Raw genomic sequence first — 55,866 nt, forward strand, 5'->3', positions numbered from 1 at the left:
ATTCTTTCGCGGCGTTAAATGCGTTGGCGCGATCCGCAGGGATGCCGTTGATATTGTTGTCTGATACCGAATGCTGTTTCCGCGCGCCAAACACGCCATGGCAGATTGACCTGCCCCAGGGCACACCTTTTGCGATACTGCCGCTGCACGATGTGGTGGCCAGCACGGCGGGATTGGTGTGGGATATGGACGAGATGGCGCTAAGTCCGATAGGTCGTGTCAGCTCGTCCAATATGACCGAGCAAGATCGCGTGACGGTGACGATTACAGGGGCTGCGATTGTGACGTTGCCACTGGATCAACTGGCTGCCGCGATAGACGTTGTTCGCGTAGAATAATGTAAAGGCCCGCCCCGACGGTGATGCAAATTCCAAGTGCGGCAAGCCCGTTTGGCAGGTCTTTGAAGATCAGCCAGCCAATCGCGGTGCCGAATGGAATTTCGAGATATTGCATCGGCGCGAGCGTAGAGGCGGGCGCAAAGCGTAGGCTGCCTGTCATCATAAGGTGCGCAATCGTGCCGAGCACGCCAAGGGCCGCGAGCATCCAGATGTCTGCGGTGTCAGGCCATTGCACATTAAATCCGGGGGCATTGGGAAAGATGACCATAAGGGGGACCACGATCACCAGCGCTTGAAGCCCGCTGACCGCTTGCAGGTGCACCGCGTCGATGGACTTGGCGATCTGGCGGGTGACGAGCATAAACAGGGCAAAGACGATAGCGACGCCAAGCGGGAGTAGCGCGGGCCAGCCGACGGCGACGAAGTTCGGTTGGATCACGAGGAGCGTGCCGAGAAAGCCAACGGCGCAGGCGTAAATCCGGTGTGGGCCGATTGCTTCGTGCAGGACGAAATGCCCAAGGATCAGCATGATGAACGGCATCACAAAGGCAATCGCTAACGCGTCGGCTAACGGTAGATACCACAGACTTGTGAACATCAGCGCGACGCCCGAGATGTGCAAGCAGGTCCGTAGCAAGATTTTCGGAAAGGTGCCTGCGGGCGTGCGCAATGTGCCGCCGGACAGCAACACAAGCGGCGTGAGCATCGCCGCTTGGATGCCGAACCGGACGCATATCAAGCCCATCAGGGCCACGGTATCGCCCAGCAGTTTTGCCATCGCATCGCCAAGCGGGGCGAGAATGCAAAAGCCGAGCATAAGAAGAATACCGAAAAAGGGGCGATCTTGGGTCATTTTAGGATCTGGGTTGCGATGTTTGAGGGCGGCAATAGGCGATGGTTTGTGATGAAAGTGCGGGAGCCTCCGGCGGGGATTTTGAAGAAGTCAAAGAAGCGAAAGAGGTGCGTTTTTCATCTGAGGTTTGTTAGCAATTGGGTACGTTGACGGCGAGGCCACCGAGCGCTGTTTCTTTGTATTTTTCGCTCATGTCGACGCCTGTTTGTCGCATGGTTTCGATCGCGGCGTCGAGTGGCACGAGGTGGGTGCCATCGCCGCGTAGGGAAAGTGATGCTGCTGAGACAGCTTTGATTGCACCTAAGCCGTTGCGTTCGATGCAGGGGACTTGCACCAAGCCTCTGACCGGATCGCAGGTCATGCCAAGGTGGTGTTCAAGTGCGATTTCGGCGGCGTTTTCGACTTGGGCGGGGGTGCCGCCAAGGGCAGCGCTTAGACCTGCAGCGGCCATGGCGGCGGCTGATCCGACCTCTGCTTGGCAACCGCATTCGGCCCCTGAGATTGAGGCGTTGAACTTGATCAATCCGCCAATCGCGGCAGCCGTTAGCAGGAAGTCGGGGACCTTTTTGATTGTCGCACCCGGCACGTGGTCGAGGTAGTAGCGGATCGTCGCAGGCACCACGCCCGCAGCGCCGTTTGTGGGCGCCGTCACGACTTGACCGCCTGCCGCGTTTTCCTCGTTCACGGCCATCGCGTAGGTCGACATCCAGTCGTTGATCGTGTGCGGTGCGGACAGGTTCATGCCGCGTTCAGCCTGTAGGGCATCGTGAATGCTCTTGGCGCGGCGTTTGACGTTCAAGCCGCCGGGAAGGATGCCGTCGGTGACGAGGCCGCGATCAATGCAGGCTGACATGACCTCCCAAATGCGGGTGAGGCCGCGGTCCAGATCGCTGTAACCCATGCGGCTGAGTTCGTTTGTACGCTTCATATCCGCGATGGATTTGCCGGATTTTTCCGCCATTTTAAGCATGTCGTTGGCTGTCGTGAACGGGAAGGGGACGGGCGCGCCTGTGTCGGAATCTTTGCCATCCGCCAATTCGGTATCGGTCAATACAAAGCCGCCGCCGATGGAGTAGTAGGTCTGGCTGATGATCACGTCGCCTTGGCTGTCGGTGCCGTGCAGTTTCAGCCCGTTGGTGTGACCGGACAACGGCGGGCCGTAGTCGAACAAGAGATCAGCGGTCGGATCAAAGCGCAGCGCGGGCAGGCCGTCGGGTCTGACGATGTGTTCGGATTGGATCAGGGTGTAGGCTGCATCGGCTTTGTCTTTGTCGTAATCATCCGCACGGAACCCTGCCAGCCCAAGGATCACAGCGCGGTCTGTGGCGTGGCCAACACCGGTAAAGGCGAGCGAGCCGTGCAGCGATGCTTTGACGCCGGCAATCGCGAAAGGCTGGGCGCGCAGGTGGTCTAGGAAACGCGCCGCTGCGACCATCGGGCCGATAGTGTGAGAGGATGACGGGCCGAGCCCGACTTTGAACATATCGAATACAGATAAAAACATTAGGTGGCGCTGCCTATTGGAGGATTGGGGAGGTGTGGATCGGAAAAAACTGTTGGGCCAAGACCTTCTAGAGCGCAAACGTCATGTACTTTGCGTTGCGTCTCAAAGGATTTGGCGAAGGCCATGAGGACTGGAAACTTGGACAAATCGAACCACGCTGCGTCGCCGCCGTAAAGTGCTGACCAACGTAGCATGGGGGCTAGGTAACAGGCCAGAACGGGGCATTGGACCGTGTCCCAACGATCATTCAACTGGGCGAAAAGCGTGGTTAATCGCTGCCGCGTTTGTCTGCGTAAGCCGTCAGGATCGGTTGGCATGTATTTCTCAGGATAGAATAACATCCGCAAGGCGGGATGCAGCGTATTCGAGAGCCACATCAGTTGCGATAACGCGGTGCCGCGCTGGGCATCGTGCGGGGCGGGAAACACGCGGCCAGGGCTACGATCCGCAAGCCAGAGCAGGATCGCCGCGGTCTCGTAAATCGGGCCGTTCGGGGTTTCCAGCGTTGGGATCAACCCGTTGGGATTGATGCGTAGGTAAGCGTCGGACTTTTGCGCCTGCTTGGCGCGGTTAACCAAGACCGCACGGCATGGCACATCCATTTCCGCAAGCAAAAGCCGAACGCAAAGCGATGCATTATCAGGGGCGTAGTGCAGGGTCAGGTCTGGCGTCATTCGGGGATGATAGCGAGCCTGTCGCGGAATGAAACCGCCGAAAACGACCCAATGGCGGGTCTATTCGGCCTCGGTTGTCGGTGTTGTGTTTTGAATTTTAACGTTTCCTCAATGCTTTTGGCAGCCTATACACCGATCAAACACATTCTCACCGGAGCCGCCCCAATGTCGTCTGATCTTTCGCCCATCGACAAAGCCAAATTTGTGGCCGCTAAACGTGCGGCGCAATTCGTGACAAGTGGTATGAAGGTAGGGCTTGGGTCCGGTTCGACCGCTGCGTGGTTGGTCCAATGTTTGGGTGAACGGGTGCGCGTTGAAGGGTTGGCGATGACGGGCGTGCCGACGTCCCGCCGCACCGCGCAATTGGCCCGAGATGTCGGCATTCCTGTGATGTCTTTGGACGAGGCCAAGACATTAGACCTGTCGATTGACGGCGCGGATGAATTCAACGGCAAGTTGAACTTGATCAAAGGCGGCGGCGGTTCGTTGCTGCACGAAAAGATCGTGGCGACGGCGTCAGAGCGCATGATTGTCATCGCAGACGCATCCAAGCGGGTCGAAACGCTGGGCGCATTTCCACTACCGTTAGAGCTGATCTCGTTCGGTTGGCAGACGACCAAAGCACTGGTCGAGGAAACTTTGATCGGGTTAGACGTGCTGGGTCGCACGGCGAGTTTGCGGATGAATGGGGACGCGCCATTTGCGACGGATGAGGGCAACTATATCCTTGATCTGCACCTGCACAGGATCGGCGATCCACGGCAATTGTCCATGATTGTGAATCAGATACCGGGCGTTGTTGAGAACGGTTTGTTCATTGATATTTGCGACGCGATTGTTGTGGGCTACGGCGATGGTCGGGTCGAGGTGACGGATATTAACGATGGATCAATCGAGGAAACGCGCTTTGATTTCGTTGAGCGCGACAATATTTTCGCTGATTAATCATGAACGCAATGGGTTTAGCGGGATGCGCTAAACCTGTTGTTAACGTGTATGCTGCACTGTCGGCGCGACCTCACACGCGCGAACGTGACAAAGGTTACACGGACGAGGCGTTGTAGTCTGGCTGCGACACACTTAGTTTATCGCTGAATTATGAATATATGTGAGGACTTGAAGATGGCTTTTGATTTTGACTTGTTTGTCATCGGCGGCGGCTCTGGTGGTGTGCGTGCTGGTCGGGTTGCGGCCCAGAACGGTGCAAAAGTCGCTCTGGCCGAAGAGTTCCGCATGGGTGGCACCTGTGTGATCCGTGGCTGTGTTCCAAAGAAATTGATGGTCTTTGCGTCCCAGTTTTCTGCGGCATTTGTTGATGCAAAAGAATACGGCTGGGATGTCGGTGTGAAGCCGACGTTTGGCTGGATGGGTTTTCGGACGAAATTGCACGCTGAGTTAGAGCGCCTTGAAGGCATCTACCGCAAGTTGTTGGACAACAACGATGTGACGATTTTCGATAGCCGTGCCGTTGTGAAAGACGCCCACACTGTTGTGCTGAATGATGGTAAAGAAATCACCGCCAAGACGATCTTGGTCGCTGTTGGTGGCCGTCCGGTTGTGCCTGACTTTGAAGGGTCAGAGCATGCGATCACGTCGAACGATATCTTCTTGCTGGACGAGATGCCGAACAAGATTTTGATTGTTGGCGGCGGTTATATTGCGTCCGAATTTGCCGGTATTCTGAATGGGTTGGGCGTCCATGTGACCCAAGCCTACCGTGGCGAGCAGATTTTGCGCGGCTTTGACAACGAGGCGCGTGAATTGATTGCGTCCGGTATGGTTGAAAAAGGCGTGAATTTGCAGCTGAACACGGATGTCGCCAAGATTGATAAAGTGGGGGAAGCGTTTGCTGTGACGTTCAAGGACGGTGCAGTGCATACGTTTGATCAAGTGATGTATGCGACGGGACGTCGTCCGAATACAGACGGCATGGGCCTAGAAGACGTCGGCGTTGCGCTGGGCAAAAGCGGGCAGATCGTCGTGGACGAATATAGTGCGACTGCTGTGCCGTCGATTTATGCTGTGGGCGATGTGACCGATCGGGTGCAACTGACGCCTGTGGCGATCCGCGAAGGCATGGCGTTTGTCGAAACTGTAATCAAAGGCAATCCAACGCCTGTGGACCACGACTTGATCCCGTCTGCGGTGTTCACGCAGCCGGAATTTGGCACGATTGGCCTGTCCGAAGAAGACGCCGCCAAGCAAGAAGCCATCGAAGTTTATGCGACGACGTTCAAACCGATGAACCATTCCTTTGCCGGTCGCGATGATCGTGTGATGATGAAATTGGTCGTATCAAAAGCCACGCGCAAAGTGCTTGGTGTGCATATTGTCGCAGATGGGGCGGGCGAAATGATCCAAATGGTCGGAATCGCCGTGAAAATGGGTGCAACCAAAGAAGAATTCGACCGCACTGTTGCAGTTCACCCTACAATGTCCGAAGAACTCGTGACGATGAAAGAACCTGTCCGCACGACTTGATTTCGGAGGTTCGGTCTACACATATAATACGACAGCCCGGATGATGCGGGCGGCAGAATGGGAAGCACAATGGCAGGGAATAACGGTGGCCCTTGGGGCGGCGGTGGAAATAACGGCTCAAATGACGGCGGCGATGACAAGCGCGGCAGCAATAATGGTGGGCGACGTCCCGGCAATGATGGGCCGCAAATCCCTGAGATTGACGAGTTGATGAACAAAGGTCGCGAACAGTTGCGCGTCTTGATGGGCGGCGGCGGTAATGGCGGTCGGAACAACGGGACTGGCGGTGGCAGCGGTGGACCGCAGATCACACGCGGTATGGTTGGACTGGGTGTCTTGGTCGCGGCTGTCGCATGGGTTGCGGCGTCCGCGTACACCGTCAAACCCGAGGAGCAATCTGTTGAACTGATGCTTGGTAAGTATTCATCAACAGGCGGTCCTGGTCTGAACTTTGCGCCTTGGCCGATTGTGACCAAGGAAATCCTTGCTGTTACATCCGAGCGTAACATTGATATCGGTGTGAACCGCACTGGGTCCGAAGCAGGGCTGATGTTGACTGGTGACGAAAACATCGTGGACATCGATTTCCAAGTTGTTTGGAACATCACTGATCCGCAGAAGTATCTGTTTAACCTCGCAAACCCGCCTCAGACTATCGAAGCGGTTTCTGAATCGGCGATGCGCGAAATTATTTCGCAGTCCGATCTGGCTCCGATCCTGAACAGGGACCGTGGTGCAATTGCTGACCGTCTGCGCGATGCGATTCAATCGACAATGGATAGCTACGATTCTGGTGTGAACATCGTGCGTGTTAACTTTGATAAGGCCGACCCGCCTGTTGAAGTTATTGCGTCATTCCGGTCGGTACAGGATGCCGAGCAGGAACGTGACCGGCTACAAAACATTGCGGATGCCTATGCAAACCAAGTGGTTGCGGGCGCACGTGGTGAAGCTGCACAGTTGATCGAACAATCCGAAGCCTATCGGTCACAAGTTGTGAACGAAGCGCAGGGTGAGGCGTCACGTTTCACTGCCGTTTTGGCCGAATATGAAAAGGCCCCAGAGGTGACGCGCAAGCGTCTGTATCTGGAAACCATGGAGCAAGTCCTTGGTGGCGTTGACATTATTCTGCTCGACGAGGGTGCGGGTGCTAATGGCAACGGCCAAGGTGTTGTCCCGTATCTGTCCTTGAATGAATTGCGCCGCAACACGACCACCGATGGAGGGTCCAACTGATGAATAAGTCAGCATTTCTTTTGCCAGCCGTTGCGGTTGTTGTCGTTGGGCTATTGTCGTCGGTATTCATCGTAGATGAACGCCAAAAGGCGCTTGTTCTGCAATTTGGTCAGATCGTTCGGGTGAAAGAAGATCCCGGTCTCAGCTTTAAATTACCGTTGATTCAAGAGGTTGTGCGCTACGATGACCGTATCCTCAGCCGTGATTTTGAACCGCTAGAAGTCACGCCGTCTGATGATCGTCGTTTGATTGTTGATGCGTTTGCCCGTTACCGGATCGCAGATGTGGAACGGTTCCGCCAAGCTGTCGGTGACGGCGGCGAAGAGGCCGCGGCGCGGCGTCTTGATTCGATTTTGCGTGCCGAAACACGTGAAGTTTTGGGGTCTGTATCGTCCAACGACATTCTGTCCGTTGATCGTGCTGCCCTGATGCTGCGTATTCGTAATCAAGCGATTGCAGAAGCCAATGCGCTAGGTTTGCAAGTGGTCGACGTGCGGTTGAAGCGGACAGATTTGCCGCCAGAAAACCTCGCCGCGACTTACGAGCGGATGAAAGCAGAGCGCGAACGCGAAGCGGCTGACGAGATCGCACGTGGTAACGAGGCAGCCCAGCGGGTGCGTGCGGGTGCTGACAGGACAGTTGTGGAATTGGTATCTGATGCGACGCGTCAGTCCGAAATCACACGCGGTGAAGCAGATGCCGAACGCAACGCGATCTTTGCCGAAAGCTTTGGTTCTGATCCGGAATTCTTTGAATTCTACCGGTCAATGACAGCTTATTCGCGTGCGCTGACATCTGAGAATTCAACGATGGTTTTGTCGCCTGACAATGAGTTCTTTAACTACCTGAAGTCTGACGAAGGCGCGTCTGCGAACTAAGGTTTGCACGCAAGATATTTCTGGGGAATGGCCGGCACATACGCCGGCCATTTTTCGTTTGTGGCGTTATAAGACGAGAAAATATCGTCCAATTCCATAGAGATAGAGTACCGTGAACATCACGTTAATCCATTTGAGTTGAGGTTCTGTGCGCAGCCAGCCGCAGTAAATCCAAATAAGACAAAAGGGCAGGCTGAATAGCATGGCTCCTAGGTGCCAGCCTTGAATCACGCAAATTGTACTGCAAAATCCAAGGACAAAGGCCACCCATTTCATTGGCTGCTCGAAGGCAGCGAACGACGTCAGCGTCATAGACAGGCTTTCAGGTAAACAGCGCCGTGGACCCGGCGGTCTGCTACGTCTCATATATCAGATTAGCCGCATTTTTCTACCGCGAATCCAATCGATGAATGATAATGATCGGGCAGGGCGTGGATCGTTTCCACATCACGCGGAAATGTGGAAAAATCACACTCCTGTGAGGCTAAACATTTGTGAATTGTGTTGTGTCTTTGCTGCCCTACATAGAGTGTTAGTGAAAAGGAATGTTCTATCGTTCCTGACGTCATGGATGAGAGGGAGAAACTCGTGACATCTAAAGCAATTGCACTCTCGCAGGAGCAATCCGCGGCCCGCAATATGGTCAAAGGATTGATGACGGCGTTAACTCTAGCAGGTGCATTGGCGGTGGCTCAAGCAACACCGCTGTTCGCCCAAGAACGCCCCGCGACATTTGCCGATCTAGCCGAAACTGTGAGCCCGTCGGTGGTGAATATCACGACATCCACGGTTGTCGCAGGCCGCACAGGTCCGCAGGGCATCGTCCCGGAAGGGTCGCCGTTCGAGGACTTTTTCAACGATCTTGAGAATAATGATCGCGGCGAAGCACGCCGTTCATCAGCGCTGGGGTCCGGTTTTGTGATCTCTCCTGACGGTTATATCGTGACCAACAACCACGTGATTGAAGGTGCCGATGAGATCGAAATCGAATTCTTCCCCGGTGATGGTCAACCTAAGGAGCTGCTGGAGGCTACTTTGGTTGGGACTGATCCGAACACCGATATCGCGGTGTTGAAGGTCGAATATGACAGCGATCTAGAGTTTGTCGAATTCGGTGACAGCAACGCCGAAGGCTCGCGCGTCGGCGACTGGGTTATGGCGATGGGCAACCCGCTGGGCCAAGGTTTCTCTGTTTCGGCGGGGATCGTGTCTGCACGAAATCGTGCGCTGCAGGGAACCTATGACGATTACATCCAGACTGACGCCGCGATTAACCGCGGTAACTCTGGCGGTCCGTTGTTCAACATGGCTGGCGAAGTGATCGGCGTGAATACCGCAATCTTGTCACCGAACGGTGGTTCGATTGGGATCGGCTTTGCGATGTCCTCTGACGTTGTGAAAAACGTGGTTGGGCAGTTGCAGGAATTCGGCGAGACCCGCCGCGGTTGGTTGGGTGTCCGCATTCAGGACGTGACCCCTGACATGGTTGATGCCATCGACGGTTTGGCTGACGCTCGTGGTGCACTGGTGACGGACGTGCCTGCTGGTCCTGCTGAAAATGCGGGCATGGTTTCTGGCGACGTGATCACTGTGTTTGATGGCATCGATATCGAGAACACCCGCGAGTTGGTGCGTATCGTTGGCAATTCCCCTGTCGGCAAAGAGGTCCCTGTGACCGTGCTGCGCAATGGCGATAATGAGGACCTGATCGTTGTATTGGGTCGTCGCGAAACGTCCGAAGCTGTAGCATTCCCTGCCGATGAAGATGTGCAGGAACCGCAAGCCGCTGAAGAGCAAAGCATGCTTGGCCTGACATTGTCAGAGATTACACCGGACCTGACCGAGCAGTATTCGATCACGTCCGAGACGGGTCTCGTGATTGTCGGCATCGATGTGGAAAGCGAAGCCGCGTCAAAAGGTTTGGTCGAAGGTGATTTGATCACTGAAGCTGGCCAACAGAAAGTCGTGAGCGTAGCTGATCTTGAAGACCGGATCACCGAAGCACGCGATGCTGGCCGCAAGTCGCTGCTATTATTGGTGCGTCGCGGTGGCGATCCACGGTTTGTGGCGCTGTCGTTGGCAGAATAAACGATCCACTTTGAATACTAAAAAGGCGGCCCGATGAAACGGGTCGCCTTTTTGCGTTAAAGGGTGTCGCGGTCCAGTGAAACGATGCCCAACGTTTCCGCAATACCACGTTGGATCAATGGACTGTCATAGCCTTGGGGTGTTTGAAACGCTTGGATCGCATCGCGGGTCTCAGCATCCAGCACACTGGTGATCGGGCCGTTGTAAGCCAGCCGCGCCTTGAGTGCGCGTTGCAGTGTCGCGATCCGGTCTGGCGTGTATTCTGGCGGGCAGAGCGTTTGAAAACGTGTTCCTTGGCCGACAGCATCAGTCACAGGGCGCGTTTGATTGCGAAAGATCGGCGGCGACGTGATAGTGCCGTCCGCGTCGGTGATCGCATGGGTCACGAGGACTTGCTCCTCGATTATGCGTGTGCGGGTGGCTGGCGCGGTGCGGGCGAAACATTGCCCATCCGCAGTCGTTTCAATCTCGCCCTTTGTGATCAAAACGGGCGCAACCACGGGATCGTCGACGGGTGTGCAGGCCAAGGCAAGCGTCAGCAGGGGGATGGTCGTTAAAAATCGAAGTGTCATTTACTGCTCTGCACGTTGTTTCGGTTAATGTAGCGCGGCTTGCGCCATTCCCAAACGCCCAAATGCACGCCCGCGCAAAACTTGGCCGTCATGCCGCACTGGACTATCGGTACGGAACATTTGTGACTGGCCCTAGGCTGCAAGCTGACCTAGACATACCCCCGAACTGACTTTGCTGATTGAGGAACGAATGGCGAAAATTACTTATGTTGAGCACGGCGGCAAAGAGCATGTTGTGGATGTGGCGAACGGTCTGACTGTGATGGAAGGTGCGCGTGATAACGGCATTCCAGGGATCGAAGCTGATTGTGGCGGCGCCTGCGCGTGTTCGACGTGTCATGTTTACGTGGATCCTGCTTGGGTCGAAAAAGTCCCCGCGAAAGACGCGATGGAAGAGGACATGCTGGATTTTGCGTTTGAACCCAATGCAGAGACATCGCGCCTGACTTGTCAGATCAAGGTGACGGATGCTTTGGACGGTCTGCGCGTGCAGATGCCAGAAAAACAAATTTAAAGCGGTGAAAGCACAGCGGAAAGCGTGATTAACAGCGCGATTTCCGTAAGCTGCTGCGATGCCCCAAGGATATCGCCGGTCTGCCCCCCTATTTTGCGATGTGCGACGCCAGCCCACAGGCTGGTCGTGACAGCCGCAACGATCAGCAGGCTACTGGCGGTCAAACCAACGGCGATGGCGCTGCCCAGCGTGGCGGTGCCAATCGCAAGCCAAGCGGTGATCGGTTTTGGGCGACCGACGGACTGGCTTAACCCCGCATCCCGTGCGTTTGGCAACCCCGTCATCAGCGCGACCATCGCGGCGCGGCTAAGCATGGCCGTTGCGATGATGGCCGCAATCCAGTGGCCGGTTTGCAAGATTGCCGTGATCGCCGCCCACCGAATTATCATTGATAAAACAATGGCTAAGACTCCGTAAGCGCCGGTGTGGCTGTCCTTCATGATCGCAAGCCGTTTGGCTTTATCCCAGCCGCCCCACAGACCATCGGCGCTATCGGCCAGCCCGTCTTCGTGCATCGCACCAGTGAGGATCACGCTTGTCGCGAGCATCAGGCCCGCAGTGATCTGCGGCGTAATCCCGAACCACATCATCACTAGCCCGACGAGCATCTGCGCAAGTGCAATTTTCAATCCGACAAGCGGATAGGCCCACGCCGCGAGCGGCCCGCGCTGTGTCGCAAGATCGGTGTTCACCTGCACCGGAACACGGGTCAAAAGACCCGCAGCGGCAGGAATATCGTGCCAGTGCATAATGATCATGTCGCGTTTGGCCACGTGATGTCCTTTTGTGATCTTTCCAATTGTCGTGTGATCGTTAGACAGATGCAAACCATGATGCAACGAGGGCCGTATGTCAGCAACGTTCACCACCTTAGCCGAATTCCGCACCGTATTAGAATCAGCACCGTCGGCTGATCCAACGGCGATTGCGGGGGCCACAGATCGCAACGGGCAACTGACAAAACCGCCGGGCGCGTTGGGCAGGCTCGAAGATTTAGCGATTTGGTATGCGGGCTGGCGGGGGACGGATCGCCCGACCATTAAGGCACCGCAAGTGATTGTTTTCGCGGGAAGTCACGGCGTTTGTGCGCAAGGCGTGTCTGCCTTTCCACCCGAGGTGACTGCGCAGATGGTTGCGAATTTTGAACATGGCGGGGCTGCGATTAATCAATTGTCAAAGCTTTATGGTGCAAAGATGGACGTGCATGCGTTGGAACTGGACAATCCGACTGCAGATTTTACCGTCGCACCTGCGATGACCGAGGCCGAAGTCGTTTCGGCCTTACGTACTGGTTGGGATGCCGTTGATCCGAACGCAGATTTGCTGGTGACTGGCGAAATGGGGATCGGGAATACGACGTCTGCAGCGGCTGTTGCTGCAGCGATTATGGGCGGTACTGCTACCGAATGGACCGGACGCGGAACAGGCGTTGATGATGCAGGATTAGCGCGGAAAACGGACGTCGTGGCACGTGGATTGGCGCTGCACGACGTGAGCGATCCGTTGGAAGCATTGCGCTGTTTAGGCGGGCGCGAATTGGCTGCGATTGCGGGCGCTATTGCGGCTGCGCGGACTTATCGTATTCCGGTGATATTGGATGGTTTCATCTGTACTGCAGCGGCTGCGACATTGGCTAAAACGGTTTCCGGCGCGCTGGATCATACCGTCGCAGGTCATCTGAGCGCCGAAGGGGCGCACCGCAAGTTGCTGGATGCAATCGAGAAAGAACCGCTGCTACAACTAGGCTTGCGCTTGGGCGAAGGGTCGGGCGCGGCCCTTGCAATTGGTGTATTGCAAGGCGCTGTTGCGTGCCATTCAGGCATGGCGACCTTTGCTGAGGCAGGTGTCGCGGGCGCTTAAGACGACGGATTGCCGCGGCGCTTTTGCGCGTCGCTGGCTTCTTCGCTGCTTTGCTGTTTCGTCGCCAACGCGGTTTCCAATTCGTTGTTCAACGCTTTGGCCCGCGCCACGTATTCGGGGTTGTCGCGCATGGCGACGCCGGGCTTCCAGTAGTCTGACAATTCGCGGATCGCTGCGCGGTCGTGTTCGTAGAACATTGTCTCGGCTTCGTTGGCTTCGAATTCAGAAAGACCAAGGTTTTCAAGCGCATAACGGCCTGCACGCAGGGATGAATCGAACATCTCGCGCACGACGTCGTTGGCGCCCGCTGCGTTCAACTCATAAACATGGACCCGATCACGGGCACGCGCAATGATGTGCAAATCGGGCCGTGTTTTGCGGGCGTAGGCGACGACAGTGGTCGCCATTTTCTTGTCATCAATGGCCACGACCAACACGCGGGCGTCGTCTAAACCGGCTGCTTTCAGCAGGTCAGGGCGCGTCGGGTCGCCAAAATATCCTTTGAAACCAAAGGACCGCATCATCTGAACCGCACCGAGATCATTGTCGATCACAACCGTGGAAAAACCGGCGGTTTGTACGAGACGGTTCACGATCTGACCAAAGCGTCCGATGCCCGCGATGATCACGGTGCCTTGTTCATCCACGTCGTCGTCCGCGATGTCGTGACCGTCTTTGATGCGGCGACTTAGCGCTTCGTAAATGATGAACAGCAGCGGCGTGATCAGCATGGACAGGGCAACAATCAAGAGCAACTCGCTAGACAGGGCGGATTCAAGCACGCCTTGTTGTTCGGAAAAAGAAATCAATATGAAGCCAAATTCACCCGCTTGTGCGAGGCCAAGCGCAAAAAGCCAGCGGTCTTTACCTTTGATTTTAAACAGAATTGACAGGCCATAGAGAACGCCGCCTTTGATCAACATCACGCCGAGCGTAAGCGCCAGAATGTAGCCGGGTTCGCGGAAGAACAGGCCAAAATCGATGCCCGCACCGACGGTGATAAAGAACAGGCCGAGTAGCAAGCCCTTGAACGGCTCAAGATCGCTTTCGAGTTCGTGGCGGAATTCAGAGTTCGCCAAAACGACGCCCGCAAGGAACGTGCCGAGGGCAGGCGATAGGCCGACGAGGCTCATCAGAACGGCGATTGAGACCACCATCAGCAGGGCGAGCGCGGTGTACATTTCGCGCAATTTGGCGTGCTGGATGTAGCGGAAAATTGGGCGCGTCAGGAAGATACCCGTCAGAATAACAGCCGCAACCGCGCCGAGCGTGACCAGCGTGACGCCCCAACCGGGCAGCCCGTGAACGAGGCTCATGGTTTGATGTGCCTCTTCCTGATCAACCAAACGAACTAAGGAACCATCAGGCGCGACGCTAGCAGTGGCGGTGATTGCGAGTAGCGGGAGCAGGGCGAGCATCGGGATAACCGCGATATCTTGGGTCAGCAAAACAGAGAAGGTCGAGCGACCGCCGTTGGTCTGCATCAACCCTTTTTCTGATAACGTTTGCAGCACGATAGCGGTTGAACTTAATGCAAATATCATCCCAATCGCAAAGGCCTCGTTCCATACAATGCCCATCGCCATAGCACCGCCCATCACAAGCAGCGTGGTCACGGTGATCTGCAATCCGCCGAGCCCGATCAGCCTGTCGCGCATATTCCATAGCGCACGGGGTTCCAGTTCCAGCCCAATAAGGAACAGCATCATAACCACACCGAATTCGGCGAAATGCTGGAGGTCTTGTGTTTCAGTTCCGACTAAGCCGGTTAACGGACCAATCACGATCCCAGCGGCGAGATAACCAAGCACAGATCCAAGCCCCATCCGCGCTGCAAATGGCACTGCGATAACGGCTGCACCGAGATAAATTGTCGCTTGAAACAGGAAACTTTCCATGGGGTACTTTACTATTGGCGGCTTGCGGTACGACGCGGTTGGCGTCTTGCAAACGGTTGATTAGATACAATGACTTGGGTCAGCAGGTAACGGGATCGCCCGGTTTTTGCCAGTGCGTCAGGTCTTTTGTACCTGACGTGCGTTCACGTTTTATGACGGAATAACTGCGTTCTGTCATCGTTTGCGAGCATTAAGGGTATGACGGTCTTGGTTAACCTGATGGCATTTGCAGCGCATATGTCTGGCCGCGTTTGACGAAATTCAATGCGCTATCGCCGATTGCGGTGACTTGTCCGCCGTCCAAACTGCTGCCGACGCCGACCTTAACGAAGCGACCGTTGCTGAGACGGATCAAGGCGCGGCGATTGCCGGGACGTCCGTAAACGCCGACGAGGTTCATGTTGCGCAGGTTGATCGCGTTGGACAATGTGGCCGCTTGGGCGACGCTTGCGGCGGTTGGCCCAGATGCGCGCGCGGGGGCTGTCGCTACGGGGGCGGCTGGGGTTGCGGGCACTGCTGCGGCAGCGGTTGATGCTGCGGCATTACGTGATTGCTGCCGTGCGGCGAGCGTCTGTGCAGAGCTTACAACTTGGCTAAAGTTGCGCGGGCGCGAACCAGGGCGAGGGGATGCGACAATGGCGCTGCGCGTTGGGGCCACGATCTGGCTCGGCGGTGCGGCGGCGGCGATGGACGCCACAATCGAGCTGATATCGGGCGTGAGTGGCACGACCTCTTCAACTTCGGGCTCGTCTTCGGCGACTTCTTCTTCGGTTGGAGTATCTAGATCGGCTGGGCGCACGGATGGGCGCAGGCCGGCAAGGTCCGGATCCGCGAAGGGTTCAGGCGGCGGGGCTGGAACGAGCCCATCTGGGCGGGTCGACGGGCGAAAAGATGCAAGTTCCGGATTGTTGCCGAGCAGGTCGCCGTCCGCAACCGTGCTATCGGGTGCCGCGGAACCGGGCCGTAAGGGTGGCGTCAACGACGGCGCACCAGCGATGACGATTGTGTCGTCTTCGGTGGTCTCAACCGGTGCAGCTGCATCGACGTCAGTCGCATCGGCGGGTGTGGTTTCTGGGGTTTCAAGGACGTCAATCGTCTCATCTGTGGTCTCAGCCGCGTCATCCTCAACAGGTGTTTCCGCATCTTCGGCAGGGACTGCTGCAGCGGGGACAACTTCGTCTGTGGGACGTGTCGGCGGTGTGATCGCAGGCTTGCGCCCGTAAATCCACACACCCGTCGGCAAAATCGTACCGTTCGGCGGCGCAAGGATAAAGCCGCGCGCGTCACGTTGAACAGGGCGGTTCGGGGATATCGGATTCGGCGGCGCGAGGATCGTGCGGTCAGGGGCCGCGACGATCAAATCGGGGCCTTCGGGCTGCGGATTGGTCGGGATCGCGGGCAAGGTCGCGATGCTAATCAGGCCGTCGAGGTTTTCGGCGTCCGTACCATCAGGCAAACGCGGCGCACGTTGCCAAACGCCGGTCGCTGCATAAATACGCGCGGCGTCGGCGGGGCTAAGGACCGTGCCGGGGGGATCGGCGGTGATGGACGTCGTGTCAGTGTCAGCTGCGGCCGCGTCGACGATGATCGGGGCGCTAATATCGACGGGGTCGACAAGCGTGGCGTCGGCCACGGCTTGTGTGCGGAAAAGACCCGCGATGCCGCCTTCGGTGCGGCTGCTGGCCCAGAGTGCCGCGATCAACATGACGGCCAAAAGCACCGCCGTCATGATTAAGCCGAGGTGCTTTGGTTTGCCGCCGACGGCTGACGCGGACTTTTTACCATTTGCGCCAATGATCGCCAAATCGGCCTTTGAGACCTCGGGTTTTGGCTGTGCTTTGCGTTGTTTGTACCACGCGAAAAGCGGAGCGAGCGGGTTTGCGCGCTCTGGTTTGTCATCCACTGGCGACGTCTTCACGGGCACAATTGCTGGCGCAGCGGCCTGTTCGGGCGGCGTGGTCGTCAGCGGTTTTGGAGGCGTGGTGGCGTCGGGTTCAGTCGATGCGATGCGTGTGAAAAACCCGATAGGGCTGTCGTCGGCGGGTTCTGTGACGCCTGGTTCCTCTGTGTCGGACGGGTCCGGATCGGGCACCCTGCGGACGCTCGTGATTTCGACGCCGCGACTGCGGCTGGCGAAAACAGGCTCGTCTTCGGTCGGCGCTGACTTGCTTTGCTCTGGTTTCTCAACGGGCGCGTCAGGCTTGGCGTCTGCGTCGCTGTCGGCAGGTGGCGTAGGGATGCGATCCCGTCGGAAAACCAATTCGGGCTCGTCCTCTGCTGCAGTCTCAGTGACCTCCACATCATCGGTCTCGTCTTTTACGGTTTCCGGCTCATCCGCTGCGTCGTCCGCTGTTTCTGGTGCGTCAACGTCCGATTCTTCGACCTGAATGTCGTCCATAACGGGCGTTGGGTCGGGGGCTGACGCGGTCAAGAAACCGGGCAACACATGTACGGGCGTGACCACGGCTGGGCTGTCGTCTCGCGTGATTTCGACGTCCGCGCCGAGGACTGTGCGGGCGTGCTTTGTCGGGCCAAAGAACACTTCGGTGCTGAACGTCAGCGGCTCTGCCACGGCGACGAAGGTCATCGGCGCAAAGCCGTGTTCCTTGGCAAAACTTTCTGATTCTTCAAGGGTTTGGCGGGCAACAGCGGCGATCTGTGTACGTCCACCCGTGCGTTCAAAATCGATGACAAGATCACCCAGCGGCACGGCCGTCGCGCCATCAATCGCAGCGTGAATATCGTCAAGCGAGGTGCGCGTCGAATCGATTTCGATGTATTTGATTTGGTCGTTTGGCAGCAGCAATTTTGTCCGCAGGCCGTCCGGTTCCAGTTTATTCGCGGTGTCGCGCAGGGATTTCATGGCGGCACCCAGATCAGGGGTGTCCAAGAACACCTCTCCAGCAAGGGCCCAACCCTCTTTCACCCGATGCAGCAGGCGTATTCCATCGAACGAAAGCGAAAGAGCGAAATTTGGCGTCATATGAAAATCTTATCAGGTTGGCCACACAAGCGGGAAGGTCCTTTTTCCCACGTCCGTCCCCTAACGCGAAAATCCGCCAAATCCAAGGGCAGGGCCTAGCGACGACCAAGGAATACCCTATCACATACGTCAAAGGTGTAGAGTTAACCTTGAATGAGATAGGAAATGCGATGCGTCATATTATTTTAACTGTTGCTGCACTGGTGTTTGCGGTCGGTTTGTCTGGTCAGGCAAATGCCGATGAAACTCGCACGATCACGATGACCGGCGAGGGGTCTGTCGCGGTGAAACCGGACATTTTACGCATTACGGCTGGCGTGACGGTCCACGAAACCGAGGCCGCCGATGCGTTTCGGATTATGAGTGATACATTAAATCAAGTTGCTGACGTTCTGGGCGAAAACGGGATCGCACCGATTGATATCCAGACGTCGCAACTGACGTTGGGCGAACGCTACGGGCAAAACCGCGAAAACCTGAACGCAGAGCAGGTTGTGATCGGCTACACGGCGGCATCATCTTTGACTGTTGTAGTGCGCGATCTGGATCAAGCGGGCGATATCGTCGACGTTTTGGTCACGCGCGGGGCCAATCAAATCAGAGGTTTCGAGTTTGATATCGCCGACCCTTCAGAGGCGTTAGAGCAGGCACGCATTGCCGCTGTGCAGGATGCGATTGCGAAAACTGCGCTGTATACCGAGGCAGCACAGGTGAAGGCTGGGGATATTTTAACCATTTCCGAGACAGCAGGCTCAGTGGATCGGCCACAACAGATGTTCGATATGGCAGCGATGGGCCGCAGCCTACCTGTTGAGGGCGGAAGCCTGTCGGTGTCGGCGCGCGTGAGCATCATCACCGAAATCGAATAGCCAGCCCCACGCATAGCAGGGCTGGCAAAAGGGTTAGGCGGTGGCTTTGGCCAGTGCCTGATCCAAGTCGGCGATCAGGTCGTTTGCGTCTTCGATCCCGATGGACAAACGCACGATATTTGGACCGGCACCTGCCGCTTCTTGTTGCTCTGGTGACAACTGGCGGTGGGTCGTCGATGCCGAGTGAATAATCAAAGACCGTGCATCGCCCAAGTTGGCGACGTGGCTGAAGATTTCCAATGAATCCACAAGCTTAACGCAGGAATCGTAGCCGCCTTTGACTGCGATTGTGAACAATGCACCGGCGCCACGTGGGCAAACTTTTTCAACGAGGTGCTGATACGGCGAAGACGGAAGACCCGCGTAAGTCACGTAATCGACGCGTGGATCATTTTCCAACCAAGCCGAGATTTTCATCGCGTTTTCGACATGCCGTTCCATGCGCAGAGACAGCGTTTCGATACCGCAAAGCGTGTAATGCGCCGCCTGTGGGTTCATCGTCATGCCAAGGTCACGCAGACCAATCGCAATGCCGTGGAACGTGAAGGCCAGCGGGCCAAAAGTTTCCGCGAAAGTCAGGCCGTGGTAGGCTGGCTCTGGCTGGGACAACGATGGGAATTTGTCGTTTGCGGTCCAGTCGAATTTACCAGAATCAACAACGCAGCCACCCATGACGGTGCCGTTGCCCGTCAGGTATTTTGTGGTGGAATGCACAACCAAGGTCGCACCAAGTTCGATCGGGCGGCAGAGGTATGGCGTGGCGGTGGTGTTGTCCACGATCAACGGAATGCCCGCCGCGTCAGCCACGTCGGCAATCGCGCGGATGTCCGTGATATGGCCGCCGGGGTTCGCGATCGTTTCGCAGAAAATCGCACGGGTGTTGTCGTCGATGGCCGCAGCAACCGCTTCGTGATCGTCCATGTCGACGAATGTCGCGGACCAGCCGAAACGTTTGATCGTCTGGCTGAATTGGGTGATCGTCCCGCCGTAAAGACGCGATGACGCCACGATATTCAAGCCCGGACCCATTAGCGGGAACAGCGCCATCAATTGCGCCGCGTGACCCGATGAACAGCATACGCCGCCTGCGCCGCCTTCAAGTGTCGCGATGCGTTCTTGTAATGCTGCGATCGTCGGGTTCGTTAGGCGTGAGTAGATGTATCCGACTTCTTGCAGGTTAAAGAGCGCCGCTGCGTGATCGGCGTCACGGAAAACATAAGCCGTTGTTTGGTAAATCGGCACTTGGCGCGCACCAGTGGCCGGATCGGGCCGTGCGCCTGCGTGGATTTGAAGTGTGTCAAAGCCGTAAGTTGGACTGTCAGTCATGGAATTCTCCCCCTATATCAATGTTGCGCTCACCTAAACGCGAAATGTATGGTTTCGCAACGGCACGCAGTAAAGAAGGACTAAATTATGCCCCATCCGTTTCACCTCGCTTTTCATGTTCTAGATCTAGACGAGGCGCGGGAATTCTATTCTGGCGCATTGGGGGCGACCGAAGGGCGTTCGACGGACACTTGGGTGGACTTCGATTTCTTCGGGCACCAGTTGTCGCTACATCTGGGCGAGCCGTTCGCAAATGCGCCGACTGGTAAAGTGGGCGAGCATATGGTGCCGATGCCGCACTTTGGTATCGTGCTGCCACTGGACGACTGGAACGTGTTGGCGGGACGTCTTGAAGAGCGCCAAACCGACTTCATCATTGCCCCCTCGGTCCGTTACAAAGGCGAGCCAGGAGAGCAATGGACGATGTTTTTCCGCGACCCATCGGGCAACCCGATTGAGGTCAAAGGCTTTGCCGAGGCGTCAGGTTTGTTCGCGAGCTAGGTGCAACGCATAGTTGCGCACGTCGGCGGGCCAAGGTGCGATGATCGTCGCAAACCCCATCCAGTCGTTGGCGAAAAGCCTGCGCGACGCCTCTTCGAAATCGGGTAAATCCCCGCCGATTGAGGACATAAAAGCATAGGTCGTGGTCTGGCGTTCATTGTCGTGACGCGCGCCCGCTGCCTTGCTGATTTCTGCGTCAACAAGTCTGCGCAAAACGGCAGACGAGCCGCCTTTTTGCCCGCTCAACCAGTCCCAATGGCGGGGCAAGAGGGTGATTTCGCGCGCTTTGACCCCCATTTTTGGCCTGCCACGGCTGGGTGGCGGCGCATCGCGCAAGTCAACGTCGCGCACTTTTCCAGTGGAATCGTCGTAGATCAAAAGGTTCACGCCGCGCGGTAACGCCTCGCGTTGTGCGCTGATCATCGCGTTCATGTCACCTTGGGCGACAAGCGTGTGGTTTTCAAATGCAGTATAAGTGGTCATTCCAAGTCTCCTTAAAATGACCATTAATACCCGTATTAAATTTAGTCAATAATATACGGGTGTAAATATAGATCTATTGCGGTTAGCGTACCCAAAAACCCGCCGATTTGATCTTGTTGCGGATCTGTTGTTCCTTGCGGGGCAGGTTGTCTCTGTCGAACATTGCCCGCACTTTGTGGCCGCGTTGCTGGTAGACCATCCGCTTGTAGGGCTCATATTGTTTAAGCAGTTTTTTGATTTTGTTTGGGGCTGCGACGGCTTCCATGACTTCGACAGCATGGTCGCTTTCGCGGGCGTAAAACAGCGGCAAAAGGCGGTAATGGCAGGTGGTGTCGCCGTCGAGCCCTGCAAGCTCTGGACCGGGTCGCCCGCCGCCAAATGAATGAATGACAAGCGGCAGCACAACTTGATCGAGCCATGGATCAAGTGATTGAACTTCAATCTCTTTTGGTCCGTCATCACGCACGGCAAGTGCATATTCGAGGAACCGATCACCAAACGCTTTTGCGTCCGCGCCAAAGAACCAGCCCGCGTTAAAATACATGTAGCGCTGCCAGTATTCGTCGGGTTGCGACAAATCGAGCGTGCTTTCGAATTCTAACCCAAATTTATCGTAAAGAGACTTCCAAATCGCGGTGTAGCCGTCCCAGTATAATTCTTCTTGTGGCCATGTGCCTTCGCGTTTCATCGACGCTGCCGGACGGTCAAAATCGAACGGCACAGCGGTCAAATCACCTGTGATCAGCGTGTCTGTATCGAAGAAAACAAACGGTTCGCCTGCGGGCATCGCCTGCAGCCCTTCGATCTTGTTACCGTAGGGGTAAGACTGGCCGAAATGATGGTTTTCAAAGCCGCGCACCTCTGCACCGAGGTCTTCAAGCATCGCACGAACACCCGCGCTGATCCGCGGATCATGGTCCCATTTATCACCGGGCAGAGGTTCGACGACGATCACTTTGCCGGGGAAATTAGGGGTCATCGCCCGAAGCGACGCTACAAATAGCAGGGCCTCGTATTCTAACCGGCCTGATTGCCCTACAACCATAATATTGAATGGCTGGTTTGATGCGGATGTCTGCGCCATAATAAACCTACACTGCTGCAACTACGCATCTTCTTAGCGCAGAAAATGCAGCGACAACACCCCGTTGATGGGGTCAAAAAAACGAACGAGGTGGTTTGATGTTTGATCTTCTGTTGCCCTACGTGATCGGGCTTGCGATTGGGATCGAGCCGCATGCGCCGGTCGAGGACCTTGGATCAGCGTTGCTACCTCCGGTTGTGGAGGGGTCCGGCGACCTTGCCGTGATGGGCGATCCTGAACCGCAGATCCCGACGGGCAAGTTTACAACGGCGGTTGAGGTCAAACCGATCCTTGGCATGACTAAAGGCAACTGGGTCGCGGTGCGCGCCTACGAAGGGCAAGACCTGTTGTATTTCTCGCATTTGCTGGCGTGGCGCTGTGGGCTTTGGGATATCTCTTACGGTGTGAATGGTGCGCCCGCCGAGACAGTTGTCGGGATGGAGCCGTGTCACGACGAAACGGCCCAACCGAACAGCCTGACGGATGTGATTAACTATCCGATTTACGCGACATTGCCGCTTGATTCGGTTGAAACTGTGTATGTCGAAGTTGTTTTCGACGACGGCACCACGGATTTTGCGCAATTTAATCGATCCGAGATATTGATCCCTTAAGCGAACGAGTTACCTTTTCTTTAGTGTGTGACGAGTGTTTTTAGCATGGTTAACAGGCCCGTGCTGCGGACATGTGACGCGTGGAAAACTAATTTTCAATCCGCTAGTTGCGAATGCTTCTCATTTGCGATAGATCTGCCGCAACCAAACTCGGATATAAGGCGAACAAAGTGTCGATGAGATTTCTGACTGGACTAACCCTAGCCGCGACGATTGGGACAGGGGCGCATGCGGACCGATTAAAAGTCGTCACTACATTTACCGTTCTGGCCGACATGGCGCAGAACGTCGCGGGCGACGCGGCGGACGTTGTGTCGATCACAAAACCGGGCGCAGAAATTCACGGCTACGAGCCAACGCCGCAAGATTTGGTGCGTGCAATCGACGCTGACCTTATCATGTGGAACGGGTTGAACCTTGAATTGTGGTTCGAACAATTTCTCGCGAACCTAGGCGAAAAACCGTCGGTAACATTGACCGATGGGATTGATCCGATTTCGATTTCGGCAGGGTCCTACGAGGGTAAAGCAAATCCACATGCGTGGATGGGGCTAGATAATGCATTGATCTACATCGCGAATATTGAAGCCGCTTTGACGGAATACGATCCTGACAATGCGTCGATCTATGCCGCGAACGCTGAAAATTACCGCGCAGAACTTGAGGCAACAATCGCCCCGCTGCGCGAAGAAATTGCGCAGATACCCGAAGATGATCGCTGGCTCGTGACCTGCGAAGGTGCGTTCAGCTATCTGGCGCGCGACTTTGGGATGAAAGAACTGTACCTATGGCCGATGAACGCGGACGCGATCGGCACGCCGCAACAGGTGCGCAGTGTGATTGATGGTGTGCGCGAGAACGATATTCCCGTCGTGTTTTGCGAAAGTACGGTGAACACGTCGCCCGCAGAACAGGTGGCACGCGAGACAGGATCGACGTTCGGCGGGGTACTATATGTAGATAGCCTCAGCGCTGAAGGTGGGCCAGTGCCAACCTATCTAGACCTGCTGCGCGTGACGTCCGAGACAATCGTAACAGGGTTAACCGCTTATGCAGAATGATCCGGCTAGCGGCATTTTTGCCCGCGACGTGACGGTGACCTATCGCAATGGTCACACCGCATTGCACAACGCGAGTTTTGAAATTCCGCGTGGAACGATCACCGCATTGGTAGGGGTAAATGGCGCTGGTAAGTCTACGTTATTCAAGGCGATTATGGGATTTGTGCCAGCGGCCAAGGGCGAGATCAAACTGCTCGGCATGACGGTCAAAGAAGCGCTGCGCGAAAATCTGATCGCCTATGTCCCGCAGTCCGAAGAAGTCGATTGGGCGTTCCCGGTGCTGGTCGAAGACGTGGTGATGATGGGCCGTTATGGTCACATGGGTTTCCTGCGTATACCCAAAGCAAAGGATCGTGCGGCCGTCGATGAAGCATTGCGTCGCGTCAATATGTTGGATTTCCGCCATCGTCAGATTGGCGAGTTGTCCGGTGGACAGCGTAAACGCGTTTTCCTTGCGCGGTCATTGGCGCAAGACGGCCAAGTTATTCTGCTCGACGAGCCTTTCACGGGCGTTGATGTGAAAACCGAGGACCAGATCGTCGCGCTTTTGCGTGAACTACGCGAAGAGGGGCGGGTGATGTTAGTCTCGACGCACAACCTTGGGTCAGTGCCGGAATTTTGCGACCGCACGATCTTGGTTAAAGGGACGGTGCTCGCGCATGGCCCGACCGAGAAGATTTTTACACGTGGGAACCTTGAAATGGCCTTTGGCGGGGTGCTGCGACACTTCACGCTAGGCGGCTCTGACTTACATGACGATGACGATCGGCGCGAGGTGAGCATCATCACCGATGATGAGCGACCATTCGTGCATTATGGCGAACGTCCATCGGGTAGCGGCGGCACATGATTGACGTTTTGATGCAGCCATTCACCTACGGTTATATGTTTAACGCTATGTGGGTTTCTGCCTTAGTCGGCGGCGTATGTGCATTTTTGTCTTCTTATTTGATGCTGAAAGGCTGGTCGCTGATCGGTGATGCGCTTAGCCATTCTGTCGTGCCGGGGGTCGCTGGCGCATATATGTTGGGCTTGCCGTTTGCTTTGGGCGCCTTCATTTCGGGCGGTTTGGCGGCCGCCGCGATGCTGTTTTTATCGGGCAGATCGGGCCTGAAAATCGACGTGATTATCGGGATTATCTTTACGTCGTTCTTTGGGCTTGGCCTTTTTATGATCTCGCTGAACCCTGTCGCTGTTAATATTCAGACAATTATCATGGGTAATATTTTGGCGATTACGCCGGGTGATACGCTGCAATTAGCGGTAATAGGTTTCGTCTGTTTGGCAATTCTGCTGCTGAAGTGGAAAGACCTCATGGTCACGTTTTTTGACGAAAACCATGCGCGATCCATCGGGTTGCGACCCGATTTATTGAAAGCGATGTTCTTCATTCTGTTGTCCGCCGCGATTGTCGCCGCGATGATGACCGTGGGCGCGTTCTTGGTGATTGCGATGGTCGTTACCCCGGGCGCGACCGCCTATTTGCTCTGCGACCGGTTCCCGCGTTTGATCATGGTGTCGGTGGCGATTGGGACGTTAACCAGCTTTGTCGGCGCGTATATCAGCTTTTTCCTCGACGGTGCGACGGGCGGCGTGATCGTGTGCTTGCAGACGGTGATTTTTCTCGTTGCGTTCATTTTTGCACCGAAACACGGGATGTTAGCAGGCCGTAGAAAGGCCGCAGCCGCACTGAAAAGAGGGCCTGTCTGATGGAATATTGGCTGCTGCCGTTTCAGTTTCCGTTTATGCATAACGCGTTTTGGATCACGTTATTGATCGCCCCACCGACCGCGCTATTGTCGTGTTTTCTCGTCATGAAAGGCTGGGCACTGATGGGCGACGCGGTCAGTCATGCAGTGTTACCGGGGGTGGTTCTCGCGTGGATTGCGGGATTGCCGTTGATCGTTGGCGCATTCGTGGCAGGCATGTCCTGCGCGTTGTTAACCGGATTTCTGGCCGAAAATAGCCGTGTGAAACAGGACACCGTGATGGGCGTCGTTTTTTCCGGGATGTTCGGTTTTGGGATCATTTTATACACGTCGATCACGACGAACGAGCATCTGGATCATATCCTGTTTGGCAACATGTTGGGGATCGGAACTGCCGATTTGTGGACCGCAGGGACGATTGCTATCGGGGTCTGCTTGTTCCTGATCGCAAAATGGAAAGACCTTGAATTACACGCGTTTGACCCTGCGCAGGCCAAGGCGAGCGGCCTCGCTGTTAACTTCTTGCACTACGGTTTGTTGGTTGCTTTGTCGTTGTCGATTGTTGCGACGCTGTCAGCGACAGGTTTAATCCTTGCCGTTGCATTGCTGATCACACCGGGCGCGATTGCGTTTTTGGTCGTGCGTAGTTTCGGTCGGATGTTGGTCGTGTCGGTCGCGGTCTGCCTGTTCGCCATGTTTAGTGGGACGTATGCTAGTTTTTACCTCGATAGCGCACCAGCTGCTACGATTGTGTTAATCCTGACTGCCATTTTCATATTGGCGTTCGCTTACCGGCTGCATGTTGTCCGTAAAACATCGAAATCCGTTGGGTGAATTGCACAATCGATCCAATTTTGGTGACATAGTCACCGTGGATCGGCGGCGATTAGGTCATTTGTGACGAAAGGCGGAGGTAAGTGCAGCGCATCGTAATCACTATCTTCGCCACGCATTAACTAAATATAGAGGCCGTGCATGTTAATTGAGACGACGTTTACCCCGCTGCAATCGCTCGCAGGTGGGCTGCTGATCGGCGCTGCCGCTGTGATGCTGATGGGCTTTATGGGGCGGATTATGGGGGCCACGGGTATTCTCGCTGGCTTCATTAGTCCGTCGGGTTGGGCCGACTGGGTATGGCGTGCGGCGGTGCTGTTAGGCATGATGTCGGGGCCGATTGTGGTGCTCGCGATTACTGGTCAAATGCCTGCTGTCGAGGTCCCTGTGGCGATGCCGATGTTGGCTGTCGGCGGGTTTATCGTGGGGATAGGCGTGACGTTCGGTGGCGGTTGCACGTCTGGTCACGGCGTCTGCGGTATGGCGCGGTTGTCGTCTCGGTCAATCGCGGCGACGGCGACGTTCATGGTGACCACGGCGATCACCGTTTTCGTCATCCGTCACGTGATCGGGGGATAAGTTATGCGTCTTATCGGAAGTTATCTGATCGGTTTGGTCTTTGGCGTCGGGATTTCGATCTCGGGCATGGCGAACCCTGCGAAAGTCACCAATTTTTTCGACTTTGCAGGCATTTGGGACCCAAGCCTTGCGTTCGTGATGGGCGGCGCGTTGATTGTTACGTTCTTTGGCTACAAATATGTGTTGAAAAAGCAGGCTCCGCTTTTAGGCAATGTGTTCCACCTGCCAACGCGACGTGATTTGGATGCAAAGCTACTAGGCGGGGCCGCAGTGTTTGGTATTGGTTGGGGGATTGCAGGGTTTTGCCCCGGCGGTGCCCTGCCTGCACTTGGGACAGGTCGCACGGAAGTATTTGTTTTCGTTGGCGCATTGCTAGCTGGGATTGCTACTGCAAAGATCGTGCAAAATCGGATCGCCGCTAAGGGTGCAACGGCCTAATGGAATTGGGGCGCCCGACATTGGCGCCCCATTTTTAGTTCAATGACAGCTCGGCGACCAGTGGCGCCCAGCCCGCGCCGTGCATGTCTCGGTCTGCGATATCGCCTTGGATCACTGGCCGGGGTAGGCTGAATTTCACCACGTTCAACGTGTCGATATCAAAGCGTTTGACCGCTGCAACATCCGCGTGCAGCGCCGCTGCAACACGATCCGTCGACAGGCTTTGCGTGACCTGCTGGAATGCCTCGGCGTTGCCGCAAAAGATATCGATAGTTAACCAAAATGGCCCAGCGTTTTTACTGCGAACCTTGACGACAATGTCTGCGACGGTGCTCATGTGTGGACCTCTAGGCGGAAGGCTTGCATCGGATCATCCAACGTCATTGTGTGATGCAACGTGAACGCATAAGCGGCACCGCGATCGATTTCAGCAGGCGAAAACGGGAAGGCAAAAGTAGGCTGTTCTTCGCCCTTGGTCAGCGGGTGATGCAGTAGATAAGGGTTCAACAGCTTAGCGATTGTGTTCGCGTTTTTCTGCGTATCGGCTGTGATAATCGCCATGACACCGACTTCGATCAGCGTGGATTGGCGCGTCTCAAGAGCACCCAATGTGCTGTCCTGCCCGATGACCCGCAACTCGCATGTAAAATCGATATCGCCGATCCGATCCTGCACTTTGGCCGCGTGTTTGGCGATGATGTCGTCGCACCATGCTTGCACATTTCGAACATAGTGCGCGTCACGGATGGTGACGATGCTGATGGTTTGGAAACCCGCGATACGCGCGCCTTCAAGCTTCACTGTGTAGCTGTCTGATTGGTGCCAAATCGATCCTGTGACCCGCACAGAGCGATCATCAAGCGCCACGTAAGTCGCTGCTGTTACGTCTAAATATCCGCCGGGTTCATACAAAATGAATGGATCCGAGTTCTCGTAAAGCATATGCGCGGACACGGTATGCGGCGTGGCATAAGCCCCGTCAGCCAGCGGCGTGATCGTGAAACCATCCGCATCAAAGTCGATCATGATGACACCGGACTGCGGATTAGTTGCACAAAGCGCACCACACTCCCCAATTTTGGCCCCGTGCCACGCGCCACCAGTATGGTCGCCGTTTCGCAAGGGAACCGCTGCGATAATGGCCGTGTCGGTCGTGCGTCCTGCGATGACGATGTCGGCCCCGGTCGCCAATGCGGCAGCGATTTGTTCGGCACCGGCTAGTGCTACAATGTTCTCGCAGGACTTGATCGTTTCAGCCGATACGCTGGGCGCGCCGGACAATGGGCTGATCTGAGTTTGGGCGATAACAGAAGGGTCTTGGCTAGATTTCAGCGTCGCGATTTTCGCGGTGCGATTGTCTTCGGCCAGCACCTCGCGTGTGATGTCGAGCAGCCAATCGACCATGCTGTCGGTGCCGCAGGTGCCTGCTGTGCCGATAACCAATGGGCAGCCAGCCTCATGGGCGGCGCGCATCATGCCCGCCCATTCTGATTTTGTGGATTCGCGGGCGTATTTTGACACGCCGCGCCCTAAATAGGACGGACCCGAGTCGGTGGAACCGCCGTCAATGGCGATCAGGTCCGGTTTCAGGGCGACGCCGCGTGCGAGGGCTTCGGCGTCGTAGCCAAGGCCCAATGCGCCGGATGGTATGAGAATTTTAGTCACTGACAGCCTGTGGTTTTGTGAGGATACGACGCAAGAAGATCGGTGCGAGGAACCCTAAGATGGATGCGATGATGAGACCGGTTGAGATGCCGGATGAGAACAAGTACTGCCATTCGCCGTCCGATAAGACCATGGCGTCACGCAGCTGTTTCTCCATTTGGTGGCCCAAAAGGATGCCGAGGATGACGGGTACCGTGGGAATGTCGAGCTTGCGCAGAACATAACCTAGCACGCCGAATGCGACGACAAGAAGTAAGTCAAAGTAACTGCCTGTTAACGAATAAATGCCAACAAAGCTAACCATTGTGACGCCGGGCAAGAGCAGGGCAGGCGGCACGCTGAGGATTTTGACGAAGATTTTGACCATCGGGACGTTCATTGCCAGCAACACAAAGTTGGCGATGAGCAAGGACGCGATCAGGCCCCAGACGACTTCTGGTCGTTCGGTAAACAGCATCGGCCCGGGGGTGATGTTTAACGTCACGAGAACGGCCAACAACACGGCGGTTGTCCCTGATCCCGGCACGCCTAACGTGAGCATAGGAACCAGCGCACCGCCAGCGGCTGCATTGTTGCCCGCCTCTGGTGCGGCGACGCCTTTGGCGACCCCTGTGCCGAACCCGCCTTTTTCACCCGCGATGGATTTCTCCATCATATAGGTCATGAAGCTGCCCAGCGATGCGCCCGCGCCCGGCAATACACCTGCGAAAAAGCCAAGTGCTGAGGACCGTAACATGGTCCAGCGCGTTGACCAAATCTCGGCCCATGGGACGGTGACTTTGTCGACTTTGATGCCCACAGCGGATGACTTGCCGTGGCTTTCAATGAAAAAGAAGATCTCGGATACGGCGAACAGACCGACGATGGCGACAAGGAAATCGACGCCGTCATATAGGTGCAAATTCCCGCCTGTCATGCGCGGTAGGCCAGAGTTCGGATCAAGACCGATCATCGCAATCATCAGGCCGATGCAAGACGCAAGCGCCGCTTTGGCTTGGTTATTGGACGAAATGCCGCCGAGCGTGGAAAAGGCGAGCAGGTAGAGCGCGAAATATTCGGCTGGGCCGAATTGGTATGCGACGCGGGACAACAGCGGTGCCAGAACCATCAAGCCGATTGTCGCGAGGAATGCACCGATGAACGACGCAAAGCCAGAGATCACCAGCGCATCGCCTGCGCGGCCTGCTTTGGCCATCGGGTAGCCGTCGAGCGTGGTCATCAAAGCAGGTTCGTCACCCGGAATGTTCAACAAGATCGACGAAATCCGACCGCCGTACATTGCGCCATAATAGATTGAGGTCAGCAGCACCAAAGCCGCAACCGCATCAAGGCCCAAAGAGAACGTCAGCGGGATCATAATCGCCACGCCATTCGACGGCCCAAGACCGGGCAGGGCGCCGACGATCGTACCGATGAAACAGCCGATAACAGCGAGCATAAGGGTGTAGGGCGACAGCGCGATGCCGAACCCAAGTGATAAATTTGCGAGGATATCCATTATACAAACCATCCCTTCGGGAAGCCAATAAGGCCAAGATCAAGGATAAACTTGAACAAAACGAACAAACCGAGGCTCAAGCCAAGTCCCGAAAGGACTGCGAACTTTGGTTTGGGGGTAATCTGATACGACAGCGCACTGGCCACAATCGCAGTCGGAATGATAAAGCCAAGCGGCTTGAGTGCGTAGGAATATCCGATGAGCAGAACAATAGAGATAATGATCGAAAAAACGGTCCATAATTCGGGCCATTCGGGTTCTTCATCGGGACGCAGGATCATCACAACCGCGCAGATAATCGCGACAGATGCGACGCCAATCGGGAATGCTTTGGACCCTACGGGATCGGACAGGAAACTGACCTGAATCTGCATGGCGCTCGCGATATACACGAGCGCCACCAGAATCACGGCCAGACCAAAAATGCGGTCTGACAAATGGCTCATTTTACTGGATCACACCAATTTCGCGCGACAGCTCTTCTGTCTGGGCGACAACATCATCGACCCAAGATTGAAAATCGCCACCGACTTTGGTGAACGGCGCGAGGCCGTTGTCAGCCATGACTTGCTGCCACTCAGCGGAATCCGCAACCGCCTGAAGTTTTGCTCCCCATGCTTCGAATTCCTCGTCAGAGATGTCTTTTGGAACGTAGAGACCGCGCCAGTTTACAGCAACAACATCAATGCCTTGCTCGATAGCAGTCGGGATATCAAAGCCCGGCACACGTTCTTCGGTTAGCGTCGCCAGAATGCGGATTTCACCAGCATCCAGAAAGCCTACGATCTCGGACATGTCGCCAGTCATGGCTTGGGTAAAGCCACCAACTGTTTGGGTGATCGCATCCGCGCCACCGTCAACACCGATGTATTTCACAGCTGTGATTTCGTCAAAACCAGCGGCTTTGAGAACTTGCAACGGCTTGAGGTGATCAAAGCCACCAACCGCAGAACCACCTGCGAATGCGACCGAACCGGGATCGGCTTTGATCGCGTCAACAAGATCGTTCAGTGTCTCGTAAGGGCTGTCAGCAGCCACAACGATCACGCCGGGGTCAGCCGCAATTGCACCAACGAATCGGACTTGATCAGCAGTCGCGCCGCCATAAGCGTTCTGCGCAAGGCGGGTCGTCGTCGCAGACGACGCCGCAATAATCAGATCGTTGTCGTCACTGCGCTCGTTCACAACTGTTGAAAACGCAAGTCCCCCGCCAGCGCCAGCCATGTTTGTGACTTGAACAGGCGCGTCTACCTCACCGATATCAAACAGAATTTTGCTGATCTGACGGCATGTAAAATCCCAGCCACCACCAGGGTTTGCGGGCGCGATGCATTCGGTCGCATAGGCAGCCGTGCCAGAAAAGGCGAAGAGCGCGCTGGTGGCGATTGCGCCAAGAAGCGTCTTTTTCATGTGATATTCCTCCCAGTATTCACACGACAAGAGAGGGCGTAATCGTATCGTCACGTCAAGCTCCCCCCTTGCGTGGGCCGACATTTTGGTCCCAACCTGACAGCAACCTGACAGGCGCACATAAAATGTGCATTTTATGAAAATAGGCGGTGTAATGCGATTTCTGCTGGTCGAAGATAACCATGATTTGGGGCAATCCGTGCAAACGCGGTTGTCGCTGGACGGTCATGCCGTGGATTGGGCCGTGTCGTTGGGCGATGCAGAGGATCATTTGGCGACTGCGAGCTATGATTTGATCTTGCTGGATATCATGCTGCCCGACGGCGATGGCCGCGATTTTTTGGCGTCACATAGGCGGGCAAAACGCGACACGCCGGTGATCGTGATGACTGCTCGATCAGCGGTGGCAGACAGGGTTGCATTGCTGGATACGGGTGCGGATGACTATGTGACAAAACCGTTTGATTTTACAGAGTTAGAGGCCAGAGTTCGCGCAGTTTTGCGGCGTCGTGGTGGTGCTGCACAAACCGCGTTAACCTACGCGGACCTAACGTTCGATCCACTTGCAGCCACCGTCACAATCGATGGGCAAGTCAGAGAGTTGCGCAACCGGGAATTACGCCTGTTTGAGGTGCTCGTCGCAGCCCCAGATCGCATCTTTTCTAAAGGTCAGTTGTGCGACAGATTGCTATCAGCGGCAGAGGCGGTGACCGACAACGCGATCGAGGTTTACGTTGGTCGTTTGCGCAAAAAACTGGAAGGATCGCGGGCTAAAATCGAGACCGTGCGCGGTGTCGGATATCGGTTAACCGAAACATGATGACCGTCTTTAGTCCTGCCGGATCGATTCGCAGGCGACTTGTTGTGATTCTGTTGGTGGTGGCCGCCGTCTTGGCCGGATTGCTGTTTGTGTCGGTCAGAACAGTCGCGAATACGGCGGTAGAAACAACGCAGGACGCCATTTTGGGTGCTGCAACCGTCGCTATCGCCGAAGAATTGCGCGGCGGCGAGGATGGATTAACCATCGACATCCCTTACGCGGCGTTTTCGATGTTGGGGGCGACAGGCCAAGACCGCGTATTTTATCGCATCTTGGTCGGCGCCGAGACGGTGACTGGCTACGCGGATTTACCTCTGCCAGATGCGCCGTTGAGCGGTTTGAAGCCCACGTTTTTCTCGCAACAATATGACGGCGACGTCGTGCGGACTGGGGCCGTGTCGCGGTCTGTACTGGTCGACGGCAGGTCGCAGATCGTGACGGTTTTGGTAGCCCAAACCCGCACCGCCCAAGACGCAATCTCGCGGCAAATGGCGAACCAAGCGGCGACCTTGGGGCTTGGGTTCTTTGCGTTTGCAGCAATTTTATCCATATTTACCGCGCGTTCAGTCCTGACACCGCTGAACCGTCTGGCAGAGGCCATGGGGCGACGCGGACCGCAAGATTTGCGCCCCGTGGACAGGGCCGTACCGACAGAGCTCGCGCCATTGATGCAAGCGTTGAACGGATTTATCGCACGACTGCGCGGCGCGTTGACCCGCACGGAAACCTTTATCACCGAAGCCGCACATCATGTCCGGACGCCGCTTGCCACGGTCCGCGTGCAGGCCGAAATCGCGATGCGCCAGACCGACGATGACGCGCTACGGGCGACGCTGCGCAATATCATTCGGGCGGTGGACGATAGCGCGCGGTCTGCGGGGCAGTTGCTGGATCACGCGACTGTTGTGTACCGCGCCGATCAACGGGCCGACGAATTGGTGGCGCTTGGGCCGTTGGTTTTGGACGTCGTGGACAGCTTTTCGCCAACTGCCGATATGCGCGATATTGCACTGCGTGTCGACGCGCCGGACGAGGTGATTGCACTACAGTTTGATCGGCTCTTGATCGAAAGCGCATTGCGTAACCTGATTGATAACGCTGTGAAATATTCCTACGCAGACAGTATCGTCGATGTTCAACTTTCGACCGATGGGACATTCGCAAAGTTGCAGGTTCTCGATCGCGGACGTGGAATCGGCGATGGCAATAGCGTGCAATTAGTGGCGCGATTTAAACGCGGCGAAAACGTGGGTGATGTGGTTGGATCAGGTCTTGGGCTGACGATTGTACGTGACGTGACGCGTGCGATTGGCGGCAGCTTTGACATCAAAGAACGACAGGGAGGTGGCACATGCGCCATATTATTATTGCCGCTGGCTTAACTCTTTGGGCCTCCATTGCTGGCGCATACGAAATTGAAGAAGAAGCTGTTTTTGAAGGCGGCGAGGCGGAATTGTCGATCCTTTCAACCACCGACACCGAAGTTTTCGCCCCTTTGATCGCAGCGTTTCAGGCGTCCAATCCGGGCGTCACGCTGCGGTACACTGTCGCCACAAGCCAGCAGGTTTTTGCAGCGCTTCAAGAGGATGCGGCGTTTGATCTCGCGATTTCTTCGGCGATGGATTTGCAACTGAAATTGGCAAATGACGGTTTCGCCGTTCCGCATGCATCGACCGAAACTGCAGCGCTGCCAGATTGGGCGCGGTGGCGCGATCAGCTGTTTGCGTTTTCACAGGAACCGGTTGTGATCATTGCCTCAAAGGCCGCGTTCGACGGCAAACCACCACGCACCCGCGCCGAATTGATCGATGTGTTGCGCGATGATCCTGCCCGCTTTGTCGGGCGTATCGGGACTTACGATCCGATGATATCCGGCGCTGGCTACCTGTTTGCGACGCAAGATGCGCGGCAATCGGACACAAGTTGGCGCTTGGCCGAGGTTGTGGGCGGACTAAATCCGAAATTATTCACCACAAGTGGAAGCATGATTTCAGAGGTGCAGTCCGGTGAATTAGCTTTGGCATACAACGTGTTAGGGTCTTACGCATCGCAACGCCTGAGCGGCGGGGACGCGGTGATGATCGAAGCGTTGGATTTCACGCATGTACTATTGCGCACGGCCCTGATCCCGCGCACGGCAGAACGGGCGGATTTGGGTGCTACGTTCTTGGATTTCCTATTGTCCGCAGAAGGCCAGCAACTGGTCGAGAATGAGACCGGGATGCCGCGGATTAATGAGGCGGCGCTGGCGGCGGGGCCACATCTGCGGCCAATCAGACTAGATCCGGGGTTGTTGGTGTTTATGGACCCGTTGATGCGGCAGCAGTTTCTGAACGAGTGGACCGCTGCCGTCGTGCAAGATTGAAACTGCGGGAGCCTCCGGCGGGGATTTTGAAGAAGTCAAAGAAACTAGGGGACGGTGACATCAATCTTCTGGATCAGCGCGTTGGTGGCGCGGTCATAGACGAGGATTTGATTGTCGGTTGTCACCACGCCAAACCAGTCTTGGCCTTGGGTAAAAGAATAGGCGCTGGTCCCTTCGGGTAGGGTGATCCGTTCGGGCAATGGCAGCGGGTCGCGATTCAAGCGGATGACAAGCGTGGTGATCATCAGTATGAAGCCCGCAATCATCACAACCGTCAGCACCGTGACCAACCGTTTCAGGTAGGTCAGATGTGGCGGAAGCGCCTCGGGAATGTCATCCATGTCTGCGACCATCGTACAGTTCTCCATTGCGGACAATCCGCCGCCGCGTCTTGATAAGGCGTTGGCCCGCGATGTGCCAGAGGGCGCGTCGCTGTCGCGGTCCCGCTTGGCAAAGTTGATTGCGGATGGGGCGGTAAAGGTCGACGGCGTTGTTGTCGTCGATCCGCGGTTTCGCGTGGCAGAGGATGCGGAAATTACGGTGGCCGTTGAGGTTGCAGAGGAAAGCCATATTGGCGCCGAAGATATCCCGCTGGATGTGGTCTACGAGGATGACGATCTGATTGTCGTGAATAAACCCGTCGGCATGGTTGTGCATCCGGCACCGGGCACACCGGGTGGGACGCTTGTGAATGCGCTGATCCATCATTGCGGCGAGACGCTTAGCGGTGTGGGCGGCATGAAACGGCCCGGTATTGTGCATCGGATCGACAAGGAAACCTCTGGCCTGTTGGTCGCCGCAAAATCGGATCGTGCGCACCACGGCTTGGCGAAACAATTTGCCGACCACTCGGTCGAGCGGCGCTATCTGGCGATTTGCTATGGCGAGCCCTCGTCGAATGATCCGCGTCTGCGCGGGATCAAGGGCGCGTCGTTTGAGGCGAGTAACATCTTGCGGGTGCAAACATTTCTGGGCCGTCACAAGACAGATCGCCAACGCCAAGCGGTGTCGTTTGATGTGGGCCGCCATGCGGTGACACGCGCGCGGATCGTGCAATCGCTGGGAACACCTGCGGTTGCGGCTCTGTTGGAATGTTGGCTTGAAACAGGCCGCACACACCAAATTCGCGTGCATATGGCGCATTGTGGTCATTCGCTGATCGGTGATCCAGTGTATGGTGGGCGGCGCAAACTGTCACCCAAAGCGGTCGGGCAGGCGGGTGTTGATGCTGTTGCAAGGTTCCGCAGGCAGGCGCTTCATGCGGCCACGCTGGGATTCGTTCATCCGGTGACAAAAGAAGAGATGGAGTTCGAGGCCCCGATGCCCGACGATATGACCGGACTTTTGCGCGCTCTTGGCGGGCAGGTCTGAAACAATCAATCCCATGTGCGTGAGCGCACGGATTTGCCTCTTCACGCGGGGCGTCTTGGTATTCATATATTGGTAAGCAAATGAGGGTAGGTCACTTGAAAGGGCCATCTAATGCCCCCATATCCATGTTAACCCCGTAAACATCGGGGAGCCCGTTAAGGGTAGGGAGTACAGAAGATGAGTAGTTACGCAAATCTGCCAGCGCCATCCCCAGAGCAGGGGTTGAACCGTTATATGCAAGAAATCCGCAAGTTTCCTATGCTTGAGCCGGAGCAGGAATATATGCTCGCCAAGCGTTGGGTTGATCACGAAGACACTGACGCCGCACACCAAATGGTCACGTCGCACCTGCGCTTGGCCGCGAAGATCGCGATGGGATACCGTGGTTACGGCCTGCCGCAAGCTGAGGTGATTTCCGAAGCCAATGTTGGCCTGATGCAGGCTGTGAAACGATTCGATCCGGAAAAAGGGTTCCGTTTGGCGACCTATGCGATGTGGTGGATCAGGGCATCTATTCAGGAATATATCTTGCGGTCATGGTCGCTTGTGAAGCTCGGGACAACTTCTGCTCAAAAGAAACTGTTCTTTAACCTGCGCAAAGCCAAAAACCGGATCGGTGCCTTGGAAGAGGGCGATCTGCGCCCTGAAAACGTCGCACGGATCGCCAATGACCTTGGTGTGACCGAAACCGAAGTTGTGTCCATGAACCGCCGCATGTCGGGTGGCGACGCGTCGTTGAATGCGACCGTCGGTTCCGAAGGCGAAGGGACGATGCAATGGCAGGACTGGCTCGAGGACGAAAGCGCGAACACCGCCTCGGACTATGAAGAAAGTGACGAGCTGGGTGCACGTCGCGAAATTCTGGCCGAAGCGATGGGCGTTTTGAATGATCGCGAAAAGGACATTCTGATGCAACGCCGTTTGGCCGAGGAAACGATCACGTTGGAAGACTTGAGCGGGAAATATGACGTGTCCCGCGAACGGATTCGCCAAATCGAAGTCCGTGCGTTCGAGAAATTGCAGACCGAAATGCACAAACTTGCGAAAGAAAAAGGGATGCTTGAGACCGCGTAAGCGTCGGGCATCTTGAAAAGTTAGGCCGCTGCGGGAAACTGCGGCGGCTTTTGCGTTTCGCGGTTTCAACGTCGCGATGTTGCCGCTAACATTCTCCCAATTGGGAGAAATATATGACAGTTCAATGGGGCGTCTTGGGCGCATCTAGCTTTGCGCGCGACAACATGGCACCAGCTATTCACGCGGCTAAAGGCGCAAATTTTGCAGCGTTAGCAACATCAAGCGCAGATAAAGCTGCTGGATTTCAGGCCTACGCGCCGGATATCGCAGTCTATACCGATTACGATGCGATGCTTGCGGACCCGAAGATCGACGCGATTTATATCCCACTACCCAACCATTTACACGTGCCATGGACGATCAAGGCGCTTGAGACGGGTAAACATGTGCTTTGCGAAAAACCTATCGCGTTGAAAGCAAGCGATTTTGATGATCTGATCGCCGCGCGAGATCGGTCAGGATTGGTCGCAGCCGAAGCCTTTATGATCCCGCATCACGCGCAATACGCTCGCGCGAAAGAGTTGGTTGCATCCGGTGCGATTGGCGATTTGGTCCATATCGACGGGACTTTTAGCTATAATAATGCAGAAGATTTGAGCAATATCCGCCACGATCCGGCGAAAGGCGGCGGCGCCCTACCTGACATTGGTGTGTATCCGATTGGCGCTGCGCGTCTGGTATCCGGCCAGGAACCGCAGTCGATCACATTGTCGAATTTGCGATACGAGCACGGTGTGGACGTGTTTGCGCAGGTCGCGGCTGATTTTGAAACCTGTAGTTTCTCGACCGTCGTGTCGATGCGGATGATGAATTATCAACAGATGACGTTTCACGGGACAACTGGTGTGCTGCGACTGACTTGCCCGTTCAATGCAAATAAGGCTGATGTTGCCGAGCTCGTTCTCGATCAAAACGGCGCGGCGCGGATGGTGCAACGCTGGCCAGAAGAAAGCCAATATGTCCGGCAAGTTGAAAGTTTCTGCGCTGCTGTGCGTGGTGAGACGTCTTATCCGGTGCCGCTAGAGTGGAGCCGCGGCACGCAAGAGATGTTGGATATGATTTACGCCGCTGCGCAGTGAGTTGTTTTGGCGAAATGAAGGCGAGGGCGGCGCGATTAGACGCCGCCCTAAGTGCGTTAGTCTTCCATCGCTTCAAGTTCGTCGATGAAACCTTCGATCATCGACAGACCCTTGTCCCAGAATTTAGGGTCCGATGCGTCGAGGCCGAAGGGCGCAAGCAGTTCTTTGTGATGCTTTGATCCGCCCGCTTTGAGCATATCGAAGTATTTGTCTTTGAAGTCGGGATCGCCTTCTTCGTAAACCGCATACAATGCGTTAACCAAGCCGTCGCCGAACGCATAGGCGTAGACGTAGAACGGTGAATGCACAAAGTGCGGGATGTAGGCCCAGAAAGTCTCGTAACCGGGTGTGAAATCAAAGACTTCGCCAAGCGATTGTGCTTGGACGGACATCCAGAGCGCGTTGATGTCATCTGGTGTCAGTTCACCTTGGGCGCGTGCGGCGTGCAGTTTGCATTCGAAATCGTAGAACGCGATTTGTCGCACGACCGTGTTGATCATGTCTTCGACTTTACCCGCGAGCAGAACCTTGCGTTCCTGCTTGGTTTTCGCACCTTCGAGCAATTTGCGGAACGTCAGCATCTCGCCAAAGACCGACGCCGTTTCAGCGAGCGTCAGTGGCGTGGATGACAAGAGTTCGCCTTGCCCAGCAGCCAAAACTTGGTGAACGCCGTGGCCCAATTCATGCGCCAAAGTCATCACATCGCGTGGTTTGCCAAGGTAGTTCAGCATCACGTAGGGGTGGACGGTCGTGACGGTGGGGTGCGCAAATGCGCCGGGGGCTTTGCCGGGTTTCACGGGCGCGTCGATCCAGCCGTCGGTGAAAAACGGCCTTGCCAACTCGGCCATTTCAGGCGCGAAATCTGCGTAAGCGTCCATGACTGTTTGCTGCGCTTCGTCCCAGCCGATTGAGCGTTCGCTTTCCATTGGCAGCGGAGCGTTGCGGTCCCACGTTTCCATCCGTTCAAGGCCTAACCATTTGGCTTTCAACGCATAATACCGGTGCGACAGGCGCGGGTAGGCGGCGACAACGGCGTCGCGTAGGGCCTCGACGACCTCGGCCTCAACATGGTTCGCCAAGTGACGACCCGCTTGTGGGGATGGCATTTTCCGCCAGCGGTCTTCGATTTCTTTTTCCTTGGCGAGCGTATTGTGGACCCGCGCGAACGTCTTGATGTTCTCTTGGAAAACATCGGCCAGCGCATGGGTCGCGGCCTCGCGTTTGCTGCGGTCCTGCTCGGTGAGCAGGTTTAGCGTCGCCTCAAGGTTCAGCGTTTCGCCGTTAACCTCGAATTCGAGTCCGGCCATCGTTTCGTCAAACAACCGATTCCACGCCGCCGCACCAACGGTGGATTGGTCGTGCAGGAATTTTTCAAGTTCGTCAGACAATTGGTGCGGCTTCATCGCACGCATCCGGTCGAACACAGGCTTGTAACGCGCGAGATCAGTATTAGCGGCGAGTAATCCGTCAAGGTGGTCATCGTCTAGACGGTTGAATTCCAAGCCATAAAAGACGAGCGGCGTGGTAAACGCTGTGATTTTGTCTTGCATATCCGCCATGAATTTGGCGCGATCGCTGTCCGTTGTGATCTGGTAATAGCGCAGGCCCGCGTAGGACATGATGCGTCCGGCGATGATGTCGATTTGCTCGTAACGTTGAACGGCGTTTAGCAGGTCGTCGGCGTTCAGCGTGTCCAGCTTACCCTCGTAATCATTGGCAAAATCGGCACAGGCCGTGTCGAGCCAATCCATATCCTTGCTGATCTCGGGACCATCGGGGCTAGGGTAGAGGTCAGTGAGATCCCATTCTGGCAGGTCGCCAAATTTGTTGTGGCCGCCTGTGGGATTGGCGTCGTGGACTTGCGGGTGACTACGCATCTTAAAACCTCTTCTCAAATGTCTCACCGTACATAGGCGTTGGTGACAGATGATGAAAGGCTGGACAGGTTTTTGCGAGTAATCACGCCTAAAAACGTGATGTCCCGTTAAGGATGTGCGTCGAAATGGGCGATCATGGTTTTGTAGACAAAAGCCCGCGTTTCCGGAATTTCGAGCATGACCTCGTGTTCGCCGTTTTCGATCATGTGCAGGGTGCCGTTTGGCCACTTCGCCATGCGGTCTTTGACGCGCTGCACGTCGACGATGTCCTCAGCTGTGCCAAGGAACGTGACTGTTGGCGTTTTGGGCGAGGGAAGTGAGGCCAAGTGCAGCATTTCGCGCAGCGATTCGCCGAGCCACCGGATCGACGGCCCGCCGAGGCCTAAATCAGGGTATTTGGTTAACTGGTTGACCATGCGGTCCCACATGGTGCGGTCGCGGGTTAACGTGTTGAGATCGAATTTTTCACGCAGCACATAGGACACCGGCGGTTGGCCAGGGGCGAAAATGGTATCTTTTCCAATAGCGCCTGCGACGGATGACAGGACCCATGCACTAGGGCGCACGACAGGTGACAGTGCAATGCCCCACATCGGTGCGGAAAATGCGGCCGCTTTGACGGGCAGTCCGTCGTTCAGGGCGCGCAATCCGATGCAGCCGCCCATCGAGTGACCGATCATGTAGTAGGGCGCAGGTAATCCCAAGGCTTTGACATGCGCCAAAACTGCTGACACGTCTTTTTGATAATCGGTAAATTGAACAACATGTCCCATACGGCGATCATCCGCCATCCGGTCGGCAAGTCCCTGACCACGCCAGTCGATCGCAACAGTGGCATAGTTTGCCGCCAAAAATTCGCGGGCCGCATCGCCGTATTTTTCAACGTATTCGGTGCGGCCCGGAAACATTAGCACCGTGCCTTTGACGGCGTCGCCAGTCCAATGGGCAACACGCAGTTTCAGCCCATCAGAGGTGGTAACCCAATGGGCCGCACCACCCGCAGGACCGTAGGCGACATCGTCATAGAACGGTGCAATTTCCATGACTTACAGGACGCCAGCCAGTTTCATCGCCATGCCCATATCACCATCAACGGTCAGTTTTCCGGTCATGAAAGCAGTCGTTGGGTTCTGTTCACCGTCGAGGATTTCTTTGAACGTTTCGGTCGACGCTGACAGCGTCACATCGGCGTCGTCGTCGCCTGCACGGGCGCCGTCGCTGTCGATGATAATCGACCCTTCGCCCTCGATGACGAACTTGGCTGTGCCAGCGTCAAAACCGCCATCTAGTTTCGTATTCAGCTGGGCCACGGCCTCGTTCACAACATTGCTCATCGCATTATCCTTTTTGAATCTCTTATGCCTCTGGCGAAAGCCGCCTGACACGTTACATTAAGACTATGACCACGCTGACACATCTTCTCAAACGTATCGTTACGGCATTTTTCGTGACGTTTACGTTAACGACGCCAAGTTTCGCGCAAGAGACCGTTTTAGACGGACTTTTTCAAGAGCTGAAGGAGGCGGACGAGGACAATCATATGCGCGTGGCGGATCGCATGATTGCCCGATTCGAACAAAGCGGGTCCGCTGCGATGGATCTACTGCTGCGTCGGGGTGGTGATGCGCTTGAAGATGGCGATGACCGCGCTGCGATTGAACACCTAACAGCACTTGTCGACCATGCCCCCGAATTTGCCGAAGCTTATCATTTGCGCGCGACTGCATACTTTCGCACGGGTCTGATCGGCCCTGCATTGGACGATTTGCGGCAAACGCTGGTTTTGAACCCGCGTCAATTCAGGGCGATGTTTGGTGTGGGCATTCTGATGGAAGAACTCGGTCGCCGATCTGACGCGATTGCCGCATATCAAGCTGTGCTTGAAATCTATCCGCTTGAACCAGAAGCAACCGATGCGCTGGCGCGTCTTGCCTTAGAAATTGAGGGCCAAGCGATCTAATCGCGCGGTCCCTGCCGGGGAAATTATCATGCAAAATTCCCGGATTACGGCCGTTCTCGGCCCAACGAATACCGGCAAAACCCATTACGCGATCCAGCAGATGTTGTCGCATCGCACGGGCGTCATAGGCCTGCCTTTACGGCTGCTCGCGCGTGAAGTGTACGACCGGATTGTGGCCGTCAAAGGGCCGAGCGTTGTAGCATTAGTCACGGGCGAGGAACGGATCGTGCCGCCGCGCACGCAATATTGGGTCTGCACCGTCGAGGCGATGCCCGAGGGCATGGGCTGCGATTTTCTCGCGATTGACGAAATTCAACTGTGCGGTGATGCAGAGCGCGGACATGTCTTTACCGACCGGTTGCTCCATGCGCGGGGCCTACGCGAGACGCTGTTTTTAGGCGCGGAAACCATGCGCTCTGCTATCGCCGCGATGGTGCCAGGGGTGCAGTTTATGTACCGCGAGCGAATGTCGCAGCTGACCTACTCAGGTTCGAAAAAGCTAAGTCGGATGCCTGCAAGAGCCGCAATTGTCGGCTTTTCGGTTGAAAATGTATATGCGATTGCCGAACTGCTGCGCCGGACCAAAGGTGGCGCTGCTGTGGTTATGGGCGCACTTTCCCCGCGGACCCGTAACGCGCAGGTCGAAATGTACCAGAACGGCGATGTCGATTATCTGGTGGCGACAGACGCTATCGGGATGGGATTGAACCTCGATATTAACCACGTGGCCTTTTCGGCGCTGGCGAAATTCGACGGCCAAAAGATGCGCTATCTTTATCCCGAAGAACTCGCGCAGATCGCGGGACGCGCTGGACGGCATACTGCGAATGGCACGTTTGGGGTGACGGGTGAGGCGCATGAATTGGATGACGGCGTGGCTGAGGCCATCATGTCACATCAATTCCAGCCTGTGAAAAAGCTGCAATGGCGCAGCAGTGCGCTGCAATTCGGGTCTGTGAAACGGTTAATTCAGACTTTGGAAACCAGAACTGACGATCAATGGCTGACGCGCGTGCGCGAAAGTGATGATTTGGCCGCACTTAAGGCGCTTGGCGATGATCCGCTGATTGCGGCGCGTGCCAAAGATGGACCGTCTGTGCGCCTATTGTGGGACGTGTGCCGCATCCCTGACTTTCGGGGCATCAGTCGCGGGGAACATGCGGCACTTTTAACCCGTATTTACAGCGATTTACACCAGTCCGGGCATGTTGACGAAAGCTGGCTGGCGTTGCAGATTGCGCGGATTGACCGTCATGATGGTGACATAGATACGTTGTCTAAGCGCCTCGCGTTCATTCGCACATGGACCTACGTTGCCCAACGCAAAGGGTGGGTGCGTGACGAAACACATTGGCGTGAGGTGACTCGCGCTGTAGAAGACCGATTATCAGATGCGCTCCATGGGGCGCTGACACAAAGATTTGTCGACCGGCGCACCAGCATTTTGCTGCGGCGGTTGAAGCAGAAGGAGAGCCTTGTGGCCGAGGTTAATGAAAACGGTGAAGTAACAGTAGAAGGCGAATTTGTGGGGAAACTGGAAGGATTCCGGTTCCGCATGGATAAGGCTGGCAGTCCCGACGAGGCGAAAACGCTGCGTCAGGCAAGTGTGGCGGCCTTGGTCCCGCACTTTAGTTTGCGGGCCGATAAATTCTACAACGCCCCTGACACAGAGATTGATTTTACAGAGCAGGGCGGCCTGATGTGGGGCGATCAAGCTGTAGGTAAACTGGTGGCAGGGTCCGACATCCTGAAACCTGGCGTTGCTGTTTTTGTTGACGATGAGGCAGGGCAGGACGTGGCCGCTAAGGTTGAACGCCGCTTGCAGCATTTCATCGACCGCAAGATCGCCGCAGCGTTTGAACCGCTGTTGGGTCTCAAAAACGACGAGACGTTGGAAGGCATCGCCAAAGGCTTTGCATTCCGTCTGGCCGAAGGGTTCGGCATTGTGCCGCGCGGTGAAGTTGCCGCAGAAGTCAAAGATCTGGATCAGGACGCCCGTGGCGCGCTGCGCAAGCACGGTATTCGTTTTGGTCAATTCACGATCTTCATGCCGTTGTTGCTGAAACCTGCGCCGACACGTCTGCGCTTGGTGCTTTGGTCGCTGGCAAAAGACTTGGCCGAATTCCCAGAATCACCTCCACCGGGTTTGGTCACTGTGCCGTCCGACAAGGCCGCTGTGCCGGGCTATTACGCGATGGCCGGCTACCGCGCTGCGGGCGAGCGGGCGATTCGCATTGATATGCTCGAACGGCTTGCTGACATGCTGCGCGATCAAGACAGTCGTGGTGGCTTTGAAGGCACCGCAGATATGCTGTCGATCACGGGCATGACGCTAGAGCAGTTCGCAGATTTGATGACGGGTCTCGGCTACAAAGCTGAAAAAGGCGAACGTGCAAAAGTGAAGGCGACAAAGCCTGTGACCGATGCACCAAAGGCTGAAGACGCAGAAGCCGAAGCGGCACCAGTTGTTGAAGAAACACCTGCTGAAGGCACGGTTGAAACACCAGAAGCCGCACCTGAGATGGAGGCGTTCTACACCTTCACTTGGGGTGGTCGTGCCAACAACGCACGCCAAGGTGGCCGTCCGCAGCAAGGCCGCGACGAAAAGCCACGCAGCAACGACAAACCGCGCGGCAAAGGCAAGCCACGCGGCAAGCCGGGCGCTGGGCGTGACAGCAACAAGCCACAAAGTTTCCAAGCAAAACCGCGTAAAGAAAAGGCGATTGATCCCGATAATCCCTTCGCGGCATTGGCAGCTCTCAAGAACAAGTGATCGATCAAGTTAAGGATACCATCCGGCTTGATAAATGGCTTTGGCAAGCGCGGTTTTTCAAATCGCGCTCGCTTGCTGCCGGGGTTGTCAGTGCGGGCAAGGTCCGCGTTGATGGCACACCCGTCAGTAAACCCGCCCGCAGCGTAGGGCCCGGTAACACACTGACATTTGTGAAAGAAACCGACACAAAGGTGGTGCGGATCGTCGCTTGTGGCACCCGCCGTGGCCCCGCCCCAGAGGCGCAGGCATTGTACGAAGACCTGTCACCCGAACCCGTCAAGAACATACATTCCCCGAACCCTAGCTTTGACGGGAAAGGTAGACCGACGAAGCGCGATCGCCGGAACATGAAAGCTCAACGCGACATGAAACGGTCTTTCGACCTTGATTGACTGCACGCTCTGTCCTAGGTGGGGCAAGAGATAAACGGATGACCCTGCTATGACCTATATCGTCAACGACAATTGCATCGCCTGTAAATACACCGACTGCGTCGAAGTCTGTCCTGTGGACTGCTTCTACGAAGGCGAAAATATGCTCGTGATCCACCCGGACGAATGCATCGACTGTGGCGTGTGCGAACCAGAATGCCCCGCAGACGCGATCCGTCCGGACACAGAGCCTGACATGGAAAAGTGGGTTGAATTCAACCGCAAGTATTCCGAAATGTGGCCGGTCATCATCACGAAAAAAGACCAGCTTCCGAATGCGGAAGAAATGGACGGCAAAGAGGGCAAGATGGACCTGTTCTCGGAAGCCCCAGGCGAGGGCGGCTAAGCCGATTTCGCGACCTATTTACCTTACCAAACGCCCCGCTTTTATCGGGGCGTTTTTTGTGATATACACATCCACAATGAACGCTACGATCTGACACCTTTAAACGCGAATTATCCCCCGACGGCACCCAAGGGTTCCGCCGGTTTTTTGCCGTTTTCGTCAGAATAACCGCCATGAAAGGACTATCATGAGCAAGAAGAAACTGGACTTCAGCCCGAACGAATTTGTTGTTTATCCGGCCCACGGTGTTGGCAAAATCATCGCCGTTGAGAAAGAAGAGGTCGCTGGTTTCGATCTCGAGATGTTTGTCATCGTGTTCGAAAAGGACAAGATGAAGCTGCGTGTTCCAACGAACAAAGCAATTGATGTCGGCATGCGCGCGCTTGCGACACCTGACGTTGTATCCCACGCCATGAAGACATTGCGCGGCAAAGCTAAAGTGAAAAAAGCCATGTGGTCCCGCCGTGCGCAGGAATATGAGCAAAAGATTAACTCTGGCGATTTGATCGCAATCGCAGAAGTTGTGCGCGACTTGCACCGCCAAGACGACCAGCGCGAGCAAAGCTATTCAGAGCGTCAGCTGTATGAAGCAGCCTTGGAACGCCTGAGCCGCGAAATCGCTGTCGTCGCAGGCAGCGAAGAATCAGCAGCTGTTGAAGAGGTCACATCCGTACTGGTTGGCCGCGCAGCCTAAGTCGGATTACCTTTCTAAGGAAAAGGGCGATGCTTTGGCGTCGCCCTTTTTTGTGATGTCGGATTGGGGGCCAGCCCCCAAGCCCCCGGGATTTGAAGAAAGTCCAAGAAGCCTAAAGGGCACGCCATCCGATGTCCGTCCGGTAAAAGCCGCCGGGCCAGTCGATTTTTTTGGTCATCTCGTAGGCTTTGGCGTGGGCCTCTTTGAGGGTGTCAGCGCGGGCCGTTACAGCAAGGACGCGACCGCCGGTTGCCGTGATTTTACCGTCTTTTTCGGTTGTGCCAGCGTGGAACGTCATATGTTGGCTGTCCTCGGTCAGGCCGTCTAGCCCGCTGATGACGCTGCCTTTTTCGTATGATCCAGGGTAGCCGTTTGCCGCCATGACAACCGTTAACGCATGATCATCCGCCCAGATCGCGTTGATGTCCGCGAGGCGGTGTTCGGCGCAGGCTTGCAGCAGGTCAAGGATTTGACCGCCGAGCCGCATCATCAGGCATTGGCATTCTGGATCGCCAAAGCGCACGTTGTATTCCACGAGGCGCGGTTGGCCGTCTTTGATCATTAGGCCGACAAAAAGCACACCTTCAAACGGTGTGCCGCGTTTCGCCATTTCGTCCATTGTTGGCTTGATGATCTCGTCGAGCGCCTTTTGCGTCACGGCGTCGGTCATCACGGGGGCAGGGGAATAAGCACCCATGCCGCCAGTGTTCGGTCCTGTGTCGCCTTCGCCGACCCGTTTGTGGTCTTGGGCGGTGCCGACGGGCAAGATCGAGGTGCCGTCGCAAAGCACGAAGAACGACGCTTCTTCGCCGTCCATGAATTCTTCGATCACGACTTCTGCGCCTGCGTTGTCGTCGAACATATCAAGGATCGCGGCTTCGGCTTCGGGCAATGTCATGGCGACTGTGACGCCTTTGCCTGCTGCGAGACCATCCGCCTTAACCACAATCGGTGCGCCTTGTTCGCGCACATAGTCGAGGGCCGCATCGCCATCGGTGAAATGCGCATAACCTGCGGTTGGGGCGTTCGCCGCGTCGCAAATCTCTTTGGTGAACGCTTTGGATGCTTCGAGTTTTGCCGCTGCTTGCGATGGACCGAACACTAGAAACCCCGCGTCGCGCAGGCGATCAGCGACGCCCACGGCAAGCGGCGCTTCGGGGCCGATGATCACAAAATCAACTGCGTGATCAGCAGCAAATCCCGCCACCGCGTCGCCGTCCATGATTTCAATCGCCGCACATTCGCACATCTGCGCGATACCCGCGTTACCAGGGGCCACGATCAGCCGATCACATTTTGGGTTCTGTTGAATGGCCCATGCAAGCGCGTGTTCGCGCCCACCGCTGCCCAAAATCAAAATATTCATCACGTGTCCCCGTTGGCCTTTGTTGATGGGCGTTCTAAAGTCCGCAAGAGAATGCAGCAAGGGCGGATCACATGGACTTATTCGACGATGAAAGCCCGCAAGACGGTGCGGGCAACAATGCGCCCGAATTTACGGTATCTGAAATATCGGGTGCGGTGAAGAAAACCATCGAAGGCGGGTTTTCGCATGTGCGTGTGCGGGGCGAAGTCGGACGTGTGTCGCGGCCTCGATCTGGGCACCTGTATCTGGATTTGAAAGACGATAAATCCGTTTTGGCTGGCATCATCTGGAAAGGCCGCGCTGTGGCATTGGCGCAGCAACCCGAAGAGGGGATGGAGGTCATTGCGACAGGCAAGTTAACCACGTTCCCCGGTCAGTCAAAGTACCAGATGGTGATTGAAGACATTGCACCTGCGGGTGCCGGTGCATTGATGGCGATGTTGGAAAAGCGCAAGAAGGCGCTTGCGGCAGAAGGGCTGTTTGCACCGGAGCGTAAGAAAAAACTACCCTATCTGCCCGAGGTGATTGGCGTCGTAACCTCCCCATCTGGCGCGGTTATTCGCGATATCTTGCACCGCTTGCGGGATCGGTTCCCGCGCAAGGTGCTGGTTTGGCCCGTTGCGGTCCAAGGTCAGAAAAGTGCAAATGAAGTCGCCGCCGCGATCAACGGTTTCAACGCTATGACGCCCGGTGGGGCGCTGCCAAGGCCCGATCTATTGATCGTTGCGCGGGGTGGTGGATCGATTGAGGATCTGTGGGGCTTTAACGAAGAAGTTGTCGCGCGTGCCGCTGCCGCATCTGACATTCCGCTGATCTCTGCAGTGGGACATGAGACCGATACCACGCTGATCGATTTTGTGTCCGATATGCGGGCACCGACGCCCACGGCTGCGGCTGAATTAGCGGTGCCTGTGCGGCTAGATTTGCTCGCGTGGACCGATCAGCAGGGCGCACGTCTATCGCGAGCGCTGTCCACGGGTATCACGCAACGCCAGCAACGGGTGCGCGATTTGGGGCGTGCTTTGCCGAAAGTAGAAACTTTGGTCGAAGGCCCGCGTCAACGCTTGGATTATCTCGGCGAACGTCTGCCCGGCGCATTAAATGCGGCTGCGGCGAAGAAACGAGTCGCCCTATCGGATGTCAGCGGTGCTTTGCGCCCTGCAACTTTGGCGCGTGCGGTGGCCTCTGATCGGCGACGGTTGAACGACCTAGCGGGGCGGCTTGGTCCTGCGTTGCAGCGCGGACTTACGCAGCAATCTCAGGCATTTGGACAAGTCGCAAAGGGTCTGCAACCGCGCTTGGTCCAAGGTGATGTGACACGCAAATCCGAGCAATTGATCAACTTGCTGCGTCGCCTGTCGGATCGTGCAAGTCGTCAGCAATCTGAACGAAAATCCAGATTGGGTGCAATCGACCGTTTGCACGAAACGTTGGGATATAGGGAAACGCTCAAACGCGGCTATGCTGTTGTTCGCGGCGACGGGGCCGTCGTGACAGACACTCAAGCAGCCCAAAACGCACGTGAAATTGAGGTCGAATTCGCAGATGGTCGCGTGAAATTGAAAGGCGATGCGCAAGGCGCGTTGTTCTAAAATACTGTGACGTGGCTGTGCCCTTTTCAAATTGGGGGCGCTGGGCTATCTGACACCTAACAAAGCGGGAAGCCTGATGACCTTGAATTTTGAACAACCGGGACCGATTGAAAAAGATTGGTCCGACGCGATTTCTCCGATTGAGGACATCATTGATGACGCCCGCAACGGTAAGATGTTTGTCCTCGTCGATCATGAAGATCGCGAAAACGAAGGCGATCTGGTGATTCCAGCGCAAATGGCGACGCCGGATGCGGTGAACTTTATGGCGACGCATGGCCGTGGCCTGATCTGTTTGACGCTGACGAGCGACCGCTTGGACGCGCTTGATCTGCCGCTGATGGCCGCACAGAATTCGTCGCGCCACGAAACTGCGTTCACCGTGTCGATTGAAGCCCGCGAGGGCGTGACGACCGGCATTTCCGCCGCTGACCGCGCCCACACCGTGGCCGTCGCGATTGACGCGAGCAAAGGTGCTGCCGATATCGCCACGCCGGGCCACGTGTTCCCGCTACGTGCGCGTGATGGTGGCGTTTTGGTCCGTGCGGGTCATACCGAGGCCGCTGTCGATATTGCACGGCTTGCAGGGCTGAACCCGTCAGGCGTGATTTGTGAGATCATGAAAGACGACGGCGAAATGGCGCGTCTGCCTGATCTGGTCGCTTTTGCACAGCTACATGGGCTGAAAATCGGGACAATTTCGGACTTGATCGCTTATCGCCGCCGCCACGATAACCTTGTGCGGGTGCGGTCCGAAGAAGTGATTACCTCCGAGTTCGGCGGCGATTGGGACATGAAAGTTTATTCCGATCAGACCCACGGTGACGAGCATATCGTTCTGACCAAAGGGGATCTTTCGGGTGATGCGCCAGTGTTGGTGCGGATGCACGCGATGGACCCTATGTTGGACGTCATCGGGACTGGCCCTAAAGGCCGCGCCGCTGAATTTAACCATGCCATGTCCGCTGTTGCCACTGAAGGACGCGGTGTGGTTGTGTTGCTACGTGACACCGCGATGAAGCTCGAAGTCGCCGACGAAGTGTCGCCCAAAACATTGCGCCAGTACGGGTTGGGGGCGCAAATCCTTAGCTCGCTCGGGTTGAATAAAATTGAATTGCTGACCAATTCGCCGACGCCAAAAATCGTTGGACTAGAGGCTTACGGCCTTGAAATTGTTGGCACACGTAAAATTTCGGAGCTTGGTTAATGGCCGGTCCATCACACTACATCATGCCGCTACCGGAATTCGATAAACCGGTGAAACTGCTGATCGTCGCGTCGCCTTATTATAAGGACTTGTCTGACCACCAGATCGCAGGTGCGAAGGCCGAGATCGAAAAAGCAGGGGCTACGTGGGACATCGTAAACGTGCCCGGTGCATTGGAAATTCCAACCGCGATTAGCATTGCTGAACGGATGAGTAACTTTGACGGATACGTGGCGCTTGGCTGTGTGATCCGTGGCGAGACGACGCATTACGACACCGTTTGCAACGATAGCTCGCGGGCGATCCAATTGTTGGGTCTGCAAGGCGTGTGCATCGGCAACGGTATCCTGACGGTTGAAAATTACGAGCAGGCGCAAGTGCGCGCTGACCCTGCTGATCAAAACAAAGGCGGCGGTGCGGCGCACGCGGCCTTGCACCTGATCGCACTCAGCCGTAAGTGGGGCCGTCCTGATAAGGGTATCGGGTTCACCAGCGACATACTTCTCGCGCAGCAAGGCAAAACCACGGCATGACCATTTCGAACAATCAACGGCGCAAGATGAAATCCGCAGCACGGCTTTATGCGGTGCAGGCATTGTTCCAGATGGAAGCATCGGGTCAGACTGTAGATCAGGTGATTGGCGAATTCAAAAACCACCGTTTTGGCGAGGTTTTCGGCGACGATGAAATGCAAGAAGGCGATGTGGATACATTTCACGCGCTGATGGAGTATGCCGTTGATAACCAAGCGGCAATTGACCAAATGACCGACCGTGCGTTGGTCGCCAAATGGCCGATTGGGCGGATTGACCCGACATTGCGGGCGTTGTTTCGGGCGGCTGGTGCTGAATTGAACTTGAAAGACACGCCGCCAAAGGTTGTGATCGTCGAGTTCGTGCAAGTCGCCGAAGCCTTTGCACCAGAAAGCAAAGAAGCAAAATTCGTAAACGCGGTGCTGGACCACATGGCACGCGAAGCGCGGCCAGAACTTTTCTAAGTTCGGCCAGACGTAGTTTCCAATGTCCTGAAAATTTCTGCGTGGATTAACCTTGCCCTCATCTTTGTTCGCTAAACACAGGCAACAATGTGAGACGAGGAAAATCCATGCTCAAAGCTATCGTTGCCCTATTTCTAACGATCATCGCAGGCCCTACCTTTGCGGACGGGGTGTCATCAGGCGCGTTGTCTGAGCCCACCGTTGTCCCGATCATTCGCGTGCCTGCACCCGCGCTACAGGCTCCGTTGGTGGCCCCGATGCGGATCACCCAGACCCAACGCGGGCAGGGGTATTGTCACAACAGTCAGAACTCCGGACCCACGGAAAGCCTTTATGGCTACGAGGTTAAACTGGCTTGCGACCATATCCTAGTCGGTGCTGGCATTCTTGGGGTGATGTTCATGCTCGGCGCGTCGTCTTCGACGAATTAGCGCGGGGCAAAGGTGGCGAGAACCGCAGCAACCGTAGGGGGTTTATTCCCGAGGACCTGTATGTACAGGTGGGCGCCAGATAACTGAACCAGGGCTCAGACAGAGCCAGCTCCCTCGGATTTGCTTAAGGCCACTGGAATGTAACCGCCCAAAACACGAGAAGAGCAGAAGCTCGCCACTGCTTGAGATAGGGCGCACAGCCGGTCACGACAAGGGGGCGCTGCGCGAAACAGGAAAGAAATCGTCGATGTACGACGGGGACGTGTATTGGCGACCGCGGTGTTAACGCTGCTCGATACATAGAAAACCAAAAAGGCGGCAGCACCTGCTACCGCCTTTAAGCTCGGATCGATCGTCCAAAGATCCGAGCTTTCCTTGGACAGGATTAGTTGAAGTTGTACACGACGGAAACGCCGAGTGTGTTCTTCGCATCGCTGAAATCTTCGTCGATTGCATCGTCGAATGCTGTTGCGAGGCTTGTACGCAGAACCAGTTCGTTGTTTAGAGCAACGTTCAATGCCAATTCGTTGGACACTGTTGTTGAGAACTCAGAGTAGATCACGTCTGTGTCGTTTGTGATGTAGCTCGTGTCTGTCAGGCTACGGAAGTAGTTAGAGGAAACGGCCGCAGCTGCTTCTTCAACACGGTCTTGACCAACAACGTCAGCAATACGGTAGCCTGGGCCAACTTGAATGGACCACTGGGATGCGTTGCTGTTCAGGATACGGTAACCAACACCAGCACCAACGAAGATGTCTTGTGTTGTTTCGCCATCTGTTTCAGCCAAACGGTCGAATGCGAGATCAGCTTTGGCGAAACCAAAGAATGCATCGCTAAAGTTACGACGGTAGTCAACGCCAGCCAACAGTTGGTTTTCTGTTTCTGTGCCGTCGTCTTCGCCGTAGATGAAGCTAGCAGTCGCATCGATGCCGTTCACGCCGTCGAATGTGCCGTAACGCAAGCCAATGCCCAGATCAGAAGATGTTACGCCATCTTCGGATGTGGATGTGCCGCGCAATGAGAGCGAGCCATATGCGCCAACTTCACGGCCTTCGGTGCCGAATGTGAAGGTTTCACGCTCAGCTGCGTCTTCGATTGCTTCGTCAAGATCGTCCAACGCGTCGGATGTGCGGTCTTGGTTATTGAAAGCGGAAGTTTGTGCAAAACCTGCGTTAGCGATCAATGCAGCGGCGGCAGCCACAATAAAGATATTCGTTTTCATGGGGATTAATCCTTTCCCAATAGAATGAACCGTCCTGTCCTAGGTACGGGTGCATCTCTGCTGAGAGAGGGGATATTGAACTATGAAGTATTTGTGAAATTCAAAATAATTGAGGTTAAGCTGATTTTTGCTCACCTATAGGCGGATGATGTCCACCTCGCTTTTTTCCCCTAGAATGTCAGTGGTTGCATCACCGTTAAGTAATGCAAGTTGACCCAGCACAGCATCACCATCTGCTTCGGCGTGGGAAGAAACCAGCTTTAGTTTCGCCAGCGCCATATCGCGCACCTCTGCATCCATGTCATTACGCCAAACCGCCCAGACTGGATAGGGGAAGCGTGGGGCGTCGGCGACAAGATGCAAATGCCCGCTATCAAGGTACTTTTTCACATAGCGAGCAGGCAAATATGCGGCGGATTTACGGTTAATTACGTATTCTGCGACCATCGCACCCAATGAAAACGTCAAACCCGGATTTGTCAGATCTGGCAGTGCAATCGCATGGGCCCCGACAAATTCCGGGCCCCAGTCAACGAACACATAACGCCCCTTCAGGTCGCACGAGGTCGCGTTTTTCCACGACGCAATAAGCACTAATTCTTCCTCTAGCACCATGTCCGCCGTTAATCCGGGACGGAGATGGGGTGTGTAAAGAAGACACACTTGTGTGATTCCCTCGATCAAAAAGCGCGTAAGTCGGTCCGGCATCCCCAATTCGGCTCGAATATTCAGGTCCGGCATCGCGGTCTGCATCTGATCAATCCAGCGAAACCCCAAGCGCGGCCAAAGCGAATATTGTGCTCCGACCGAAATACTGCGGCTAAAACCTTCGGGAATGGCGACTTGTTGGCGGGCTTCTTCCCAAACACGAATCATCGCAAGGGCATACCGTTCAAATTCGCGCCCCGCTGGCGTTAATTCCGCACCAGATTTTGAGCGGGTGAACATAGGTTTGCCGAGCGAATCTTCCAAACGTTGAATACGCAAGGATACCGCCGATTGCGTGACATATAGACGGTCAGACGCCGAGACGAATGATCCGGTGGCCGCGACTTCGAGAAATGTTTTGAGCAGGGTGATATCCATATGCGGACCATGAGCAAAAGTCATGTCTGAGGCAAATATTATTTGTCACGCTCAGCTTAAGCGCGAGTAGGGGTAGCGCGCTCTTGCGGGCCTTGATCTTTGTTCACCTAATGTTCATCTTTGGGTGATGTATGATGAGACAACACCTCCGCCGATGATGCCCGGGCAACTGCTGGCCCGCGGCGTGTGCAGGCATCTGCGCAGTCATGATTTTGTCAGTGTGGAAGAGCTGGTGCCAACCCGTGGTTTGCGGGTGGATGTCATGGCTTTGGGCCCGAAAGGTGAAATATGGATTATCGAATGCAAATCATCTCGGGCAGATTTTCTATCGGATCAAAAGTGGGAAGGGTACTTGCCGTGGTGCGACCGGTTCTTCTGGGCGGTCGACATCGACTTTCCGTCAGAATTGCTGCCCGATGACAGCGGTTTGATTATCGCGGACGCTTATGGCGCAGAAATCATTCGCACTGGCCCCGAATCTAGGCTGACAGCGCCGCGCCGCAAAGTCATGCTGCAAAAATTCGCACGCCATGCCGCGATCCGGGCGCAAGCTGCCCGCGATCCACGTCCCGGTTTGACCGGAACGTTACGCGGTTAGGTCGCTATTTTTTGCTGATCACACGTGCAGCCATTGCCGCTGCTTTGATCTCTTCGGCGATGTCATCGGCCTCTGAAGGGTCAAAATCCATAGGAATTTCAATGCCTGTGCCTTCGATGAACAAACGAACCATGCCCTGATCGGTCGGCCCGATTTGCAGATTTGCTTCGATATTGCTTTCGTCGTTGATACCCATTGGGGACCCTCCATTTGCGTTTTTCTGACGTAGCCTGATGAGATGCATTTTGGCAAGACTAGACCCCTTGCAATCGTCGCGGACCCGCGTTAAATCCCCCCCAGTGCCGCCTTAGCTCAGTTGGTTAGAGCGCCTGATTGTGGATCAGGAGGTCCCTGGTTCGAGACCAGGAGGTGGTACCATTCCCCCTACTTTTGACGGATAGCAGCGGCATTCAGGCGCTGTGCTACTGATTTTATTGGTAAAAATAGGGGTTCAGTTGGTTTGCGTGATCAGATTCGCACGACGATACGAAAAGCCGTCATCGCGACATCAGCTTTTCAACAGCATCAATAAAATGATTCTCAAACTGCAGCGATCAAAACCAATCGGTAGCTAAAAACTGCGAATCAAAGAAGCGCAGCAGGCGCATCTAAAGAGACCCTTAATTG

General features: G+C 55.7%; 57 protein-coding genes and 1 tRNA gene (1 of these 58 cut by a window edge). 35 read left to right on the plus strand and 23 right to left on the minus strand.

What is annotated here, in order from left to right; translation table 11 throughout:
- Window positions 1-338: the 3' portion of a thiamine diphosphokinase gene (locus FHS72_RS11550; protein ID WP_183529255.1), read on the plus strand. 325 nt of this gene lie to the left of the window's left edge; 338 of the gene's 663 nt are visible here — the last part of the coding sequence; its start codon lies beyond the left edge, outside the window; it ends in the stop codon at window positions 336-338.
- On the opposite strand, the gene FHS72_RS11555 is transcribed toward FHS72_RS11550, so the two are convergent.
- The 3 genes from FHS72_RS11555 to FHS72_RS11565 all read right to left on the minus strand — a co-directional run bounded on the left by FHS72_RS11555 (window position 265) and on the right by FHS72_RS11565 (window position 3,369).
- A complete protein-coding gene (locus FHS72_RS11555) occupies window positions 265-1,191 on the minus strand; it encodes a DMT family transporter (protein ID WP_183529256.1) in 927 nt (308 codons plus the stop codon). The two genes, FHS72_RS11550 and FHS72_RS11555, sit on opposite strands and share 74 nt — an antisense overlap.
- Before the next feature lie 130 nt (window positions 1,192-1,321).
- On the minus strand, window positions 1,322-2,695 hold the full coding sequence (locus FHS72_RS11560) for an L-serine ammonia-lyase (protein ID WP_183529257.1): 1,374 nt from the start codon (window positions 2,693-2,695) through the stop codon (window positions 1,322-1,324).
- The gene (locus tag FHS72_RS11565) at window positions 2,695-3,369 is read right to left on the minus strand and encodes a glutathione S-transferase family protein (protein ID WP_183529258.1); all 675 of its coding nucleotides are present in this window, start codon (window positions 3,367-3,369) and stop codon (window positions 2,695-2,697) included. The genes FHS72_RS11560 and FHS72_RS11565 overlap by 1 nt, the downstream gene beginning before the upstream one ends.
- A gap of 165 nt (window positions 3,370-3,534) precedes the next feature.
- On the opposite strand from FHS72_RS11565, the gene rpiA reads away from it, so the two are divergent.
- The 5 genes from rpiA (at window position 3,535) to FHS72_RS11590 (ending at window position 10,052) form a co-directional block, all read left to right on the plus strand.
- Window positions 3,535-4,314 carry a ribose-5-phosphate isomerase RpiA gene (gene rpiA, locus FHS72_RS11570; RefSeq protein ID WP_183529259.1) on the plus strand — a complete coding sequence of 260 codons (780 nt, stop codon included), beginning with the start codon at window positions 3,535-3,537 and terminating at the stop codon, window positions 4,312-4,314.
- Between the two features lie 177 nt (window positions 4,315-4,491).
- Window positions 4,492-5,850: a glutathione-disulfide reductase gene (gene gor, locus FHS72_RS11575; protein WP_183529260.1), complete on the plus strand. Its 1,359-nt coding sequence runs from the start codon at window positions 4,492-4,494 to the stop codon at window positions 5,848-5,850.
- A 69-nt stretch (window positions 5,851-5,919) separates the two neighbouring features.
- Window positions 5,920-7,086, plus strand: a complete 1,167-nt coding sequence (gene hflK / locus FHS72_RS11580) for an FtsH protease activity modulator HflK (protein ID WP_183529262.1) — start codon at window positions 5,920-5,922, stop codon at window positions 7,084-7,086.
- Entirely contained in the window at window positions 7,086-7,964 is an 879-nt protein-coding gene (gene hflC, locus FHS72_RS11585) for a protease modulator HflC (RefSeq protein ID WP_183529264.1), read from the plus strand. The genes hflK and hflC overlap by 1 nt, the downstream gene beginning before the upstream one ends.
- Before the next feature lie 567 nt (window positions 7,965-8,531).
- Window positions 8,532-10,052, plus strand: coding sequence for a Do family serine endopeptidase (locus FHS72_RS11590; RefSeq protein ID WP_183529266.1), 1,521 nt, complete (start codon window positions 8,532-8,534; stop codon window positions 10,050-10,052).
- A gap of 56 nt (window positions 10,053-10,108) precedes the next feature.
- Here the strand turns inward: FHS72_RS11590 and FHS72_RS11595 are convergent, their stop codons facing one another.
- Entirely contained in the window at window positions 10,109-10,624 is a 516-nt protein-coding gene (locus FHS72_RS11595) for a peptidoglycan-binding domain-containing protein (protein WP_183529268.1), read from the minus strand.
- Between the two features lie 190 nt (window positions 10,625-10,814).
- On the opposite strand from FHS72_RS11595, the gene FHS72_RS11600 reads away from it, so the two are divergent.
- Window positions 10,815-11,138 carry a 2Fe-2S iron-sulfur cluster-binding protein gene (locus FHS72_RS11600; protein ID WP_183529270.1) on the plus strand — a complete coding sequence of 108 codons (324 nt, stop codon included), beginning with the start codon at window positions 10,815-10,817 and terminating at the stop codon, window positions 11,136-11,138.
- On the opposite strand, the gene FHS72_RS11605 is transcribed toward FHS72_RS11600, so the two are convergent.
- Window positions 11,135-11,911, minus strand: coding sequence for an adenosylcobinamide-GDP ribazoletransferase (locus FHS72_RS11605; RefSeq protein WP_343042680.1), 777 nt, complete (start codon window positions 11,909-11,911; stop codon window positions 11,135-11,137). The genes FHS72_RS11600 and FHS72_RS11605 overlap by 4 nt on opposite strands.
- A 76-nt stretch (window positions 11,912-11,987) precedes the next feature.
- Between FHS72_RS11605 and cobT the strand changes: the two genes are divergently transcribed.
- Entirely contained in the window at window positions 11,988-12,998 is a 1,011-nt protein-coding gene (gene cobT / locus FHS72_RS11610; RefSeq protein ID WP_183529272.1) for a nicotinate-nucleotide--dimethylbenzimidazole phosphoribosyltransferase, read from the plus strand.
- Here the strand turns inward: cobT and FHS72_RS11615 are convergent.
- Window positions 12,995-14,896 (minus strand): cation:proton antiporter domain-containing protein, encoded by a 1,902-nt coding sequence (locus FHS72_RS11615; RefSeq protein ID WP_183529274.1) that lies wholly within the window; start codon window positions 14,894-14,896, stop codon window positions 12,995-12,997. The two genes, cobT and FHS72_RS11615, sit on opposite strands and share 4 nt — an antisense overlap.
- Before the next feature lie 211 nt (window positions 14,897-15,107).
- The gene (locus FHS72_RS11620) at window positions 15,108-17,879 is read right to left on the minus strand and encodes a hypothetical protein (RefSeq protein ID WP_183529276.1); all 2,772 of its coding nucleotides are present in this window, start codon (window positions 17,877-17,879) and stop codon (window positions 15,108-15,110) included.
- Between the two features lie 170 nt (window positions 17,880-18,049).
- Here FHS72_RS11620 and FHS72_RS11625 point away from each other — a divergent pair, with 170 nt between their 5' ends.
- A complete protein-coding gene (locus tag FHS72_RS11625) occupies window positions 18,050-18,748 on the plus strand; it encodes an SIMPL domain-containing protein (RefSeq protein WP_183529278.1) in 699 nt (232 codons plus the stop codon).
- A gap of 33 nt (window positions 18,749-18,781) precedes the next feature.
- Here FHS72_RS11625 and FHS72_RS11630 read toward each other — a convergent pair whose 3' ends face one another.
- Window positions 18,782-20,074 carry an O-acetylhomoserine aminocarboxypropyltransferase/cysteine synthase family protein gene (locus FHS72_RS11630; RefSeq protein ID WP_183529280.1) on the minus strand — a complete coding sequence of 431 codons (1,293 nt, stop codon included), beginning with the start codon at window positions 20,072-20,074 and terminating at the stop codon, window positions 18,782-18,784.
- An 87-nt stretch (window positions 20,075-20,161) separates the two neighbouring features.
- On the opposite strand from FHS72_RS11630, the gene FHS72_RS11635 reads away from it, so the two are divergent.
- Window positions 20,162-20,575 carry a VOC family protein gene (locus FHS72_RS11635; RefSeq protein WP_183529282.1) on the plus strand — a complete coding sequence of 138 codons (414 nt, stop codon included), beginning with the start codon at window positions 20,162-20,164 and terminating at the stop codon, window positions 20,573-20,575.
- On the opposite strand, the gene FHS72_RS11640 is transcribed toward FHS72_RS11635, so the two are convergent.
- Both FHS72_RS11640 and FHS72_RS11645 read right to left on the minus strand, forming a co-directional pair.
- Window positions 20,555-21,058 (minus strand): DUF2239 family protein, encoded by a 504-nt coding sequence (locus tag FHS72_RS11640; protein WP_183529284.1) that lies wholly within the window; start codon window positions 21,056-21,058, stop codon window positions 20,555-20,557. The genes FHS72_RS11635 and FHS72_RS11640 overlap by 21 nt on opposite strands.
- Window positions 21,059-21,140: 82 nt before the next feature.
- Complete coding sequence (locus FHS72_RS11645; protein WP_183529286.1) at window positions 21,141-22,142, minus strand: hypothetical protein; 1,002 nt, start codon at window positions 22,140-22,142, stop codon at window positions 21,141-21,143.
- A 98-nt stretch (window positions 22,143-22,240) separates the two neighbouring features.
- Here FHS72_RS11645 and FHS72_RS11650 point away from each other — a divergent pair, with 98 nt between their 5' ends.
- From FHS72_RS11650 to FHS72_RS11680, 7 genes are all read left to right on the plus strand, one after another.
- Window positions 22,241-22,756, plus strand: coding sequence for a hypothetical protein (locus tag FHS72_RS11650; protein WP_183529288.1), 516 nt, complete (start codon window positions 22,241-22,243; stop codon window positions 22,754-22,756).
- 176 nt (window positions 22,757-22,932) lie between these two features.
- On the plus strand, window positions 22,933-23,817 hold the full coding sequence (locus FHS72_RS11655; protein ID WP_183529574.1) for a metal ABC transporter substrate-binding protein: 885 nt from the start codon (window positions 22,933-22,935) through the stop codon (window positions 23,815-23,817).
- Window positions 23,807-24,667: a manganese/iron ABC transporter ATP-binding protein gene (locus FHS72_RS11660; RefSeq protein WP_183529289.1), complete on the plus strand. Its 861-nt coding sequence runs from the start codon at window positions 23,807-23,809 to the stop codon at window positions 24,665-24,667. Before FHS72_RS11655 ends, FHS72_RS11660 begins: the two co-directional genes overlap by 11 nt.
- Window positions 24,664-25,527: a metal ABC transporter permease gene (locus FHS72_RS11665; protein ID WP_183529291.1), complete on the plus strand. Its 864-nt coding sequence runs from the start codon at window positions 24,664-24,666 to the stop codon at window positions 25,525-25,527. Before FHS72_RS11660 ends, FHS72_RS11665 begins: the two co-directional genes overlap by 4 nt.
- Entirely contained in the window at window positions 25,527-26,360 is an 834-nt protein-coding gene (locus FHS72_RS11670; protein WP_183529293.1) for a metal ABC transporter permease, read from the plus strand. Before FHS72_RS11665 ends, FHS72_RS11670 begins: the two co-directional genes overlap by 1 nt.
- Before the next feature lie 141 nt (window positions 26,361-26,501).
- On the plus strand, window positions 26,502-26,939 hold the full coding sequence (locus FHS72_RS11675; protein WP_183529295.1) for a YeeE/YedE family protein: 438 nt from the start codon (window positions 26,502-26,504) through the stop codon (window positions 26,937-26,939).
- A gap of 3 nt (window positions 26,940-26,942) precedes the next feature.
- Window positions 26,943-27,377 carry a DUF6691 family protein gene (locus FHS72_RS11680; protein ID WP_183529296.1) on the plus strand — a complete coding sequence of 145 codons (435 nt, stop codon included), beginning with the start codon at window positions 26,943-26,945 and terminating at the stop codon, window positions 27,375-27,377.
- Window positions 27,378-27,411: 34 nt separating this feature from the next.
- On the opposite strand, the gene FHS72_RS11685 is transcribed toward FHS72_RS11680, so the two are convergent.
- From FHS72_RS11685 to FHS72_RS11705, 5 genes are read right to left on the minus strand one after another with little or no spacing between them, the layout of a single operon-like run.
- Complete coding sequence (locus FHS72_RS11685; protein ID WP_183529298.1) at window positions 27,412-27,714, minus strand: DUF4387 family protein; 303 nt, start codon at window positions 27,712-27,714, stop codon at window positions 27,412-27,414.
- Window positions 27,711-29,042 (minus strand): acyclic terpene utilization AtuA family protein, encoded by a 1,332-nt coding sequence (locus FHS72_RS11690; protein WP_343042681.1) that lies wholly within the window; start codon window positions 29,040-29,042, stop codon window positions 27,711-27,713. The genes FHS72_RS11685 and FHS72_RS11690 overlap by 4 nt, the downstream gene beginning before the upstream one ends.
- A complete protein-coding gene (locus FHS72_RS11695) occupies window positions 29,035-30,540 on the minus strand; it encodes a tripartite tricarboxylate transporter permease (protein ID WP_183529300.1) in 1,506 nt (501 codons plus the stop codon). The genes FHS72_RS11690 and FHS72_RS11695 overlap by 8 nt, the downstream gene beginning before the upstream one ends.
- Entirely contained in the window at window positions 30,540-30,986 is a 447-nt protein-coding gene (locus tag FHS72_RS11700; RefSeq protein ID WP_183529302.1) for a tripartite tricarboxylate transporter TctB family protein, read from the minus strand. The genes FHS72_RS11695 and FHS72_RS11700 overlap by 1 nt, the downstream gene beginning before the upstream one ends.
- Before the next feature lies 1 nt (window position 30,987).
- Complete coding sequence (locus tag FHS72_RS11705; RefSeq protein ID WP_183529304.1) at window positions 30,988-31,950, minus strand: Bug family tripartite tricarboxylate transporter substrate binding protein; 963 nt, start codon at window positions 31,948-31,950, stop codon at window positions 30,988-30,990.
- A 154-nt stretch (window positions 31,951-32,104) separates the two neighbouring features.
- Here FHS72_RS11705 and FHS72_RS11710 point away from each other — a divergent pair, with 154 nt between their 5' ends.
- Genes FHS72_RS11710 through FHS72_RS11720 form a run of 3 tightly spaced genes read left to right on the plus strand, consistent with a single transcriptional unit; the run spans window position 32,105 to window position 35,135 of the window.
- Window positions 32,105-32,770 (plus strand): response regulator transcription factor, encoded by a 666-nt coding sequence (locus FHS72_RS11710; RefSeq protein ID WP_183529306.1) that lies wholly within the window; start codon window positions 32,105-32,107, stop codon window positions 32,768-32,770.
- Entirely contained in the window at window positions 32,767-34,152 is a 1,386-nt protein-coding gene (locus FHS72_RS11715) for a sensor histidine kinase (protein WP_221235410.1), read from the plus strand. Before FHS72_RS11710 ends, FHS72_RS11715 begins: the two co-directional genes overlap by 4 nt.
- The gene (locus FHS72_RS11720) at window positions 34,122-35,135 is read left to right on the plus strand and encodes an ABC transporter substrate-binding protein (RefSeq protein ID WP_183529310.1); all 1,014 of its coding nucleotides are present in this window, start codon (window positions 34,122-34,124) and stop codon (window positions 35,133-35,135) included. Before FHS72_RS11715 ends, FHS72_RS11720 begins: the two co-directional genes overlap by 31 nt.
- Window positions 35,136-35,179: 44 nt before the next feature.
- Here the strand turns inward: FHS72_RS11720 and FHS72_RS11725 are convergent, their stop codons facing one another.
- Window positions 35,180-35,476, minus strand: coding sequence for a DUF6476 family protein (locus tag FHS72_RS11725; protein WP_183529312.1), 297 nt, complete (start codon window positions 35,474-35,476; stop codon window positions 35,180-35,182).
- Between FHS72_RS11725 and FHS72_RS11730 the strand changes: the two genes are divergently transcribed.
- The 3 genes from FHS72_RS11730 to FHS72_RS11740 all read left to right on the plus strand — a co-directional run bounded on the left by FHS72_RS11730 (window position 35,475) and on the right by FHS72_RS11740 (window position 38,659).
- The gene (locus tag FHS72_RS11730; protein WP_183529314.1) at window positions 35,475-36,506 is read left to right on the plus strand and encodes an RluA family pseudouridine synthase; all 1,032 of its coding nucleotides are present in this window, start codon (window positions 35,475-35,477) and stop codon (window positions 36,504-36,506) included. The two genes, FHS72_RS11725 and FHS72_RS11730, sit on opposite strands and share 2 nt — an antisense overlap.
- A 177-nt stretch (window positions 36,507-36,683) precedes the next feature.
- Window positions 36,684-37,580: an RNA polymerase sigma factor RpoH gene (rpoH, locus tag FHS72_RS11735; RefSeq protein ID WP_183529316.1), complete on the plus strand. Its 897-nt coding sequence runs from the start codon at window positions 36,684-36,686 to the stop codon at window positions 37,578-37,580.
- A gap of 113 nt (window positions 37,581-37,693) precedes the next feature.
- Window positions 37,694-38,659: a Gfo/Idh/MocA family protein gene (locus FHS72_RS11740; RefSeq protein WP_183529318.1), complete on the plus strand. Its 966-nt coding sequence runs from the start codon at window positions 37,694-37,696 to the stop codon at window positions 38,657-38,659.
- A gap of 56 nt (window positions 38,660-38,715) precedes the next feature.
- On the opposite strand, the gene FHS72_RS11745 is transcribed toward FHS72_RS11740, so the two are convergent.
- The 3 genes from FHS72_RS11745 to FHS72_RS11755 form a co-directional block, all read right to left on the minus strand.
- A complete protein-coding gene (locus tag FHS72_RS11745) occupies window positions 38,716-40,536 on the minus strand; it encodes a M3 family oligoendopeptidase (RefSeq protein ID WP_183529320.1) in 1,821 nt (606 codons plus the stop codon).
- A gap of 107 nt (window positions 40,537-40,643) precedes the next feature.
- The gene (locus FHS72_RS11750) at window positions 40,644-41,579 is read right to left on the minus strand and encodes an alpha/beta hydrolase (protein WP_183529322.1); all 936 of its coding nucleotides are present in this window, start codon (window positions 41,577-41,579) and stop codon (window positions 40,644-40,646) included.
- Between the two features lie 3 nt (window positions 41,580-41,582).
- On the minus strand, window positions 41,583-41,870 hold the full coding sequence (locus tag FHS72_RS11755) for an SCP2 sterol-binding domain-containing protein (RefSeq protein ID WP_183529324.1): 288 nt from the start codon (window positions 41,868-41,870) through the stop codon (window positions 41,583-41,585).
- A gap of 65 nt (window positions 41,871-41,935) precedes the next feature.
- Here FHS72_RS11755 and FHS72_RS11760 point away from each other — a divergent pair, with 65 nt between their 5' ends.
- The 5 genes from FHS72_RS11760 (at window position 41,936) to FHS72_RS11780 (ending at window position 46,740) form a co-directional block, all read left to right on the plus strand.
- Window positions 41,936-42,496, plus strand: coding sequence for a tetratricopeptide repeat protein (locus tag FHS72_RS11760; RefSeq protein WP_183529326.1), 561 nt, complete (start codon window positions 41,936-41,938; stop codon window positions 42,494-42,496).
- A 28-nt stretch (window positions 42,497-42,524) separates the two neighbouring features.
- A complete protein-coding gene (locus FHS72_RS11765) occupies window positions 42,525-45,269 on the plus strand; it encodes a helicase-related protein (RefSeq protein ID WP_183529328.1) in 2,745 nt (914 codons plus the stop codon).
- A complete protein-coding gene (locus FHS72_RS11770) occupies window positions 45,269-45,661 on the plus strand; it encodes a S4 domain-containing protein (protein WP_183529578.1) in 393 nt (130 codons plus the stop codon). The genes FHS72_RS11765 and FHS72_RS11770 overlap by 1 nt, the downstream gene beginning before the upstream one ends.
- Before the next feature lie 49 nt (window positions 45,662-45,710).
- Complete coding sequence (gene fdxA, locus FHS72_RS11775) at window positions 45,711-46,046, plus strand: ferredoxin FdxA (RefSeq protein WP_183529330.1); 336 nt, start codon at window positions 45,711-45,713, stop codon at window positions 46,044-46,046.
- Between the two features lie 187 nt (window positions 46,047-46,233).
- Window positions 46,234-46,740 carry a CarD family transcriptional regulator gene (locus tag FHS72_RS11780; RefSeq protein WP_183529332.1) on the plus strand — a complete coding sequence of 169 codons (507 nt, stop codon included), beginning with the start codon at window positions 46,234-46,236 and terminating at the stop codon, window positions 46,738-46,740.
- A 112-nt stretch (window positions 46,741-46,852) separates the two neighbouring features.
- On the opposite strand, the gene purD is transcribed toward FHS72_RS11780, so the two are convergent.
- Window positions 46,853-48,106, minus strand: coding sequence for a phosphoribosylamine--glycine ligase (gene purD / locus FHS72_RS11785; protein WP_183529334.1), 1,254 nt, complete (start codon window positions 48,104-48,106; stop codon window positions 46,853-46,855).
- Between the two features lie 71 nt (window positions 48,107-48,177).
- Here purD and xseA point away from each other — a divergent pair, with 71 nt between their 5' ends.
- From xseA to FHS72_RS11810, 5 genes are all read left to right on the plus strand, one after another.
- A complete protein-coding gene (gene xseA, locus FHS72_RS11790) occupies window positions 48,178-49,698 on the plus strand; it encodes an exodeoxyribonuclease VII large subunit (protein ID WP_183529336.1) in 1,521 nt (506 codons plus the stop codon).
- 76 nt (window positions 49,699-49,774) lie between these two features.
- Window positions 49,775-50,905, plus strand: coding sequence for a 3,4-dihydroxy-2-butanone-4-phosphate synthase (ribB, locus tag FHS72_RS11795; protein WP_183529338.1), 1,131 nt, complete (start codon window positions 49,775-49,777; stop codon window positions 50,903-50,905).
- A complete protein-coding gene (locus FHS72_RS11800) occupies window positions 50,905-51,438 on the plus strand; it encodes a 6,7-dimethyl-8-ribityllumazine synthase (RefSeq protein ID WP_183529340.1) in 534 nt (177 codons plus the stop codon). Before ribB ends, FHS72_RS11800 begins: the two co-directional genes overlap by 1 nt.
- Window positions 51,435-51,902: a transcription antitermination factor NusB gene (gene nusB / locus FHS72_RS11805; protein WP_183529342.1), complete on the plus strand. Its 468-nt coding sequence runs from the start codon at window positions 51,435-51,437 to the stop codon at window positions 51,900-51,902. Before FHS72_RS11800 ends, nusB begins: the two co-directional genes overlap by 4 nt.
- Before the next feature lie 107 nt (window positions 51,903-52,009).
- The gene (locus FHS72_RS11810) at window positions 52,010-52,333 is read left to right on the plus strand and encodes a hypothetical protein (protein ID WP_183529344.1); all 324 of its coding nucleotides are present in this window, start codon (window positions 52,010-52,012) and stop codon (window positions 52,331-52,333) included.
- A 385-nt stretch (window positions 52,334-52,718) separates the two neighbouring features.
- On the opposite strand, the gene FHS72_RS11815 is transcribed toward FHS72_RS11810, so the two are convergent.
- Both FHS72_RS11815 and FHS72_RS11820 read right to left on the minus strand, forming a co-directional pair.
- Window positions 52,719-53,555, minus strand: a complete 837-nt coding sequence (locus tag FHS72_RS11815) for a DUF481 domain-containing protein (RefSeq protein ID WP_183529346.1) — start codon at window positions 53,553-53,555, stop codon at window positions 52,719-52,721.
- A 135-nt stretch (window positions 53,556-53,690) separates the two neighbouring features.
- Complete coding sequence (locus FHS72_RS11820) at window positions 53,691-54,641, minus strand: LysR family transcriptional regulator (RefSeq protein ID WP_183529348.1); 951 nt, start codon at window positions 54,639-54,641, stop codon at window positions 53,691-53,693.
- 127 nt (window positions 54,642-54,768) lie between these two features.
- On the opposite strand from FHS72_RS11820, the gene FHS72_RS11825 reads away from it, so the two are divergent.
- Entirely contained in the window at window positions 54,769-55,239 is a 471-nt protein-coding gene (locus FHS72_RS11825; protein WP_183529350.1) for an MmcB family DNA repair protein, read from the plus strand.
- Between the two features lie 4 nt (window positions 55,240-55,243).
- Here the strand turns inward: FHS72_RS11825 and FHS72_RS11830 are convergent, their stop codons facing one another.
- Window positions 55,244-55,435 carry a DUF6324 family protein gene (locus tag FHS72_RS11830; protein WP_183529352.1) on the minus strand — a complete coding sequence of 64 codons (192 nt, stop codon included), beginning with the start codon at window positions 55,433-55,435 and terminating at the stop codon, window positions 55,244-55,246.
- Window positions 55,436-55,540: 105 nt separating this feature from the next.
- Here FHS72_RS11830 and FHS72_RS11835 point away from each other — a divergent pair.
- Window positions 55,541-55,617, plus strand: a tRNA-His gene (locus FHS72_RS11835).
- The last annotated feature ends 249 nt before the right edge of the window (window positions 55,618-55,866 follow it).

The organism is Yoonia ponticola (assembly GCF_014199395.1).
Classification (GTDB): Bacteria; Pseudomonadota; Alphaproteobacteria; order Rhodobacterales; family Rhodobacteraceae; genus Yoonia; species Yoonia ponticola.

Bases quoted from the DNA above. Each gene is read 5' to 3' on its own strand.
- FHS72_RS11640 (WP_183529284.1), bottom strand. From the start codon at position 21,058: ATGACCACTTATACTGCATTTGAAAACCACACGCTTGTCGCCCAAGGT.
- FHS72_RS11660 (WP_183529289.1), top strand. From the start codon at position 23,807: ATGCAGAATGATCCGGCTAGCGGCATTTTTGCCCGCGACGTGACGGTG.
- FHS72_RS11830 (WP_183529352.1), bottom strand. From the start codon at position 55,435: ATGGGTATCAACGACGAAAGCAATATCGAAGCAAATCTGCAAATCGGG.
- FHS72_RS11655 (WP_183529574.1), top strand. From the start codon at position 22,933: ATGAGATTTCTGACTGGACTAACCCTAGCCGCGACGATTGGGACAGGG.
- FHS72_RS11555 (WP_183529256.1), bottom strand. From the start codon at position 1,191: ATGACCCAAGATCGCCCCTTTTTCGGTATTCTTCTTATGCTCGGCTTT.
- FHS72_RS11560 (WP_183529257.1), bottom strand. From the start codon at position 2,695: ATGTTTTTATCTGTATTCGATATGTTCAAAGTCGGGCTCGGCCCGTCA.
- FHS72_RS11615 (WP_183529274.1), bottom strand. From the start codon at position 14,896: ATGGAAAGTTTCCTGTTTCAAGCGACAATTTATCTCGGTGCAGCCGTT.
- FHS72_RS11695 (WP_183529300.1), bottom strand. From the start codon at position 30,540: ATGGATATCCTCGCAAATTTATCACTTGGGTTCGGCATCGCGCTGTCG.
- FHS72_RS11620 (WP_183529276.1), bottom strand. From the start codon at position 17,879: ATGACGCCAAATTTCGCTCTTTCGCTTTCGTTCGATGGAATACGCCTG.
- FHS72_RS11780 (WP_183529332.1), top strand. From the start codon at position 46,234: ATGAGCAAGAAGAAACTGGACTTCAGCCCGAACGAATTTGTTGTTTAT.
- FHS72_RS11685 (WP_183529298.1), bottom strand. From the start codon at position 27,714: ATGAGCACCGTCGCAGACATTGTCGTCAAGGTTCGCAGTAAAAACGCT.
- FHS72_RS11650 (WP_183529288.1), top strand. From the start codon at position 22,241: ATGTTTGATCTTCTGTTGCCCTACGTGATCGGGCTTGCGATTGGGATC.
- nusB (WP_183529342.1), top strand. From the start codon at position 51,435: ATGACCATTTCGAACAATCAACGGCGCAAGATGAAATCCGCAGCACGG.
- FHS72_RS11745 (WP_183529320.1), bottom strand. From the start codon at position 40,536: ATGCGTAGTCACCCGCAAGTCCACGACGCCAATCCCACAGGCGGCCAC.
- FHS72_RS11815 (WP_183529346.1), bottom strand. From the start codon at position 53,555: ATGAAAACGAATATCTTTATTGTGGCTGCCGCCGCTGCATTGATCGCT.
- hflC (WP_183529264.1), top strand. From the start codon at position 7,086: ATGAATAAGTCAGCATTTCTTTTGCCAGCCGTTGCGGTTGTTGTCGTT.
- ribB (WP_183529338.1), top strand. From the start codon at position 49,775: ATGACCTTGAATTTTGAACAACCGGGACCGATTGAAAAAGATTGGTCC.
- FHS72_RS11665 (WP_183529291.1), top strand. From the start codon at position 24,664: ATGATTGACGTTTTGATGCAGCCATTCACCTACGGTTATATGTTTAAC.
- FHS72_RS11755 (WP_183529324.1), bottom strand. From the start codon at position 41,870: ATGAGCAATGTTGTGAACGAGGCCGTGGCCCAGCTGAATACGAAACTA.
- FHS72_RS11740 (WP_183529318.1), top strand. From the start codon at position 37,694: ATGACAGTTCAATGGGGCGTCTTGGGCGCATCTAGCTTTGCGCGCGAC.
- FHS72_RS11645 (WP_183529286.1), bottom strand. From the start codon at position 22,142: ATGGCGCAGACATCCGCATCAAACCAGCCATTCAATATTATGGTTGTA.
- FHS72_RS11630 (WP_183529280.1), bottom strand. From the start codon at position 20,074: ATGACTGACAGTCCAACTTACGGCTTTGACACACTTCAAATCCACGCA.
- FHS72_RS11800 (WP_183529340.1), top strand. From the start codon at position 50,905: ATGGCCGGTCCATCACACTACATCATGCCGCTACCGGAATTCGATAAA.
- FHS72_RS11680 (WP_183529296.1), top strand. From the start codon at position 26,943: ATGCGTCTTATCGGAAGTTATCTGATCGGTTTGGTCTTTGGCGTCGGG.
- FHS72_RS11760 (WP_183529326.1), top strand. From the start codon at position 41,936: ATGACCACGCTGACACATCTTCTCAAACGTATCGTTACGGCATTTTTC.
- FHS72_RS11820 (WP_183529348.1), bottom strand. From the start codon at position 54,641: ATGGATATCACCCTGCTCAAAACATTTCTCGAAGTCGCGGCCACCGGA.
- FHS72_RS11715 (WP_221235410.1), top strand. From the start codon at position 32,767: ATGATGACCGTCTTTAGTCCTGCCGGATCGATTCGCAGGCGACTTGTT.
- FHS72_RS11625 (WP_183529278.1), top strand. From the start codon at position 18,050: ATGCGTCATATTATTTTAACTGTTGCTGCACTGGTGTTTGCGGTCGGT.
- purD (WP_183529334.1), bottom strand. From the start codon at position 48,106: ATGAATATTTTGATTTTGGGCAGCGGTGGGCGCGAACACGCGCTTGCA.
- FHS72_RS11765 (WP_183529328.1), top strand. From the start codon at position 42,525: ATGCAAAATTCCCGGATTACGGCCGTTCTCGGCCCAACGAATACCGGC.
- FHS72_RS11810 (WP_183529344.1), top strand. From the start codon at position 52,010: ATGCTCAAAGCTATCGTTGCCCTATTTCTAACGATCATCGCAGGCCCT.
- FHS72_RS11750 (WP_183529322.1), bottom strand. From the start codon at position 41,579: ATGGAAATTGCACCGTTCTATGACGATGTCGCCTACGGTCCTGCGGGT.
- FHS72_RS11590 (WP_183529266.1), top strand. From the start codon at position 8,532: ATGGATGAGAGGGAGAAACTCGTGACATCTAAAGCAATTGCACTCTCG.
- FHS72_RS11825 (WP_183529350.1), top strand. From the start codon at position 54,769: ATGTATGATGAGACAACACCTCCGCCGATGATGCCCGGGCAACTGCTG.
- FHS72_RS11700 (WP_183529302.1), bottom strand. From the start codon at position 30,986: ATGAGCCATTTGTCAGACCGCATTTTTGGTCTGGCCGTGATTCTGGTG.
- FHS72_RS11595 (WP_183529268.1), bottom strand. From the start codon at position 10,624: ATGACACTTCGATTTTTAACGACCATCCCCCTGCTGACGCTTGCCTTG.
- cobT (WP_183529272.1), top strand. From the start codon at position 11,988: ATGTCAGCAACGTTCACCACCTTAGCCGAATTCCGCACCGTATTAGAA.
- FHS72_RS11710 (WP_183529306.1), top strand. From the start codon at position 32,105: ATGCGATTTCTGCTGGTCGAAGATAACCATGATTTGGGGCAATCCGTG.
- gor (WP_183529260.1), top strand. From the start codon at position 4,492: ATGGCTTTTGATTTTGACTTGTTTGTCATCGGCGGCGGCTCTGGTGGT.
- FHS72_RS11720 (WP_183529310.1), top strand. From the start codon at position 34,122: ATGCGCCATATTATTATTGCCGCTGGCTTAACTCTTTGGGCCTCCATT.
- FHS72_RS11565 (WP_183529258.1), bottom strand. From the start codon at position 3,369: ATGACGCCAGACCTGACCCTGCACTACGCCCCTGATAATGCATCGCTT.
- FHS72_RS11600 (WP_183529270.1), top strand. From the start codon at position 10,815: ATGGCGAAAATTACTTATGTTGAGCACGGCGGCAAAGAGCATGTTGTG.
- fdxA (WP_183529330.1), top strand. From the start codon at position 45,711: ATGACCTATATCGTCAACGACAATTGCATCGCCTGTAAATACACCGAC.
- FHS72_RS11635 (WP_183529282.1), top strand. From the start codon at position 20,162: ATGCCCCATCCGTTTCACCTCGCTTTTCATGTTCTAGATCTAGACGAG.
- hflK (WP_183529262.1), top strand. From the start codon at position 5,920: ATGGCAGGGAATAACGGTGGCCCTTGGGGCGGCGGTGGAAATAACGGC.
- FHS72_RS11705 (WP_183529304.1), bottom strand. From the start codon at position 31,950: ATGAAAAAGACGCTTCTTGGCGCAATCGCCACCAGCGCGCTCTTCGCC.
- FHS72_RS11670 (WP_183529293.1), top strand. From the start codon at position 25,527: ATGGAATATTGGCTGCTGCCGTTTCAGTTTCCGTTTATGCATAACGCG.
- FHS72_RS11675 (WP_183529295.1), top strand. From the start codon at position 26,502: ATGTTAATTGAGACGACGTTTACCCCGCTGCAATCGCTCGCAGGTGGG.
- FHS72_RS11730 (WP_183529314.1), top strand. From the start codon at position 35,475: ATGTCTGCGACCATCGTACAGTTCTCCATTGCGGACAATCCGCCGCCG.
- rpiA (WP_183529259.1), top strand. From the start codon at position 3,535: ATGTCGTCTGATCTTTCGCCCATCGACAAAGCCAAATTTGTGGCCGCT.
- xseA (WP_183529336.1), top strand. From the start codon at position 48,178: ATGGACTTATTCGACGATGAAAGCCCGCAAGACGGTGCGGGCAACAAT.
- FHS72_RS11725 (WP_183529312.1), bottom strand. From the start codon at position 35,476: ATGGATGACATTCCCGAGGCGCTTCCGCCACATCTGACCTACCTGAAA.
- rpoH (WP_183529316.1), top strand. From the start codon at position 36,684: ATGAGTAGTTACGCAAATCTGCCAGCGCCATCCCCAGAGCAGGGGTTG.